This is a genomic window from Undibacterium sp. Ji83W, assembly GCF_049340385.1.
In the GTDB taxonomy this organism is placed as follows: domain Bacteria; phylum Pseudomonadota; class Gammaproteobacteria; order Burkholderiales; family Burkholderiaceae_D; genus Undibacterium.
Map to the genome: position 1 here is coordinate 807401 of NZ_JBMPOZ010000001.1, position 57671 is coordinate 865071.

Sequence of the window (57671 nt, forward strand, 5' to 3'; positions counted from 1 at the left end):
AGATTTCGCCTATTTTGCCATCTGCCAGTCTGAATTTACTGACCGGGTCGGCAATAACAATGCGCTCTGGATCTGCATGGCCGCTGGCGACCAGTTGACGACTATCTTCTTCACTGAGTGCCGCGTCTATGTTGCCCTGTTCCAGGCCCAGTATCGATACCGTGCGTATGAGAGGGTCATGGTTGCCGGTGGCAAACAGCGTGGTTTCTGCCAAGCCGTAACAGGTCAGCATATTCGTATTGGAATAGCCTGCCGGAGCGAAGCGCTGTTCAAATTTTTGTAGCGTGATGGCACGTATCGGTTCAGCCCCGTTGTAGGCAGTTTTCCAGGCTTGCAGGTGCAGGCCTGCAATATCAGCATCCGCTATGCGATCGGCGCAAAGCTGGTAGGCAAAATTAGGGCCGCCGGACATGACTTTGCGGTCAACATCTTGCGTAGAAATTAGCTGCAGCCAGCGCACCGGGCGTTTGATGAAGGCCGATGGTGCCATGCTGACGCACGGTATGCCACCATAAATCGGCGTCAGTAAACCACCTATCAAACCCATGTCATGGTAATGCGGCAGCCAGTTGACCATGACAAATTCATGGTCCACCTTGAAGTCTTTTTGTATCAATGCCAGGTTGGCTGCCAGGTTGCTGTGACTGACCAGTACCCCTTTTGGCAAGCTGCTGGAACCAGAGGTGTATTGGATGAAGGCATAGTCCTGGGCCTTGCGCCCTGTCATGTCCCGGCCCTCACCCAATACTCTCAACTGTATGGTGCTGAGTATATGTATGCCCTCCAACACCGGGCTGGAGGCAAATACATCCTGCAGGCGCAACACTTCTGGCTCGCTGGTCAGCGTCATCGTCGCACCGCAATTGTTAATGATGGCTTCGAGTATATGCGCCTCGCGTCCGCGTCTTGGCATGGCAATGGGGATGGCGATGACACCCGCAATCTGACAAGCCAGGAAAGCCAATATGAAATCCAGCCCTGGTGAAAACGCCAGGATGATCATGCGCGGATGATCTTCAGGCCAGCTCAATTGCAACAGGCCACGGGCTATGCTTTCACTGGCGACATACAATTCCTGGCGGCTCAGGTGCACTGCCAAATCCTGCGAACGCTCTGGCACCCAGGATATGGCAGCGGCATCCGCATCCACTTCCATGCATGCACGGTATTGATCCAGTAATGTCAGGGGACTAGCCGTCAAGTCTGTCATGTCTGCAAATCCATTGGCAATTGAAATAATTCAGCCAGTGCCACGATGGCTGCACGCTTGCGTTCTTCGAGGTGCCACATGTGGTAGATGATGATGCTGTCGGCATCGTAACGCTGCTGTATCGCCAGTATCTGGTCGCGACAGGATGCTGGCGTGCCACAGATATTGGCGCGCATGGTGCTGCCTATCCAGCTTTCTACCTGCTGTTTTTGTGATTGCGCAATGTCCTCGGTGTCAGCACAAACGCAACTCAGGGCGATGGCGATTTTTGCCTTGTCTGTACTGTCCTGATATTCACCATACTGGCGTTTATAGGCAGCGGTGATGGCGGCATCCTGCGTACTGGCCCGGTGGAATAGCGAGTAGGCATAACTGGCTGCCGACTTCGCTGCCAATTCTGCCGTGCCAAAACCTGAACCCATGATCCACAGCGGTGGTCTTTCAGCAAAGCATGGTGTCGCAGCATGGGCAAAGCGGTGCCCTTCAGGAAAATCGCCATCGAGATAGCGTTTCAGATTCACCAGCTTTTCAGCAAACTGTTTGGTAATGACAGCGGGTGGTTCATCGGAACCTGTCAATGCGGTCAGTGCCACAGGATCAGCAGGCACGCCGCCGCAAACTCCCAGTACGACACGGCCATCTGACAATGCAGATAAGCCACGATAATTTTCAGCCACAGCCAGCGGGCTATATAGCGGCAACAATACTGCCGCAGAACCCAGGCCTATACGCTGCGTGACCTGCGCCAGCGCTGCCAGCATCATTTCTGGCGCAGCCCAGGAGAAATGGGATTCGTGGTGTTCGGCCAGCCATAGGCGCTCATAACCCAGTTGGTCGGCCAGTTTCGCCATCCTGAAGGTTTGCGCCAGCACATCTGCACCATTCTGGCCGGGGGCGATGATGCCCAGATCCAGCAGGGATAAGCTCAAGCTACTCATGCTGCCGCCTTTGCAGTGATTGCGGAAGGGTCGGGATCAACCGCGCTATAGGTATTCCAGAACAATACACGCCGCCCTTGCAATGTGGACTTGCGGAACATCGCCAGCGTCTTGGAAATATAGGTGGTCTCAGTGCGGAAGTTGCTGGCCTCGGCCACTTCCCTGGCCGCTTCGTCGGCATCGGCATTGCTTTGCCCATAACCTGGCGCGGCAAATTCATCGACCCAGAGTATGTCGCCGAACTGTGGTTCTTTGGTATAACCAGCCTGACGCAGCAAGGCCAGGGTTTTCATCGCCAGCTTTTTCATTTTGGCTGGCCCCGTGATCATCATGGGCACCATGCGCACCGCCACCACACGTATGGGCAAACCCGCCATCGCCAGTCCCAGCCAGACGCCGGATGCAGTGGCACAAGTGCCGGTGGGAATGACGATATCATCTATCATGGGCAGCTCGCCACTTTTGATGGCAGCCGCAATTTCCAGAGCTCCTTCGATGACGCCCAGCACGCCTATGGGATGATGCGAGCCTGGTGGTATCCAATAAGGGCGCTGCCCCTGATGACGACGATAACGTATGCGCAGGAAAGCCATGGGCACATCGAGGAAGCGTTCACAGCGCAGGAATTCCATGCCCAGTGCTGGCAACAGGCGCTTGTTTAACCCGGCTTCATGTACATTCGGTTGCGGTGTCAGCAAGGCGCGCGCATGCAAGCCGTGGATACGGGCAAAGGTGGCCGTGGCCAATACCTGATGGCTGCCGAGTGGGCCCATGGTGGCAACACTGGTTGCGCCTTTGGCTATTGCATCACCAAAGAAATATTCGAGGTTCCTGACCTTGCTGCCGCCGTATATCGCTGAGCTGAGGTCATCGCGTTTTACCCATAGCGCTTGCAAATTCCAGCGTGCTGCCAGGCTGGTTTCATGGCTGATGGGCGTTGGCCTGTCTACCAGGTCTACGGGTTTATACATGGCATCCAGGCCCGGCACCATTTCGGTAAGCAGTCGCGCTGTCATCATGCATGCTCCGCCGGATTGAGCATGGCCGGACTCAAATATTGAAACTCTTCCGCCAGTGCACTGAAGCAGCTGGCCTCGCTGCGATCCAGATAGGCTTGCAGGCGTGGCTCCAGATCAGGATAGGTGTGCAGTCTTTGCAAGAGTGCAGGAACGACTCTTTGCAGGCAGGCCAGCATGAGTAAGGATGGATTGCGATACTCTGCTTCTACATCGGCCACCGGCCCCAGCATGAAGTGGCGCACGGTTTTACTGAGGTCAGCAAAGGCAGCCATCAGCATTTCCATGAAAGCAGCATCGCTCTTGACTTCTGCCATGGGGATGATGGAACCCAGATCGACAAAGCCGCCATCGATGACAGCATTTTGCATTTCCAGGCAATGGCCTATGCCTATGTGTTCTGTACGGCCAGGCAAGAAGCCAAGGGCCAGCATGCGGGCGACCAAGTCTATCCAGCGATCGACGACCTGTTCCGGTGTCAGGCCATAACCTGCGGTCAAACTTCCCAGTCTTTGCAGCCAGGGTGTATTGCCAAGCTTTTTCAATTCCACAGGCAAATGCGCAACCCGCAAAGGCAGACTGGGGTAGTGATAGATAATCGCCGCCAGGCCATCCGCGGATGAAATTTCGACTATGCGCATTGCACGCTCTGACAGCAGGCTACGCAAGGCAGCAAGATGACTATCGCGTGCCGATGTGGGCCACTGTATTACCAACAAGGGTGTAGGTGTGCAGGCAAGTTGACCGAAACGCTGCAGATGCGCCTGCTGCAACATGCAGGCAGCCTTCGCGTCTTCCACAGCTTCAAAAGCGCTGATCGCCAGCGGGATTTTTTGTTCAACCAGTGCAAAATGCTCAGCCGCAGAAAACAGTGACTTACCGCGTACGGGATAATCAATGCGGAATTGTGACAAGACAGCCAGATGCTGGTCACGGTCATGCGCATACACTTCCGTACCCTTGTGCGCCAGCACACCTGCGCCGGTATCCTGGTAAAAAGCCCGCAAGTGGCGATAAGGCCGCTGGTATGCACCAGACTGAAAGGGATTGATACCATGCGCACAAGGCAACTCCTGGCGCAAAGCCGTCAGCCGCGTATCAAGATCGGGCAAAATGGCTGACAGGGCTGCATGCAGCTCAGCCGCTTCTGTAGTCACATCCCACAAAACCCGTTCTACTTTATGGGCAGTAATGCTTGCTTGCTCTGTCATCGCATCCTTCATGATGGTGTTGCTCATGTTGTTGCCCCAGGTTTGCGCAATTCTTTCAATCTTTGCAAGCCACTCTTGCGCAAATCACGTTTTGCCGCTTCCTGGCGTTCTGCGCCATCGAGTGACAACATGGCAGCCAGGCTGGCATAGCTGATGCTGGCGTCGGCAGCGACCTGGCCCAGCACGGCGATAAATTCTCGCTGTATGCTTTGTGCAGTTGCTACGGTAAATAATTCAGTACTGAATTCCAGTGTGGCACGCAATTGTGGCTCATCAATGACAGTCAGCAGCAAATCGTATTTCGCCGTATCGGTATGCAAATCGACTGCCTGTATCTGGAAGTGCTTGTTATCGAGTTGCGCCAGTGGTGCATTTTGCAGGACGAACTTGTGCTGGAACAGCGGCATGCCACCCGCATCACGTGGCGGGTTCAGTTCCTGCACCAGCAAATCAAATGGCAAGTGCTGGTTAAAGTAGGCCTGCAAGCTGGTTTGCCTGACCTTGCCCAGCATATCGGTAAAACTGCTGCAATCAGCAAAATTACTGCGCAAGACCAGTTGATTGACGAAGAAGCCCTGCACTTTTTCTGCCAGCGGATGATCCCTGCCTGCGATATCACTGCCAACGACGATATCATCCTGGCCAGACCTATGGCGCAAGACAACATGAAAAGCCGTCAGCAAGAGCATGAACAAAGTAGCTGAATGCTGGCGGGCGACACGGCGCAAATCATCAGACAGTTTGGCATCAAGCCCGAAGCTGATGCGCGCACCGGCATGGCTGCTGTTTGCCGGACGCGGGAAATCGGTAGGCAAGTTCAGGCGCGGCAAGGCAGCAAGCTGTTGCTTCCAGTATTGCATTTCCTTGTTGATGTATTGCTCCTGCACCTGCTGTTCCCACCAGTGGCTGAAGTCGGCGTATTGCAATGCCGGTTCCATAAATGCCTGGGTATTGCTTACTTCAGCGGCATAGGCTTGCAAGAGTTCTTGCGCAAACAGGGCAATCGCCCAACCATCGGTGGCGATGTGGTGTATCAGTATCAGCACATAGGCTTGCCGGTCGCCATTGAGCAAGAGGCTAAGGCGTACCGGTCTTTCACTTTCCAGATCGAAGGGCTGACTGGCCAGTTGTTTGAGTCTGGCATTGATCTTTGTTTCATCCAGGCTTTGTGCACCGACATCTTCAGCATGAACTGACATTTCAGCGTTTTCAGCCACGGCCTGCATGACAGCACCCTGCCCTTGCTTTTGTATGCGCAAGTTGAGTATTTCATGGCGCACCACCACTTGTTGTACAGCGCGCTGGAAAGCAGTCTGGTCCAGATTGCCATCCAGCCGTGCCGCCAGTGCGACATTATAGTTGGCGCTGGCTGGCTCCATCTGGTGCAAAAACCACAAGCGCGATTGCGCACGTGACAAAGGCAAACCCTGAGCGCGATTCAATGTGGGTAAAGTCAGCGGCTGTACTTGCGGATGGCCACTCAGTAATTCGCGCACTGATGCTGCCAGAGTTTGCAGAGTCGGATATTCAAATATCAGGCGCAAAGGCAGGTCCACTGCGAAGGCTGCCCGCAACCTTGCCATGACGGCGGTTGCCCGCAATGAATGTCCGCCCAGCGCAAAGAAATCATCACTGGCATGCACGCCAGACACAGACAATACTTCTGACCATGCTGCTGCAATAATGTCGTGCACAGCATCAGCCTGCTGCTGTGCATGTGCATTGCCTTTGCGCTCAGGTAGTGGCAGGTTTTTCCTGTCCACCTTGCCATTGACTGACACTGGCACACTATCAAGCTGCAAGAAATGCGAGGGCAGCATGCTGGCTGGCAGTTGCGCTTGCAGATGCAGGTGCAATTCCTCAGCCCCCAGGTTCTGGCCGGGATGCAGGACGTAGTAGGCAATCAATTCCTTATCAGATTTGCCCGAGGCCGGACCAGCTTCATTATGATCATGCACTATGCAGATCGCATCACGTATCGCTGCATGCCTGCCCATGGCGATTTCTATTTCACCCAGCTCTATGCGAAAGCCGCGTATCTTGACCTGGTTATCGAGACGACCCAGGAATTCCATGACGCCATCAGCATAAAACCGGGCACGATCACCGGTCTTGTACATGCGTGCATCCTGTACGCTCTCTCTGGCATGAGGGTCTTGCAGAAAGCGTTCTGCCGTCAACTCAGGCTGGCCTACATAACCTTCGGCCAGACAATCACCACCGATATAGAGATCACCAGGCAGGCCCACGGGCAATGGCTGCAAATCTGCATCAAGTATGTAGTAGCGGGCATTCTGTATCGGTTTGCCATAAGGGACGCTGACCCAATCTGGCTGCAACTCTCCAACGATATGGTAATTAGACCAGATCGTCGCCTCGGTCGCACCACCGAGGGCAACGACGCAGACGCCAGGGAAAGCGGCTTTCATGCGGTCTGGCAGAGCCAGCGGTATCCAGTCACCACTGAGGAAGATCAGGCGCAGACTGGCAGTGGCAATGGCCGCAGAAGCTTGTGGCAATAATGATTCCAGTTGCCATAAAGCCGCCGGGGCAGAATCCCAGAAGCTGATATTTTCTGTTTCTATTATTTTCAGCAAACGCTCAGGATCAGCAATCTCGGCCTCACTGGCTATCCTGACGATACCGCCTGCGGCCAATATGCCAAAGATGTCATACACCGACAAATCAAATGCCGGTGAAGTGACGAACAATAGCTTGTCCTGCGCACCTATATCAAATGTGTGGTTCACCCATTCTATGAGGTTGATGGCTTTTTGATGCAGCACCAATACACCCTTAGGCTTGCCGGTGGAACCGGATGTAAAGATCACATAAGCCGGGTCTTGCGGACGCGCCTGGTTTTGCAAGGCTGCGACTGGCAATGCAGTCGTCTGATCTACACAGACGAGTTGCAATTGCCGCTCATTTGCCAGGACCTGTGTGCTCTCCAGCAAACTGCTGACCGTCAATATGCTGCGCACCGGCAGGCTATCAAAAATCGCCAAGACGCGGGCGGCAGGCAACTGCGGTTCTATAGGCACATAATGGTGGCCGCTGGCGACCACAGCCAGCAAGGCAATCAGCATTTCACGGTCACGTGTGAGCCTGACGGCGACCGGTGAATTTTCGCTCAAACCCAGGGCATTGATAGCATGCACCACCTGGCTGACCCTGTCCTGCAAACTGGCATAGCTCATGCTGTCTTGCGCGTCGATGAGGGCTATCGCATCCGGCGTGCGAGCTGCCTGGTCTATGAAGATGCTCGCCAGCGTGGCCGTGGTGTCATAGGCGCAGGCAGTGTCATTCCATTGCTGCAATTGCTGCTCACGCTGCTCTGTTGTCAGCAAATGCAAACCCCTGACTGCTTGCTCGCCACTCGCATGCGCGAGTTGTTGCAACAAAAAGCGGTATTGATACAGCATGGCTTGTGCTGTTGCAGGCTCTATGCGCGCAGTGTCTGCCAGCAGGCGCAAGTGCAGGCCACTATCTTTAGGCTCGACGATCAGGGTCAGTGGGTAATTCGATTCTTCCTGCAGATGATAATCGACGATGCTGGCATCGCCTAGTTGATTACCCTGCACTGCCAGCGGATAATTTTCATAGACGACAATAGTGTCAAACAACGCCTGGCCCGAAGGTAGTTCACTCCATTCAGCCACCCGGCTGAGGCTGCTGTGTTCATGTTCACGTGACGCCGCCAGGTGTCTGTGTACATCAGTCAGCAAGCTGGCAATGCTGTGTTCCGCACTATGTTTGATGCGCAGCGGGATGGTATTAATGAACAGACCCACCATCTGCTCTACCCCATCCAGTTCAGCAGGACGGCCAGATGTCGTGACGCCAAACAGCACATCCTTGCTGTCTGCATATCTGGACAAGAGCACACCCCAGCAGGCCATGATGGCGCTGACGGTGGTGACACCAATTTTTTGCGACAGGGCTGATAATGTAGTGAAGTCATCAGTGGCCAGCAGGTTTTCAAAAGCCACGACTTTTGCCGCCGTTCCTGTGGCACGTTTAAGCACTGGCAAGCTGGTCGCTTGCTCAAAGCCGCGCAAGGCATGACGCCAGTAATCTTCTGCCGCCAGGTTATCGCGCTTGCCCAGCCAGAGTAAAAAGTCGGTGTAGGGGCGCTCGGCTGGCAGGCTGGCTGTCTTGCCCTGCAATAAATCTGCATACTGTTGCGCTACCGCAGCCAGCACCAGGCCGGATGCCCAGCCATCGAGTATCAGGTGATGATGGCTCCAGACCATCTCCCATTCATGTTCAGCCCAGCGTAATATGCTGACGCGCATCAGTGGCGCGCTATCCAGTGCAAAGCCTTGCCGGCTGTCTGCCTGCAAGAATTGCTGGCGCAAGGCTTCATGCTCTTGCTTGGGTGATGACCGGTAATCGACAACTTTGAATGGCAGGGTGATTGCAGTCTGCAATTGCTGACGCGGCTGGTCCCCTGTCCACAGGAAACGCATGCGCAAGGCGCAATGATGGGCGATGACGGTTTCCCAGGCTTGCTGCAGTTTTTCTGTATTGAGTTCACCTTGCAGGCGCACCTGCAATTGCTGGAAATAAGCAGCGCTGGCTGGTTCACGCAAATGGTGAAACAACATGCCTTGTTGCATCGCAGTCAGGGGAAAAACCATTTCCATATTTGTTCCAGCCCTCATTAATTTTTAGAATAGCAAAAACAAGTTTTTCATTACTCATAGGACTTACGCAAAACTGTCCCAACAAGGCTATCGCTTTTCGGAAACATCCCTTGAAAGGAATGTTCGCTTCGTCGGCAGACAATATATTGTCTGAAACCCCGACTGCACCGTAGCGACGAAGACAGTACTTTAGTACCGAATCTTGCCAAATGCGGGAGCTGCAACGCAGTTGGGGCGGTTTTGCGTAAGTCCTAACTAAAGGCCCAGCATGGGCAAGAGTATCTGCCGCCCTAGTCCATGCAGGCGCTCGACTTCCTTCAATTCCTGGTCCAGGGCTACTACTACCGCATTGACTCTCGGCGTCTCCATCATCGACATATGATCACCAACGATATCGCGCACCTTGACAAAGCAGAGCTTGTCCCAGCCCAGGTGTTTTTCTTCCGAGTTGTAATGCACTGCTGCCTCGCGTATCGCTTCCGGCAAAACCTGTGTGGCTTTCATCAGCAAGGTGCGGCGCGGCAGCGGGCCAGCGGCATAGCGACCTATGACAGTCACATTTTTTTCAAACACATGGAACAGCCTGGCGATTTCTTTTTCATCGGCATATGGTGGTACATAGTCGGCTTCGCGTGCCAGTTCCAGCAAGCGCAGCAATGCAGTATCAAAAGGCAGGCCAGACAAATCTGGGCAGGCGATTTCTGCCTTGTGCGCGATCAGGCGCGAGATGGAGCGCAATAAACGTTCACGCGGCGGCGCAGATTCAGCCAGTGGTGCAACCTGGCTATCTATCAGACACAGGAAGGCAATTTCATAACCGCGTGCCAGCGCCTGTCTTGCCATTTCATACGCGATGATGCCGCCCGAGGACCAGCCTGCCAGCAGATAGCGCTGGTCCTTGACCAGCGGGGCGATCTTGTCCAGATACAGGCTGGCCAGTTCTTCCACGCTTTCATAAGTCGCTTCCCCCATGAGGCCAGGGTCTTGCAGGGCTATCACTGGCCGGTCTGTCGTCAAACCACCGGCGAGGTCGCGATAACACAAGACACTGCCACCGGTGGGATGCACCAACACGATGGGCGTATACAGAGGATTGCCTGCACGTATGGGTATCACGACAGGGTCAAGTTGCAGGCTCTCATTGCGCAAAAGTTCTGCCTGGGCAGCAATGGTGGGTGCGGAAAATAGCGATGTCAGTGGCAGCCTGTGGGCAAATTCTTTTTCTATCTCAGCCATCAGACGCACGGCCAGCAAGGAATGCCCGCCGAGGTCAAAGAAATTACTGGTGATGCCGACCTGGGATACATGCAGGACACTTTCCCAGATACGTTCCAGGCGCATTTCCAGCGTGTCGCGTGGGGCCTGCGAGATGGCGGTATTCGATGGCCGCAACTTCAGCAAAGCCTTGTTATCGACCTTGCCATTCGGCATGAAGGGGAAGGCATCAATCGGTATCAGCCAGTTTGGCAGCATATAGTCAGGCAGAGCAGCGGCCAATTTCTCCTTGATACTGGCGACGGTCAGGCTCGCCCCTGGCTTAAGCGTATAGAAGCACAATAACTGGTCTATGCTTGCAGCATCCCGGTCGACTACCACAGCAGCCATCAACACCTCAGGCTGAACTGCAACAATAGCTTCTATCTCACCCAGTTCTATACGGTAGCCGCGCAGCTTGATTTGCCGGTCTGCACGGCCAAAGCAATCAAGCTTGCCATCCATGCGCCAGGCACCAAGGTCACCGGTGCGGTACATGCGTTCGCCACGCACGAATGGATCGCTGACGAAACGTTCTGCCGTCAAGCCATCACGCTGGTAATAGCCTTGCGCCAGGCTGGCACCTGCCACATACAACTCACCACGCACACCTATGGCTTGCGGCTGCAAGTATTCATCGAGCACATAAATGCGGGTATTGTCTATGGGCTTGCCGATAGCGACGATGCTGTCTTCAATGCTGACTTTTTCAAACACGACCTGCACCGTCGCCTCTGTCGGGCCATACAGGTTGACACACTCTGCACAAGTTGGTAAAGCCGCTAAGACCTGGCGCGCCAGTTCAGCATCCAGCACTTCACCGCCACAACAAAGGCGACGCAGGCGCAGGCATTTGGCAAATTCAGCTTGACCCACCATCATGCGCAACATGCTGGGCACGAGCTGCAACACACTGATATCAAAATCCTGCAGGGCCTGCAACAAGGCTTCCGGGTCTCTTTCGACACCGGGGGCGGCCAGTACCAGTCTTGCTCCAGCCATCAAGGGGGCAAATACTTCCCACACCGAGGCATCGAAACTGATGGCAGTTTTTTGTAGCACCGCATCGTCTGCATCCAGCGGTAAATCCCTGAGCATCCATTGCATGTGATTGGCAAGTGCACCATGTGTTACGGCGACAGCCTTGGGCTGGCCGGTAGAACCCGAGGTATAAATCAGATAAGCGAGGTCACTGGTTCGCAATACTGGAAATTGGGGGGCCGCTGCATCGTCAAGTGCGGGCAAGGTATCAACCGTGATCAGCTTTATCTTTTCCAGCAAACCCGCGAAAGCAGCCTGTTGTTTGAATTGGGCTGCAATAGCCGCGCTGGTCAGCAATACACTGACGCCACTGTCTTGCAACATGAAGGCAATGCGCTCTTCTGGATATGCTGTATCCAGCGGCAGGTAAGCTGCCCCGGCCACCTGTATCGCCAGCAGGCTGGCTATCATGTCCACACTGCGGTCCAGCAATACCGCCACCACCCTGGCCTTGGATTCGTCCTGCTGCCTGGTCAGCAATACATGTTGCGCCAATTCCGCTATGCGGTGCAAGCAAGCCTGACCACTCAATTGGGTCAGCGGGCTTTGTATGAATATCTGTTCAGGATGTTGTGCCAGGCAAGCAAGAATATCTTGCACTGGTGCCTGCCAGGGTTCTGCAGGGGGTACCAGCGGCCCGACAAAATCATGCATGACCTGCTGCCGCTCATTAGGCCCTAGCAGTGTCAATTGATCTATCTGTGCATCCGGGCTTGTCACTATGGATGCCAGCAATGTCAGCAATTCCTCTTCCAGATTGTGCATGCAGGCAGAGTCGCAGACTGCCATGTCGTAATCAAAGTACAGTTGCAGCTGGCCTGGTGCCCCCGCATAAACCGACAACACCAGCAGACATTCATCTGCCCAGGCGAAAGGCGCATCTGCTGTTATCAGCTTGCCTGCGCTCGCCTGCTGCCAGCAAAAACCTGCCGCCAGACCCTGTTTACTATCCAGCGGCGCGATATAGTCTTGCAGGGCGCAAACCTCATCAATGACATTGCTGCATGTCTTCAGCAATGCCATAAAACTGGCTTGCGGAGCAATAATCGTGTGTAGTGGAATAAACCGTGCCATAGGTCCCATGGCCGCCGCCATTTCTTCATAGGCACGGCCATTGGCCTGATAGGCCACGGCAAGTGATTGGGGATTTAATCTGTGCAGCAATACTGCCCAGGCGAGATAAAGCAAATGCGCGACTGGCAACTGGTTTTTGTCAGCCAGGGTATTCAAGGCGGCGGACAAGTCTGCTGACAATGCAAGAGCCTGACGCTTGACATAGGGTGTGGCCTGGCGCTGCCTGCGCATGAAGGGCCAGTCAGGCAGGCTGCCTGCTGTCAGGCTATTTGTCGCATCCCAGGCTGGCAACTGTACATCCTGGGGTTCTACCAGCATATCGTGCTGCCATTGCGCCAGGCTGGTGAAAGGCAGGTCTTCTTCCTCAAATTTAATAGCATGCGGCGCTGCACGCCATGCTGTATCTGTCAATCCTTCTGCCAGTTTTTCTTCGACTTCAGTCAATATGAGCAAGGCAGTCTGCGCATCGGCACACAGTGCAGACAGACCGAGGCGATAATGGCCTTCATTAAGTTTTTGCAGACAGGCTTGCTGGTTTTCCTGAATTGCGGCTAGTTGTGGTGCCGCTATTTGCGTGGGTGTAATTGCTTCTGCTGGTGCCTGCACGGGCAGTTGCATGCCGGGCAAAACGCCAAATTGCATGCGCAGGATTTCATGCCTGACCAGCACATGGTCAAAGGCAAGACACAATGCTGCTTCATCCACGCCAGCGCAACGAAAGTCAACGCTGACCAGATAAGTTTGCTGACCATCTCTTTGCGCCAGTTGCCACAGCCTTTGCTGGGCTGGTGACAATGGAAAACCACTTTTCAGTTTGCTGCTCACTTGCTCATCCTCGCTCAGTGATGCTTAGTTTTCGATACCTAGTTTGTTGAACCTGGCAAGACACTGGCCGGGCGCACTTCATCACCCATGGCAGTTAGTATCTTGCGCTCACCAGTGAACCTGGAACGGCCATGCGCAACCAGCATATTGTCGAGCAAGAGCAGGTCACCCGGTTGCCAGCAGAACTTGACGGTTTCTGCATCATAGGCAGCACGCAGGTGCGCAACTATCTCGTCAGGAATCACCGTACCGTCGCCATAGAAAGTGTTATAGGGGAGATTTTCCACACCCAGGTCACCTGTCAATGAAGTACGTATCTCATCCGTCATGCTGGACGGATGCCAGAAAGCAATGTGATTGAACCACAGCTCTTCACCCGTCTGCGGGTGGCAGCGTATGCTGGAACGCACTTGTGAAGTACGCAGCCTGTCGCCTTCCATCCAGGTCCATTGCGTATCTGATTTTTGCATATAGGCTTCGGCTTCTTCCCTGGTCTCGACTGCCAGCGAATGCTGCCAGGATGGTCCTATGCCAGAACCAAAATTTCGCACCAGCATCCAGCCCAGGCGGCGGAATTTTTCCTTGACTTCAGTATCTATCGCAGCCAATACACGGCGTACATCGGCGATAGGGGTCTCGCCTTCTGTCTCGGCGGCGACTTCACAAAAGAAAGCAATGCGCCCCGGCCACTGCCGTACATAAGACAATTCATTGTGCAGGGCAATCACATGTTCAGGCGGGAAAATGGTCGAGGTATACACTTGCCCGTCGACCTGCTTGCGCGGCGTGGCTTTTTCTATGTAGTTCATGAGTTGCACGCCAAAGGCATCCAGGCTAGCCTGGAAGTCCTGCACACCGCGCATGTCAAAATCACGGAACAGCAAACCGCCGTATTGTAATAAATCCTGTTGCAACTGTGCCTGGTTATCCTTGATCCAGCCCAGCAAATCCACGCCTTTTGCATGTGGTCGCAAGACCAGCGGTAAGCCAGATTCACTGTTAAAGGGCTGCTTATCGACCAGGCTGCCATCCGACAAACGCACGGCCGGGCGGCGCAGGTTCAGTCCGGGTTTGGGCATCGTGTTCATGCTATTTCTTCCTTCCCTTGTTTTGCTTCAGTCGCTGCGCAGCTGTTCAAGATACTGGCGATATATGCAGCCATCTTTTGCGCGACGTTGCGTATTTCCTGCTCCTGATAACTGGCCGCACGGTATTGCCACAACAAGTGCAGGCAACCATCGAGGATGTAAGCTTCTATCGCCAGCTTGTGCAGGCGTGGCAGATGCCCTGCTCTTTCTGTGCCCCTGTCCTGCCGGTCCGGTGACCATGACAAGAGTTTGCAGACATCATCAGGCGGTGACTTGATCTGGCCCATGTAGTTCAGGCTGATCTCGGGCATCTGCCCTTGTGTCAGCGTGACACGCACTTTATCCGGGCCGAGGTAGCGCAACAGCCCATAAGAAAAGCCATGCGCAGGTATATCGCTACGCTGCGCCGCAATCTCGCTGGCAGCAGCATCAGCATTGATATCTGTCAGGTCAAACCAGGCCGGGTAACGGCTGGTGAACCAGCCCACGCTGCGGCTGACATCCAGCTCAGCCTGTTCCAGTTGTCGGCCATGGCCTTCCAGTTCCAGATAAGCGACGGGCTCACCTGTCCAGTCACCCAGGCTCAAAGTCAGGGCTGCAATGAGGATATCTTCCGCTGCTGCATCCGGCAGCCCCTGCAAAAAGCGGTTGGTGATTTCTGCTGGCACAATGACGCTGATTTGTGCTTCTTCGGCAATGCTGCCGTAGCCATCACCTTGCCCACTTTCAGGTAATTCAGGTGGAGGAATGGAGGTGCAGATTTCCCAATATTCGGCCTCTGCCAATACAACATCCTGGCTGGCCTGGCGCTTCAGATGTTCTGCCCAGGCTTGTACTGATGCAGTCTTCCTACCCAGTGCAGGGGCACGGCCCGCGTGTAGAGCCAGCAGTGCCTGCCGCAAGTCTTCCAGCAGAATCTGCATGGAGATGCCATCACTGACCAGATGATGCACAGCTAACAAAAGCTGAGATACCTGCCCTTCGCTTGCAGGTGTCCAGGCCGCAGCCAGCAAACTCCCTTGTGCTGGCTGTAATGAAGCCTGTACTTGCTGGTAGTCTTTAGTCAGATGCAAAACTGGCGCATTGGAAAGTTCATTGAAATGCGCAGCTTCATCATTAAAACTCAGGCGCAATGCATCGTGTTGCACTATCAGCGCTTGCAATGCCTGCTCAAGCATATCAGCACTGACCCAGTCAGCCATTTCCAGCAAGACGGATAAATTGAAATGAGCTGGTATCTCATGCATCCGCTCTTGCAATCTGAGTTGCGCAGGCAAGAGTCCGCAGGCGCCTTCAGATGAAATATCCGCACCCGCCATCTCACCGACAGGCAAGAGTTTCTTTGCAAAGTCAGCCAATAGTGGCGCTGCATATAAATCCATGGCCTTGGCTTGCCAGCCAGCCTGGCGCAAACGGGCCATCATTTGTATCACCAGGATGGAATCGCCACCGCTCTGAAAAAAATCTGCCTGCGTGCTCAGGTTTTCGCGCTGCAAGAGTTCGCGCCAGATTGTAAGTACGACAGCTTCTGCTTCTGAGCTTATGTAGTTTTGTGCCTCTGGATTATCTTGCTCGTCATCCAGTTTTGGCAAGACGGCCCGGTCCAGTTTGCCATTCGAGGTATAAGGAATGCTGGCTATGGCGATGACTGCTTTTGGCAGCATGTAGTCGGGTAAATTTTGCCTCAGTTTCTCCAACAGGCTTTGCGTATCAAGTGGCTTATTCTGATCGGCAGCAACGGCATAAGCCAGTAAATACGGGCGGCCTGCATTGGCACGGCCAAGTTCGGGTTTATGCAAGATCACTGTCGCATTCGCCACATTCTCTTGCGCCATCAGGGCTGCGATGATTTCTGCCGGTTCTATGCGGTAGCCGCGTATTTTCAGTTGCTCATCCTTGCGGCCCAGTACCTGTATGCGGCCATCAACATGCATGACTGCGAGGTCACCAGTACGGTAGAGGCGCTCAGATTTTCCTGCGATATCGGCAAACAGGAAAGGGCTGGCTGCATCTTCAGGCACGCCCACATAAGCCAGTGCCAGGCCAGGGCCAGCCAGATAAATTTCACCCGTCTCGCCATAAGCACATGGCTGCCCTGCGACATCGAGTATATGTATGCGGTTAATTCCCAGAGGCTGACTGAAGCGCATGCCACCCAAGTCGCCCTGCCATTTGCCGACCATGACGCCTATAGTCGCTTCGGTTGGGCCAAAGTGATTGAAGATGGCGCAAGCTGGTTTCAGCTTAGCCAGTTCTTGCAAGAGCCTGACACTTGCGGTTTCACCACCGAGTATCAAATGCGTCAGCGGCAAGACTACTGCCTTGTCCTCCGCTGCCAGCAAGGCTTCGAGATGTGAAGGGACTATCTTTAATACATCAACTGGCGTTTGCCGCATCAATGCTGCATAACCGTCAGCATCGCGCGCAAGCGCATTGCTGATGATGGAAAGGCAACCGCCATGGAATAGTGCAGGTAAGACCGTAGTCAGACCCAGGTCAGCCGCAAAAGTCGATACCACGGCATAACGCAAGCCAGGCTGCAAATCAAAGGCGGCGATAATCGCATCCAGATAATGCTGAACTGCCCGGAGTGGCACAGCTACCAGCTTGGGCTTGCCTGTGGAACCGGAAGTGAATAGCTGGTAAGCGCATGACTCTGGATGGATGTCAGGTAGCGACAATGGCTGATGATCCTGAACACTGAGCTCTGCGAGATTGACTGGCAATTGCAGGCATGGGATATCCAGCGCGGCCAAGGCATCACCCACATCCTGATTGTCTTGCAAGATGACGCAACAAGGCTTTGCCTGTCGTATCAATTCCAGCACACGCCCTTGCGGCAGATTGCTGTCTACCGGCAGATAAGCTTTACCAGCCTTCCATGCCGCCAGCATGGCGACAGGGAAAGCCAGGCTGCGGCCCAGCAGCAAGAGTACAGGACCTGGGCATTGTTCTGTATTTAAAATATCCCGCGCCAGCCTGTCTGATAAGCGATCAAGCTGCTGCCGCGTAATGCTATCAGTCGCATCCACACGCAAGGCCACAGCCTGCGGCTCTTGCTCAACTGACTGACGGAATCTTTGCAATAAGACCGGCTTAGTAGAAGCTGATTCAATCCTGGCAGGTAACCAGATGGCCCTGGCAGCAGCGCGTTCATCAAAATCCTGATCAGTGCCTGCCATACGTTCTATCATCGCGACAAAACTGTCCAGCAATTCCTGCAGATCTGTAGCATCAAATAACTGGCTATCGAAATCCAGTTCTACCCGTGCACCGTCTTGCCAGTCAACCAGATTGCAACCTATGTCAAAGCGTGCATGGCGTATAGGCAGGGAATACGCCTGCACCGTCATGCCCGGCAAGCTGGGCATGGTCGCCAGCTTGTCAACATTAAAGGTGATATTCACCAATGGCGGCCTGGCTGGGTCACGCGCCAGGCCCAGGTCATCAACCAGTTGTGATAGCGGGTAATTGGCATGGGTGATGGCATCAAGGAATTGCTGCTTCACTTCTACCAGCACGGCGCTGGTATTCGCCTGCGCAGGAATGTTCAGACGCAAGGGCAGGAGATGGGCGCAATAGCCTGGTGTATGCGCCAACGCTTCATCGCGGCCAGAATAAGGGATACCGATTACCATGTCCCGCCCTACCCCGGCACGACGTAGCGTAGCAGCAAAGGCCGCAATCAATGCCATGCTGGATGACATGCCCAGTTTGCCCGCTTTTTGCTCAAGCTGGCGCAAGATGTTCTTGTCAAGTTCATACGTCAGGCGCTGACCTGCAAAACCACGCATGCTGTCCCTTGCATGGGCACATGGCAGTTCTATGCCAACTGGCGCGTGCTGCAATTTATTTAACCAGTATTGCTTGTGTTCTTGTTCTTCTGGCGATGAACCTGCATCTGCCATGCGTTGCGCCAATAAGGCATAGTCCGGTTTGTCGCTTAGCGACTGAGCATTCATGAGCGCTGCAAATTCTTCAAACAGCATCTGCATGGATTGCCCGTCGATGAAGACATGATGGGCAGCAAACAGCAGAACAGCATGATGCGTATCAAGCTTAAACAAGTCTATGCGAAAAGCTCCCGCTTGCGTCAGGTCAAAACTGGTGGCGACACTGTTTTGCAAGGCTGCATCCAGCGTGCTTGCATTGACTTGATGGCGCTGCACTTTTACATCTACATGAGCTGCGATTTTCTGCAGACCTGCTTCCAGGTCTATCGATGCCCGCAGGACATCATGTCTGGCTACCAGGTTTGTAAATGCGCGCGTGATATCAGCGTGATTGATATCGCCCTGCAACTCCAGCGCGACGCTGACGACATAGGCTGCCGAACCCTGTTCAGACAAGGCTGCCAGTGTCGCCAATTGTTTTTGTGCTTTGGATAAAGGCAGGATTACTTCTGCTGTTTTTGGTACTTGAGGTACATTGGCAATAAAGCCCGCCGATTTCAAGGAAGCCACACTTTCACTTACACGGCTGACTATCTGAGCGATATCATCATCAGTGTGCGCAGTAGAAAGGAATAAATTACGCCCTTCCCACACATACAGACCGCGATACAGCAAATGATAAAAGAAAGGGTCAAGATTTTCGCTGAAGACAAAGCGGAACAGCGAGCCGAAATTCTTCATATGTATCGGCGCACCGGCTGCAGCAAAAACTTGATCGAGTTCCACAGTCAGCCTGGCGGTATTGTCATTCAGTTTTTGATAGGCAGCCAGACCGCCCTGTCTAATCTCTTTCAACACGGCATGGGCTGCAGCCATGACCAGCGGATGCTTGTTGAAAGTGCCGGCAAAGAAAGTCGTATCTGCCGCCGGGTAAGATGCATCACCATATTGCCAGTACCCGCCATCAATACCAGCCATGATGTCGGCACGACCGGCAATGACGCCCACTGGCAAACCGCCGCCGACTATCTTGCCGTAGGTGACAATATCGGCCTGCACATCAAAATGCGCCTGGGCACCGCCGGGGTGGATGCGAAAACCTACCAGCACTTCGTCAAAGATCAGCAAGCTGCCAGCCGCCCTGGTCATGACACGCAGGCTGCGCAAGAATTCTTGCGGCTGCAAGCCGGGGTTACGGCTTTGCACAGGTTCCACCAGCACAGCAGCAAATTCATGCAGGCGGCCACGCAATAATTCCAGCGCTTCTGCCGAGCCATATTCAAAGAAGGCCAGGTCGCTGACCATGCCCGGCGTAATGCCAGCCACACGCGGCAATACCTTCCATGGGTCATCATTGACCTCACCCAGCACGCCATCAAAATGGCCGTGATAACTATCGCGGAAGATGGCGACTTTGTTGCGGCCAGTAAAAGTCCGGGCCAGGCGCAAGGCCGTCATGATGGCTTCTGTGCCAGAACTGCAAAAAGCGACGCGCTCTACCCCGGTCAATTCACTGATGAGGCTGGCGACCTCGCCTGCCATGTCTGACTGCGGCCCTATGCGTATGCCGCGTGACAGACTTTCAGCCATTGCCTCTTTCAGAAATGCTGGCTCGTGCCCAAACAACTGCACGCCAAAACCCATGGAAATATCTATGTATTCATTGCCATCCAAGTCCCATATTTTGGAACCGGCAGCACGCTGACCGACGATGGGATAGAGCATTTCCTTGATGGAGAAACGGAAACCCGCCGAGGCCCGACTATCTGCCAACACATGACGATATTGCTGCGCCTGTTGTTTGGATAATGCCGTTTTTTTACAATAGTCGAGACTGAATTCTGCTAGATGCTGGCGTTGTACTTCACTCAGATTGGTGCTGAGCTGGATATTGTTTTTTGATTTGGCGACAGGTGCTATTGATGCATCAGTTTCAAGCTCTTTTTCGATGATTACATCAGCCGATACTTTACCACCCTGCTGTTCAGCCAGATAAGCGGCCACTGCTTCAATGGAAGACAAATTTTCAAAGAAAGCGCGCACCGGTATCTTGACCGCGAACTCGTTTTCTATACGGCCTACAGCCTGCATCAGTATCAATGAATCCGCACCAATTTCCAGCAAAGGCGCTGCGGCATCGACCTTGCTGGCATCTATCGCCAGCAAGCCTGCGATGATGGCAATGATGCGGCTGCGGATAGCAAGTGGATCGCTGACAACCGTGCGCCTACTTGCCGCCACTGGCTTGCTGATTTCCACAGCTTTGCCTGATGGAGCTACAACATTGCCACCATCAAAGCTGTTCAAGCCCAAGCGCAGGGGAAAGACATCCTTGGCAAATGGGTACAAGGGCAAGGCATCGCCAGCTGCAGTATTTTTTTTGTCGGTGAATTGCAGCTTGCTACCCAGTACATGCAGGTGCGCCACTGTTTTCAGGAATGCGACTCTATCGTCCTGAGTCGCATCCAGGCAAGGCAGGCTGCTTATATTGCTGGCGCTGGCGCTTGCAACATCTTCAAGCATGCCAGACAGTACAGGCATGGCCCCCAGCTCAAGTGCAGTATCAATGCCGGTTTTGCTCAACACCGCGATGTTGTCAGCAAAACGCACGGCTTCGCGTGTATGTTTTAACCAGTAAGCCATATCGTAGACATGGCCGACAGGCAGCAATTCACCTGTCAGATTTGAGGTCACTGGCACTTGCAATGGCTGCCACTCCAGCTCTTGCAAAGCCTGTTCAAACTCTGCCAGCATGGGTTCCAGCAATACTGAGTGAAACGCCGTTTTCACCCTCAACATGCGCACTCTTATGCCATCTGTAATCAGCTTCTGGCTGAGTATATCCAGTTGACCTCTTGCACCGGAAATAGTCACGGATTGCGGGCCGTTCACGGCAGCAATACTGATGTCTGTACCAGCCAGATAAGACAAGACAGTGTGTTCATCAGCGCGCACAGCAGCCATAGCACCATCTGAAGTCAAGGCTCCCATGAGTCTGCCGCGTTTTTCAACAAGGCGCAGGGCTTGCTCAAAACTCAAAGCACCGGCGATGACAGCGGCTGTGTATTCACCCAGGCTATGTCCGGCCAGTACCGTGGGTTTGATACCATATTCGGCCAGCAGACGTGCCAACCCTACCCCCAGCGCCAATAAAGCTGGCTGGGTGTAAGCAGTCTTGTCGATATTTTCATCAGAGCTTAGTAATAACTCGCTGAGCGACCAGGGCAACACCGCATCAGCTTCTGCAATAGTGGCGCGGAAGCTGGCGAACTGTAATAAACCCCTGGCCATGCCTGGCCGTTGCGAGCCCTGGCCGGGGCAAAGGAAGGCCAGTTTGGGTGGTCTTCTGGCAGCAATGGCAGTGACGACCTGCTCAGCATGGCCTTTGTCCAGCCAAGCATGCAGATGTGTAGCAGCCTCGCCAACACTTGCCGCCACCAGTGCGAACCTGTGACGCAGGTGCGCACGACCATGCTGTGATAAAGCACAGATGGCAGGAAAATTTTGCTGGACACCAGCTTGCAGTTTTTGCGCTGTTTGCTGCACCAGCAAGCTCAGGGCTTCATTGCTGGATGCTGACAAGAGAAAAATATCCGGTTCACCTGTTTGCAGATTTTGCGGTAAGGATGCAGGAATGAATTCCTCAAGCACGACATGACAATTCGCACCACCAAAACCAAAGGCACTGATGGAGGCTGCTCGCGCGCCAGCTACAGGATTAGCTGGCCAGTCTGTCGTCCGTGCCACCACCTGCAAGCGTAATTGTTCGAAATTGATATGCGGATTAGGCTGGGTGTAATGCAGGCTGGCGGGTATTTTTTTATGTTTGAGTGCAAGTATCAACTTGATCAGGCCAGCGATACCGGCAGCCGCTTCCAGATGGCCGATATTGGTTTTGACTGAGCCTATCAGCAGAGGTGTTTGCCGTGGATGCTGGCCCAGTGTGCGCCCCAAAGCGCGGGTCTCTGTAGGGTCACCCAGCAAGGTGCCAGTACCATGCGCTTCTACATATTGGATCGCTGATGGCGGCAAGCCAGCATCGGCAATCGCTGCCTGTATCAAATTCTCTTGCGCCAGCCCATTCGGGGCGGTGATGCCATTCGAGACACCGTCATGGTTGGTGGCTGAGCCACGTATGACTGCATGGATGCGGTCGCCATCTGCCAGTGCATCTGACAGGCGTTTCAGCAAGACCAGGCCAGCACCTTCACCACGGCCATAACCATTGGCCGAGGCATCAAAGGTCTTGCACAAGCCATCAGGGGCCAGCATGCTGCCCTTGCCCAGAGCGACGCTGCTGTCTGGCCGCAACATCAGGCTGACACCACCGGCCAGCACCATGTCGGCATCGCCTGTCTGCAAACTGCGACAAGCCTGGTGCACAGCAACCAGGGAAGATGAACAGGCAGTGTCGATAGTCATGCTGGGGCCGCGCAAGCCCAGCACGTGGGAAATACGGTTGGCGATGATGGCATTCGACATGCCTATCCCCATGTGGGCTTCTATATCATCAGTGTGAGCAAAACTGCCGAGGAATTCGCCATTGACGGCACCAATGAAAACACCCAGGCGCGCCTCTTTCAAACTATCGGCAGCAATGCCCGCATCTTCCAGTGCCCACCAGGCCAGTTGCAGGGTAAGGCGCTGACGCGGATCCAGCGCGCTTGCTTCTTTTGGTGAAATGCCAAAAAAGGCTGGATCGAAACAAGCTGCATCGTCAATAAAACCAGCATACTGCGCTGCCGACGCTGGTAGGTCAGCCGCATCCCAACGTTCTAACGGTATGCGCTTAACCGCACATATTTCCTGTTCAAGCAGTGACCAGAATGCTCCTATATTGGCAGCACCTGGAAAAACACATGACATGCCGATGACAGCGATCGCGTGTTTTGCCACCTGAGCTCCCGACTCTGGAGCCGCCTTATCCATATCAACGCTCATGATGGACAAGAAATCAAATTATGCCCAAAGGCAATACATCGATTAAAGTATTCTGCATCCAAGCCCGACATCACGAAGAAATCCCTGGTATGCATGCTCATCTCAATCCAGATGGCCTATATAGCGCAATATCGAGGCATCGATATCGACCAGAGTGTCATGTATCTGGGCGATGACCTTATAGCCTTCTTCAGCACCATAGTGTTGCACCACCCGTCTTTCCAGCGTGGCAACCTCACCAAGTTCAGCTATCGTATTGCCCATGGTGAAAGCATGCAGCCTGACTGGCCCGGCGAAGGTGGCAAAACAGAACAAGGGGCTGCCTGCTGTAGCAACGCCCAATTGCTGCAGGTTTTGCATGAGTTGCCCCATGCGGCCTGGCTGGGCTTGCAGGTTCAGGTAATACAGGTAAGGGGGTGGGGTTTCGCGTTCTATCGGGTCTATGCCGTCATTGACACGGTTCAGCACAAAGCTTTCCATCTGTAATACGCATTCCTGGAATTTTTCCAGCAAGGGGGTGCTGTCTGCTCCATACACATCATGCAAGACCTGGTCCAGTGAAGGCATGCGGTCCATGTCACCCAGCTCAGCCAGCGGCAACATGATGTAGACATAATTGGCGGGACCGGCAACCGTGGCATAAGCCATCCATCGCATGCGGCGGCTGTGCTGTTGATAGGCAAAAGCGACTTTACCAGCCAGTTCTTTGAACTGCACATAGCGCTCGCGGCGCACGGACAAGCGCACGAAAAGACAGTAAGGGGTGGGAAACAACCATTGAGAATTCATTGTTTTTAACCGGCTGAGTCGATGTAAAAAGTTTAACCGATCTGAGAACCCGACAGCAATATGAATGCAGGCAAACAACACTTATTGATGGATAAAATAAATTGTGAAGAAAACACGAAAAATCTGTTAATTTGCGTTAGAAATCATCGACAAAAAATTCCAGCACGGGAATAATAGTCCAGTCAGACAACATCAATTACTGGGCTTACGCAAAATTGTCCCAGCAAGGCTATGCTGAAGGAAACTTCCCTTGTAAGGGAAGTCCGTTACGTCGGCAGGCAACATGTTGCCTGAAACACCGACTGCACCGTCAGCGACGAAGACAGTACTTTAGTACGCGGCTCCTAGGAGAGGAGCTGCAACGCAGCTGGGGCGGTTTTGCGTAAATCCTGAATTATTGAAAGCTGTCTATAGATCAGAAATTCCTCAAACATTTGGCTTTACTGATTTTTATAGAATGGTTTTTTTACGGCAATCAGCATTTAACATTTTTTAACTACATGCATGCCCGGCTTCTTTATATTGCCTCTCTCCATGTGTAGCAAGATTCATTGAAGAACCTGAAAACCAGAATGCGCAGGTAGCACTATCCCGTACCATGCAAACCATGAGTGTAGCAACAGGCTGGAATATTGTGCTGTTGCTCGCTCTACAAGGTTTGCTATACGGTTGACAGACTCACTATCGTTGAGGAGGCATTGATGTCGATTGAAGAAACAGCGCCGGGACCAGCCAGATTCCATCACATCATCCCCGGTCTGATCGCTGAAATTGAAGCCCTGACCGAAGCCCTGCGTGGCTGGGCTGAGCGCCGCAGCATACCGGCACGCACCGTCAACAGCATCATCCTCATGCTCGATGAATTGCTGACCAATGTGGTCATGCATGGTTATGGCGACGATGACAGTGGTGAAATTGAAGTCACAGTGCTGAGCGTAGCAAACGGTATTGAAGTCATCATCCGCGATAGTGCGCACGCCTTTGATCCCTTCTCTATCGCCGAGCCTGATACAACACTTGATGTCGATGAACGTGACATCGGCGGCCTGGGTGTGCATTTTGTCAGGAAGATGGCTGACAGCGTTGCTTACCGTCGTGATGGCGACATCAATGAAGTGCGTTTTAGCAAGTGCTTCCCGTCCTGATTATTTTTCAGAAAACAGACCAAAGACATCCAGACACCGGACCAGAAAATGCCTAGCACTACGCCGCCAGTCAGCAATAACAAAAAAAATAACGATATCAACTTCTTCCGCAACTATAACCGTCTGGTTGGCTTCACCTATATCGCTATCGTCGTGTTGACCATGGGATTCTTCCTGTTCCAGATACGGCAAAAACACACGGAAGAAATCAAGGTAATACAAGGTCATGTGGACAGGCATGGGCAATTTGTCGAGTTCATCTTGCGTTCATCACTCGACAGCCTGGAAGCCATGCGCATCTCGGCGGCCAATTTCTACGATAGCGCACCACCAGTATTGAGCGAAGCAGAAACACATCCCGGGCATTCACCCCTGTTCAAAACACTGGAACAGGAAAAGCAAAGCTTTGATCTCGACAAGGCACAAGAAAAAGATGCCACTGGCAATCTGAATGGCCTGGGCAAACTGCAAAGCCGCACCCCTGAGTTTTATCTGGATGTGGAAATGGCCCTGAACCTGAACCAGGTCTTCCAGGCGATTGCCTTTAATTTGCCAAATGCCAGCGAAAGCCGTTTCATATCGGTGGACAATTTTTCCAATACCTATCCCTGGATGGATGCAGCCAAACGTCCGCATAGCGACAAGGTATATCAAAGTCAGGTCTGGCTCATGGGCACGCCAGAGAAAAACCCTACCGGCGAAAAATACTGGGCACCTGTGTACTACGGTGGCACAGCCAGCGGCTTGCTGGTACCCACGGCTGCCCCTATCTACCATGATGACAAATTCCGTGGCGTGGTCTCCATCGATACCAGCCTCGATTACCTTAACCGCATCAATGCTGACTTTGCCTACAAGCCAGGTACAGCCTTTCTCGTCGATGCCTATGGTGAAGTAGTCGCCCACCCTGAGGCCTATGCCAATGCGCTGGAAGTGCAAGCCACGCAAAGACTGGAAAAAATCATGCCTGCAGGCATACTCACAGACGGCAAACGCCTGACAGATATCCCTGCAAATCAGGCAGTCGAGATGGGTGATTATCTGCTGATACGCCACCCCTTCATTTCCGCCCCCTGGCAACTGGTGTATGTCGTCCCCAAGTATCAGCTATGGAAAAATCTTTTGTGGGAACGTGGCCCCATCATGTTGCTGGTGATACTGGGGCTGACGCTGCTGATGATCGTCACTTATTATGTGACCACACGCGAATTCATTTCTCCTGCATCCAAACTGGTGGCACATATCGCAAAAGAAAGCCAGTTCACCCCGGCCCCGATACCGGTAGTACCCGGCACCTGGAAACCCTGGTTTGAAACTATCTCGCAAGCCTTCAAGCAAAGCCTGCAACTCGTCAGCATCAGGCAGGAACTGGATATTGCAGCCAATATGCAGTTATCGATCTTGCCGCGCCACTGGCCCAATCAAAAAGAGTTTTCTCTATGGGGCATCATGCGTTCTGCCAAGGAAGTGGGCGGTGACTTTTACGATCACTTCTCACTCGGCAATGGCAAGACAGGCATAGTCGTGGCTGACGTCAGTGGCAAGGGTGTGCCTGCCGCCCTGTTTGGCATGGTATCGAAAACCCTGATACGTGCGACCGCAACACGCAATGCCAGCGAGCCTGGCGAAATCATTGCCATCGCCAATGACATCCTCGCAGAAGACAATGATGAATGCATCTTCGTCACTACCTTTTATGCCGTGCTTGATCCGGCCACTGGCATGCTTACTTATGTCAATGGCGGCCACCCACCGCCGCTGCTGATACATCAGGATGGCACAACAGAATTCCTGCCCATGACAGGTGGCAGCGCCCTTGGCATCATGGACGGCATACCCTTTGCACAAAAAACTGTACAGTTACAAGCGGGTGATTATGTGTTGATCTACACCGATGGCGTAACTGAAGCCTTCAACCCCCAGAATGAAGAATACACGCCTGATCGCTTGCCACCCCTGTTTGAAAACCGGCCGATTGCAGATGTCAATGAAGCCGTCAACCGCACTGTTGCCGACGTAGACCTGCACGCCAATGGCGCGCCGCAATCAGATGATATTACCTGCGTCGCCCTGCATTTTCATTTTGCAAAAAATAGTGTGACCGATAATAAACCAGAAGAAGATCAGCAGGCATCATGATGACATTCAAATCCACCATCTTTAGCCTGGCCTTGTGTTGCACAATTTTAATGCTGAACTGTGCTGCTCAAGCAACCAGCCTGGCAGAAATCAAGCAGCGAGGCAAGCTCGTCGTCGGCGTCAAAAAAGACGTGCTGCTGTGGGGCTATCAGGACAGCGGCGGCAAGATCATAGGTATGGAACCGGACCTGGCGCAAAGCATAGCCACCGATCTTGGCGTACAACTGGAACTGGTGGGTGTGCTGACGGCTGAACGCATAGACGCCGTAAAAAGCGGCCAGGTCGATATCCTGATTGCCACCTTGACCGATACCCCGGAGAGGCAAAAAGAACTGGACCTCATCCTGCCGCATTACTATAGTTCAGGCGTCAACCTGCTGACCCGCAAGAGCGAGAATTTCAAGGAATGGACAGATTTGAAAAACCGCCGCGTTTGCAGCCGCCGTGGTGCTTTTTACAATCGCCGTGTGACGGTCACTTACGGTGCCGATGTGGTGGCGCTGTATTCAAATGACTGGTCCAAACAGGCTTTGCGCGATGGCCGCTGTGCTGCCCTGGTGTATGACGATACGGCTATCGCCGCCATGCTGCGCGCACCTGAATGGGGCAATGATTTTGTCATGCCCATGACCACCATCTTCACTACGCCCTGGTCCATCGCGATTGCCCCGACAGAGCGCGGTGGCGAGCTGGAAAAATACCTGTCCAAAACCATTATTAACTGGCACAGGAATGGCTATCTGCAGCAAGTCGAAAAATCCTGGTCCATACCGCCATCACGCTTTCTCGATGATATGCATAAGACCTGGAACAAGAAAGTCGACAATAAATGGTTATGCGGTGACAGCATCAGCCCAAGCACACCGAAAGAATGCCTGTGAAAGATGATTTGCCAGCACCTGTCCGTGACAATCATCAAATCACCGAGGCGATGACGGATTTGTATGACCGCTATTACACCAGTCATGAATACGAAAAGCGTTATCCCAAGCCCAATCAGGGCACCCTGCACTTCCTGTTTGACAATGGCGCAAAAGAGGCAAAAGACATACTCGATTTTGGTTGTGGCAATGGCCGCTATGCCCTACCCCTGCTGCAACAAACCAGTGCCAGGCTGACCGGTTTTGATATCTCACATGCAGCAATAGCCGAGCTGTCACGCTTTTTACAAAACAACCCGCATGCAGAGCGCATGCGACTGTTCGACGGCGACGCACAAATACTCAATGGGCAAGGCGACTATGACATGATCATGCTGATGTTTGGTGTGCTCAGCCATGTCGGCGACCATGCTGCCAGGATAGACACCCTAAGGCAATTACGCAGCCTGATACGGCCTGAGGGCAAGCTGGTACTCAGTGTGCCCAGCATCTTTCGCCGCCGTCCTTTTGAACTATTTGCCGCTTACTGGCAGCGCATGACGGGCAAGGCACGTGATACGCAAAAAGAACCAGGTAATATTTTATTCACCCGCAATATAGACAAACAGGCGCACCAGTTTTTTTATCACCTGTATTCTGTTGCAGGGCTGCGTGCAGAATTGCAGGAGGCTGGCTTTACCATCACAGCCCTGTCACCTGAAAGCCTGTTACCAGAATGGATGATTACCCAGCACGATCTTTTGGGCAAACTTGATGAAGCCTTGCTACCCCTGCTGCCTGCCGCTCTGGGCTATGGCATACGTGCGGTGGCTGTGCCCGTAAAAACTTGATTCAAACATGAAGACATACAAAAGAAAAATAAAATCATATTGCGGCATGCTACTTTTGTTGATGATGCTTTTCATGACAGCAGCAATACAAGTACAAGCACAAACAACAAAGCCCCCCGCCGCAAGCGAAAGACTGACACTGATACGCGAACGTGGTGCCATCATTGTCGGCGTAAAAACCGATTACCCACCGTTTGGCATGCTTGATGTGAATGGTGTGCCCGAAGGTTTTGAGCACGACCTGGCTGCCGACATCGCCAAACGCCTGGGCGTTGGCTTGCGCAAAGTCAGTGTCACCGGCAGTAACCGTCTGCAAAAATTGCAGGAAGGTGTCATCGACCTGGTGGTCGCCACCACTGGCGACACAGCAGAACGCCGCCAGATCGTGACCATGATAGAGCCGAATTATTATGCCTCCGGCGTCACCCTGTTCATGCCACCGACAGCAAGCATCAAGGACTGGGCAGATACCCGCGGTCAACCGGTATGCGCCACGCAGGGCTCCTACTTCAACCGCGTCATGCAGCAACGCTACCTGATGGAATTGCAGATGTATAACAATGCCAGGGATGCCAAACTGGCTGTCAAGGATGGGCGTTGCATAGGCTATCTGTTCGATAATACCGCCATCATCAATGATCTCGCCAATCCTGAATGGAAGGGCTATAAGGCCCCCTTGCCACCGACGCTGAACACCCCCTGGGCGATGGCGATCAGCAAAGATGAAAAAGGCACGGAATTTGAAAAGATGCTGGGTGATATAGTCGCCGACTGGCATCGCAGCGGTTTTTTGCAGGAAAGAGAAAAGACCTGGGGCATAGCCCCATCCAGATTCCTGGCAGATACCCACGCACTGTGGCAAAAAGATGAAAGCGACAAGACCCCTTTTTGTCACCGCATGGCAGATGGCAGTTGGCGCACAGAATGCCGTAACCAGGTGTTCCTGACTTCAACCGATGTAGGCGGCCTGGCGCAACTTGGAATGTGGCTCAATGAAACCACGGGCATCAACCTGACCCTGGTATATGACAGCTTTGACCGCAGCCAGTTCTTTTATGGCTTGCTGGTCAGCCTGCTGCTGACTGTCTTGTGCATCACTTGCAGTCTCTTGCTGGGCTGGGCTGGTGCAGTATTTGCCGAATCAAAGCTATGGCTCTTGTCTGCCACGGCACGTCTGCTGGGCACTGTGGGCCGCATGACACCACCACTACTGTGCATGTATCTGCTGCTGTTTGGTGTGGGTGCGATACTCAATGAGTCTGTTGGCTTAGAGCTGCCTGCCTTTGGCGTCGTAGTGTTTTGCCTCAGCGTGTATACCGGTGCGGGTGTCATGACGGCCTTGCTGGATGCGGCAACCGCTTACCGTTTGCAGCATGGTGAATTCCGCCTGCGTTTTGCCACTACCTCACAAATCGCCAGGCTGGCCAGTGGTTCGGTCACGGCTTCGCTGATCAATGTCTCCAAGGCCACCATGATGGCCTCTGCCGTAGCCGTGCCTGAGTTGTTGTCGGCCACCACGTCCATCATCAATGAACGCGGCAATGTCGGCGTCATGATGAATGCCCTGCTCCTGACCTTCTTATTGATCATCTTTGCCGTCGTACGTGTCATACGTCAGCTTGAACAAAAAATCCTGGCGAGAGTCGCATGATGGACAGCACAGAAATCTTCCAGCACTTGCTGACCTGGACACCATTTTTGCTTGGTGGCTTTGCCATGAATATCTGGATATCCATCGTCGCCATGGTGACAGGTACGGCCATAGGCTGGGCGCTGGCGTCCTTGCGATTATCGAACCATCCGCAGCGCGTCAAAGCCAGCCTGGTGGCAACTGAATTTTCGCGCAGCATACCAACTATCGTGTTCCAGTTTTACCTGGCCTTCATGCTGCCATCTGAAATCTTGCTACCTTATTTCAAGACCATCATCAGCTTCCCGGTATGGATCAAGGCCGCACTGGCATTGGCGATAGCTGTCATCGGCTTTACCAGCGATAACCTGACCATCGCCATGGATGAATGGAAGAAGGGTAACCACCATGCCGCTTTCCTGTTCATCCCCAGCTGGACCAGCTATGCGCTGATCATCGTCATGGCATCGAGCACCGCATCCATCATCGGCGTTAGCGAACTCGTCAGCCGCTGCAACACCGTCATCAATGCGACAGGTAATACCGCTTTGATGTTGCCGGTTTATTTGTATGCCTGCTTGTTCTTTTTTTGTTTTTGTTATCCGCTGACTTTGTTGATGAGGCGGATTTCAAGGCAGTTGAAGTTGCGGTATGGGATGGAGAGTTGAGGTATTGAAGTAAAGCTCAGTGATCGATTGCATCAAAAATTTAACGATCCCCTCCCCTTCAAGGGGAGGGTCAGGGTGGGGATGGGTTTCGGTCGATTAACGGCAAATGAATTTACCTTAGAAACCCATCCCCATCCCCGCCTTCCCCTTGAAGGGGAAGGGGTTTAAATTCTACACCCGCCCCAAATGACGAAACATTACCCCATCAACTCCAACTCAAATCCGTATGCGTCAACGGCAACTGCCTGACCCGCTTGCCGGTCGCTGCAAAAATCGCATTGCAGATGGCAGGTGCCACTGGCGGAAAGGCTGGCTCACCCAAACCCGTCACAGGAAAATCCGTCTTCAGGAAATGTGCTTCCACCTTGGTATAACTGTCCTTGATGCGCAGCAAGGGGTATTCATGGAAATTACCCTGCACGACACGGCCACGCTGTATATCCAGTTCCGGGAACATCAGAGTGCTGATGCCATCCAGCACTGAACCTTGTACCTGGTTTTCTGCGCCGCTGAGGTTGACGATTTGTGAGCCTATGTCGGTCACGACGACGACGCGGTCCACCTTGAGCTCTCCCTTTTTACTGACCGTCACTTCCGCTACCTGGGCAATATAGCCGCGATGGCTGAAATGGAAGGCGATGCCCTGCCCCTGGCCACGGGCGAATTTCTTTTTACCCCAGCCAGCCTTGATTGCCACTTCCTGCAAGACGCGTTTCATGCGGCCTACATGGTAGGGCTGGCCACGCTCGCCCGTGCCGGGTACGATCTCTTTATCACCGAGTATATCGAGTCGAAATTCCATAGGATCACGCCCTGCAGCATGGGCCAGTTCATCAATAAAGCTATGGAAAACCCAGGCAAACACATTGCTGCCCGGCGCACGCCATGGGCCCATGGGGATATTGCATTCCATCAGCGTCTGTTCCAGCAGGCAATTGTCGAGCCAGCGACCAGGGAATTCATCTCCCGACAAACCAGCACCACTGCCCGCCTGCAATTGCGGCTTGCCATCCCGCATGACCTTGTTGCCAAAACTGACGAAATGATTATGCCAGGCTGTGAGCTTGCCCTTGTCATCCACCGCGCCGCGCAAGAAGTGGAAGCCGCCCGCGCGGAAATGGTCGTGCCGCATATCATCTTCACGCGACCAGGTCAGCTTGACTGGTGCATTGACGCGTTTCGCAATCGCTGCCGCTTCGACGATAAAGTCAGAACTGAGGCGGCGGCCAAAACCGCCACCGCTGCGGGTGATGTGCAGCTTGATTTTTTCCTTAGGCATGGCGAGTACATCGGCCACCAGAGCCTGGCCAGATTCTGGCAACTGAGTTGGTGCCCAGATCTCTAGGCTGCTGTCTTGTGCGTTATACGCAGCCGTGCAATTTTGTGGCTCCATGCTGGCATGCGAAATGAAGGCGTAGGAATAGGCAGCTTCCACTGTCTTGGCGGCTTTGCCCATGGCAGCTGCAATATCACCATCCTTGCGCAAAGTGGCGGTGCCTGGCTGGGTAGACAGTTTTTTGGCTTGCTCGGCAAAACCGGCCCAGCTCTCAGTTGCGCCCTTGCCTTCATCCCATTTCACTTCCAGCAGCTTGCGGGCGCTAAAGGCGGCCCAGGTAGTCTCGGCAATAATGGCAACGCCGGGCATGAGGCCACGCAGGTTATCCGTACCTTCAATGACAAAGGCATCCCTGACGCCAGGCTGGGCCTTGACATGGTCGAGATTGGCACTGACGACCTTGCCACCAAAGACCGGGCATTTTTCGTAAACTGCATACACCATGCCGGGCAATTTCACATCGATACCAAACAGCGGCTTGCCGCTAACGATGGATGAGTTATCAACCCCGCCTATGCGCGTACCCAGCAATTTGAATTGCGCCGGGTCCTTGAGTTTGACATCCTTGGCATCTGGCACAGGCAATGTGGCAGCCTTCGCCGCCAATGCCGCATACGTCAGCTTACGCTGGCTGGCAGCATGGTGCACGGCACTGTCCGCCGCATGGCATTCAGATGCTGGCACATTCCAGGTTTGCGCAGCCGCACTGACGAGCATGGTGCGTGCCGTGGCACCCAGCCTGTGGAATTCATTGTAATTGGTTGGCGTGGAAGTCGAACCACCCGCACCCTGGCTGCCATAGGCAGGATTAAGGTCACCCTGGATGATACGTACATCCTTCCAGCTCACTTCCAGCTCTTCGGCAATCACCATAGGTAGTGAAGTCTTGATACCCTGGCCTATCTCAGGTTGTTTGGAAACCAGGGTCACCGTGCCATCACTACCTATGCGTATCAGGGCATGTGGGACAAAGTCTGTAGCGGTACTCATTGCATTAGCAGCAGGCTTGCTGATCTGCGCCATCGCACTATCGCCTACACCCAGATAAGCCAGTACCAGGCCACCGCCAGTGAACGCTGACATACGTAAAAAGTCACGGCGGGCCGGGGAGCTTACTTCTGGCTGTACTGCGTTGTTTGTCTGCTTATTCATTTCGCCACCTTTTTCTTGCCATTAGCGATTTCTGTTGCCCTGTGTATGCCCGCACGTATGCGTATATAGGCAGCGCAGCGACACAGGTTGCCACCCATGGCAGCATCGATATCGGCGTCAGTAGGATGGGGTTTGTCTTTCAGCAAGGCAGCAGCCGTCATGATCTGGCCTGCCTGGCAATAGCCGCATTGCGGCACGTCCAGTTCTTGCCAGGCAGTTTGCAGCGGGTGCATGGCCTTGGCATCCAGGCCTTCTATGGTGGTGACTTTTTGCTTGGCCAGTGCAGAAACCGGCACCATGCAGGATCGGGTAGGCACACCATTGATATGCACGGTACAGGCACCGCATTGCCCTACGCCACAGCCATATTTGGTGCCGACCAGGTTCAGGCTGTCACGCAGCGCCCATAGCAAGGGGGTATCTGGGGCAACGTCTACGGCCTGCGTCTTGCCGTTGATATTCAGGGTGTGTTTACTCATATTGCGTCCGTCTCAAGATAGGTCGACAAAGTGCTGCTAATTGCAGCCTGAATAGCTGCCGGGATAAAATCCAGCCAGATTGCCGGATTTGACCAGTAATCTGGCCAAGGGTTCAGTCCAAGCAAAGATTCTACGGCAAAATCACCAGCCCCGAATGCTGAAAAGAATTACGGTCACCACGACGATAACTGCGGTAGACATGTTTGCCTTCTACAGTCTTGCTGCACATGGTGCAAGGCACTGCATGGTCAATCTCTGTAATACCGATTTGCTGCAAGGCACGTCTGGCCAATACATTCAGGTCTACATGCCGGTAACGCGGGTTGATGGCTGTGGCATCCAGGTCAGGGAACTGCCGCACAAAATCCGCAGCCAGTTCTTCACTGACTTCAAAGCAGCATGGGCCTATATGCGCACCGATGGCCGCCACCCAGTCTTGCGGTTGCTCGCCTTGCGCAGCCAGTTCTTGCCATAGCGTCTGCACTACACCGCCGACTATGCCGCGCCAGCCTGCATGGGCAGCAGCGATCATCTTGCCATCCCGTCTAGCCATCAAAACTGGCACACAATCAGCAGTGATCACGGTCACGGGTATGCCAGGCAGGCGCGTGAAAAAAGCATCGGCATCGCCACATTGCTGGAATTGTTCTGTCACTTCCACCACGCGGGTACCATGTACCTGCAGTTTGTTGGGTACGGTGTCCCAATGCCCGCTGAGGCTGGCTGGCACAAAATCCCGGGCGTTACCAAAGCCATATTGTATGCCGGGTATGCTGGCGAGAATGGCGCTGTGGTGGTGACTGCGATGCAAGGCTTGCTCCGGTGAATTAAGTGAAAGCAAGATTTTAGCGAGTTTTGGACTTTAGCGCCCGGCCTGTCTCTGTATATGTTAGGACTTACGCAAAATTGTCCCAGCAAGGCTATCGCTTTAGGAAACCTCTCTTGCAAGAGAGCTTCGTTCCGTCGGCAGGCAACATGTTGCCTGAAACCCCGACTACACCGTCAGCGACGAAGACAGTACTTTAGTACCGAATTTGCTAAATGCGGGAGCTGCAACGCAGCTGGGGCGGTTTTGCGTAAGTCCACTACTGCCGCGCATGCAATTCAGCCAATTCCTTGAACCTGCCTATGACAAACTGCGCCACTGGCGAATGACTACGCCCCCGCAGGGAAACGATACCCACCTCGGAATGCATATTCGGGATACCGGTTATCACCAGCGGCAGCATCAAGCCACGCTGAATTTCGTCTGCCACGGCAGCATTGATGGCAGCAAGTATGGTGTCAGACTCCATAGCCGCACGCTTCAGTGTCAGCACATCGTCACATTCAAGCGCAATCGGCAAGGCTACCCCCGCTGGCAAACCCAGTAATTGCGCCAGTGCCTTGCGTATCGCTTGCGGCAAACACACCGATGCCAGGCCATAATCGAGGATATCCACAGGCAGCCTTTCTGCCTTGCTCAATAACGGGTGCCCGGCACGCACAAAAAAACCGCCGCGCTGGCGCGCCAGCAAATCAATGTCCAGATCCTGGTCCGGCGGCAGGTCACGTGTATCTGCCACAAAAAAATCCAGTTCTTCAGCCCGCAGATGCTGGGCCAGGTATTCCCAGTTATTGACTTCTACCCGCAAACTGACGCTGGCAAAATTCTGCCGCAATTCTGGCATCAGCATGGGCAGCAAGGTCGCCGCCGGAAATGGCCCCACGCCTATCGCCAGTTCACCTATCTGCTTGCTGCGGTATAGCTCGATATCCCTTTGCAGGCAATTGCTGTCAAACACCAGCTTGCGCGCCCGGTCTATAAAAAAGCTGCCCGCCGGAGTAGGCAGCACCTCGGTCGTGCCACGGTCAAACAATTGCACCTGCAACTCAGCCTCTGCCGCCTGTATGCTACGGCTAAGGGCAGATTGCGACAGATGCACGCGCTCGGCAGCGCGGGCGAAATTCTTTTCATCTGCCAGGGCAACTACATGTTTGAGTCGCTTAAGTTCCATTATGTTCCATGAGATTGACCTGAAGAAGACAGCATAAAACATAGGTGCGTGTATGCTTGAGCATAGCATTGTCATTTAAATACTCCCATGCATGCAGTGCATTGATTTTAGCCTAAGAATGCATTGGACAACTACAACTCGCTGCCCTACGCTCTTCCATAAAATAAATAATGGAGACTGTCATGCATCACTTGAAGTTAACACCTCTCGCCGCCCTGCTCATAGGCAGCCTCGCTAGCAGCCTCATCCTCAGCGCTTGCGGACAAAAGGCCAGCAACGCCCCCATGGGCGACGCCACGGCCACCACCGTCAAAGCCAATGCCGACATGGCACAAAGCCTGGCGCTGGATGACCAGCAAGACTTTGAAGATGCCAAACGCGGCCTGATCGCCAAACCAGAAGGCAAAATCCTCGGCCCGGCAGGTGAAGTGCTTATCGATTTCGATGCATGGAAATTCATTGATGGAGCCGCCCCCGCCACGGTCAACCCCAGCCTGTGGCGGCATGCCAAACTGAATGCGCAAATCGGTCTGTTCAAAGTCACCGATGGCATTTATCAGTTGCGCGGTTTTGATATCGCCAATATGAGCATCATAGCAGGCAAGACAGGCTGGATCATCGTTGACCCGCTGACTTCAAAAGAAAGCGCCAGCGCCGCCCTTGCCTTTGCCCGCAAACACCTCGGTGACAAAGCAGTGACTGCCATCGTCTTCACCCACAGCCATGCCGACCATTTTGGTGGCGCACTCGGCGTCATCACGCCAGAAGAAGTCAAAAACAAAAACATTCCCGTCATCGCCCCCGATGGTTTCATGGAAGAAGCCACCAGCGAAAATATCCTCGTCGGCACCGCCATGGCCAGGCGCTCTGGCTACCAGTTTGGCAAAGACCTGGAGCGCTCGCCCAAGGGCCTGGTCGATACTGGTCTGGGCAAAGCGGTCGCCTACGGCAGCATAGGTGTGCTGGCACCTAACCAGCTCGTCACCAAAGAAACGCAGGAACTGACATTGGACGGTGTGAACTTTGTCTTCCACAATGTGCCGGGTGCAGAAGCACCGTCAGAACTGACCTTCAGCATCCCCGATAAAAAAGCCTATGCCGGTGCCGAGATACTCGCGCAAACCATGCACAATCTCTTGCCCGTGCGCGGTGCCAAGGCACGCGATGCACAACGCTGGAGCAGCTACCTCGAACAGGCACTGGCACAAAGTGCCGATGCCGATGTCTATTTTGGCCAGCACAACTGGCCCATCTGGGGCAAACCACGCATTGCAGAATTCATCACCAAGCAGCGCGATGTCTATAAATACACCCACGACCAGACCGTGCGCCTCATCAATGCAGGTTACACGCCTTACGAAATCGCCGACAAAATCAAGCTGCCCAAATCACTGGAAAACTATTTCGGTGCGCGCGGCTACTACGGTGACCTGCGCCACAATATCAAAGCCGTGTATCAGTTTTACATAGGCGCGTATGACGGCAACCCCGCCAACCTGAACCGCCTGCCACCACAGGAATCCGCCAAACACTATGTAGAATTACTGGGCGGCGCAGACAAAGCCATCGCCGCCGCACAAACATCGTTCGACAAAGGAGAATACCGCTGGACAGCCGAGCTGCTGAACCACGTCGTCTTTGCCGACAGCAAAAACAAAAACGCCAAAGAACTCCTAGCCCGCACTTACGAACAAATGGGCTACGCAGCAGAGGCATCCACCTGGCGCAACAGCTACCTCACAGCAGCCAACGAACTGCGCAACGGCTCACCCGCCAAAGGCGTCAACCGCGCTGCCATGATAGACATGCTGAGCCAAACCCCGATAGAACGCTTCCTCGAAGCCATGGCCGCCGGCCTCAACGGCCCCGATGCCGAAGGCAAAGACTACAAGCTCAATCTGGTACTGACCGACACCAAAGAATCATACGTACTATGGATAGAAAACGCCGTACTGCATCACAAAAAAGCCGAACCAGTAAAAGACGCGAATGCCACACTGACACTGACCAAACCCATCTTCATCAAGATGATGGCGGGGACGGCGGGTGTTAAAGATACGCTGTTCAGTGATGACTTGAAAATCGATGGGAGCAAGATAGATTTGGTGCGCTTCTTTGGCCTCATCGACAAGGCGCAGGGGACGTTTGGGATTGTGACGAAGTAAACATATATAAGAATCGCACTGCCCCACTCGCCGGAATGTGCGATTCACATTAACACACATGTGTTTTTGCAGGCTCGACTCACAGTCTCAGGCTTAAGCTATTTTTTGTAAGCGCAAATTTCCCTAAGAACACCTTCTCCCATACTTTCTGGAACGACTTCAATATATTGAATTTTATTTATAGGTATAACATCTGAGGCCACCACGTCACCGCTGCCCATATTACCTGTATAAGCAATTCTCTGTACATTCCCTACTTCATTTTGTTTGCATTTATAAATTTGCAGACGTTTTGTTGATTTGTATGAAATTCCATTCTCGTTCTTTAAATCATAAAAAGAAGTAAGAACCCATACTTTTCTCGCACTACCATTTTCAGTTAAACTTTTCTTATTAAAATATTCCGAGTATCGCTTTGCAACGTCCGGTAATACTTCTACCCAATCACTGCCTATTGGTAACTCTTTTTTACCATTATCAATCCCATTCAAATCAACCCTCTTGCAAATGGCAAAATCAACTCCGGTTTGATCAGTGTTTTTATACTCTTTCTTGCCGTTTTTATTCGTACATAGATATACATTGCTTTGAGCGAGGGAATATATTGGGAACAACAGAAAAATAAAAATCATAAACTTACTCATTTCATCTCCCTACATTTAATTAAAATGTCTGGCAAGTATGATACTTTCTTCCTATATTATGTGCGCTATATTTTAGAAAAATTGATACCAGATCTCATCGATACAATAAGAACAGAGCTTGGGCATCTAATAAGCATAGATACGATCAGTGAAATGTAATCGTAGTACGTATGTAAATAGTTGAGCAAACATAACTCTCAAGCTTGATAACTGCATCAGTTTGTGACACAGATTTCATGCTGTTGTGTTTAGCCATAGCTGCATACACAAAATAGTAAGCGATATAGCAAAAAGCCAGCAGGAAGAAAGCCAATATGGCATTCCCCAACACAGAAAATGCTTTACTGGATTTTTTCTCTTTCCCCGGCCCACGCGCCAACGACCAGATGATAACAACGATAGCCGCGAACCCGCCTATACTTGCGGCCAGTGTCAGCAGCCCTCCACCGTCATGTGCAAAGGCGCTACTGTGGAAAAGTAGCAGGCTTACAAAAAGAGGCATCAGTCTCATTCAGGCTGCTACCTGATTTTTTCTGTCTGCGATTGCCGCCTGGTTGCGAATAATATCGAGCTCCATGGCCCTCATTTTTTGCTGGTGTTCCATGGTGCGCTGTTGCAGGTCGGCTTCTTGCTGGCTAGTCTTGATCCAGGCATGGCACACTGCATAAGCGATAGCAACAGCAAATGCACCCAGGGGAACAATTTGTGAGTAAGAGAGTATGTCGGACATGGCAACTTTCCTTGCTTGGTTGATGGAGACTTCAGTATAGGGAAACCGGGCCCTCTGTATAAGTAGCGACTGTAAGCAGTATGGCATGACAAATGTCATCCCATTGTGCCTGTGCTGGCTGCTCTCCAGTCAGGCTCATGGTGTTATTCTATGCAAGCTGAGCATTACGCGTCTTTTTATCCAGCCTCAAACTTGGAAATATCAGCCTGAGCGCCGCCATGCGCAGAGCAATCAGCAAGATATACTAATAATACTTCCTGTTAAAGAACCAAGAAATGAGAACGATCGCAGAACTACTGCTAGCTGGCCTGGAATGGCAAGCGAATTTCGAAAAAATTGAATATATCCCTGAATGGTCTTCACCGTGCGTGATTTTGCCTGCGGATAGTAACGGATTTGTGCATTGGCACCCTGCACCGATTAGCGACAAGACTACCATTGAAAAGTTAAAGTTGCGGTCTGAAATCGGCGATTTTTTCACCAGCTATTTTGGAAAACCAATCTACGCAAATCACTCCGGTGAAGAATGCATTATCCATGCTAGCTGGAATCAACAGGAACTTGAGTCCACAGCGTCCGATGTGAGTCTCATGTTATCGGAAGAAATACCAATCTGCATTGCCACTACAAATTCTGATTTCTATTTTGGTGCATGCAACAAAACTGGCACAATATGGTTATGCGAGCCTGGCTACCCACCCATCAGGAAAGTATCAGAATCCCTGCACGACTTTCTATCAGAAACTTGAGGCAAAATGTCATCCGAGAATCTGTGTCCAAGAAACAAGCACGATCATGAAAGAGTAAAAGCCGTAATTGCTGCAGGGCCTGCAGCCGCAGAGCCCATACTCGAAGGCCTGTTTATCTGGCTGCAGGATATCAATTATCCAATTGCGAGACCGATTGCGGATTTTCTTGTCACGGTTGGCGACCCACTCATTCCGCATATCAAGAAAATATTGCGCTCTAACGACCAGCCATGGATAGAATTTGTCCTCGATTATGTCGTCGAAAGACTGGCCCCGGAACACATCCATGCGCTCAAGGCGGAACTCAATCAACTGGCGATGGCGGGCATGTCTGAGAGTGATGTCATCGCGATACGAATTGGTGCATCGGCAGGCATTTGGGATGCAAAAACCTTGAACTGGATGCTCGACAGTCATATCCGAGCATGCGAAGGATTTTTGCTTGAACTTAAAGCGCTTAAAGCCGAGGCATCGCAAAAACAGCAAGTGTAAGTATGATGAGTGAAACGCAATCGTACCCAAGTTGCATCTCACATTAGTTGCAACCACCTCAACATGCCCAAGCCAGTACGTCACGCTTCTCCCTTGCGTAGCATATCCCTCTATAAACTACTGATTCCTAATAGCTTGATGGTAGCAGTAATGCATGCCACAAAGTGTGGTAATAAATTTGCCCGAAGTAACTAATATTTCCCTGCGAAATCATTCCCTCCAGCAACAGCCTTGCACACAACCCTGACTACGTTTATATTGCCGGGTCGCCCGCCCCTATATCGCGCTTTTACAGTGCATAACAACAATTCAGAGTAGCCATGTCCGCAGAACCCCAGATCAAGATTTACCAAGACGATATCACGCCATTTTTGCAGCGCCTGCCTGCTTTTTTGCTCTTCCCTTTCAAGCCTGCACCGCTGATCATGATTGCGGGCTTGTCGGCCCTGAGTATCGTGACGGTGTTTGCCTTTGGCATGTTTCGTGGCTTGCTGACGCTGTTCTTTTTGCGTTATGCGTATGCGGTCATGGAAATGGCGTCCATGGGCAAACTGGAACCCAAATGGGATGACATCACCATCTGGGGCAATAAGGACAAACGACCATACAAGCAAAATCTGGTGTTCTTGCTATATTTTGTATTGATGATCGTGGTCTCTGCTTATGCCATCAAACCGGATACGAGCGTTTCAGCGGCAGCGTCCAAAGCCGCCGCTGCGAGTTCGCGTCTGCCTGCTGCAGCGTCACTGCCCGCAACACCGGGTAATGATGCCTACCCTGCTCGAAAGCCTGCGACACCGGATGAGGATGACGATGCTGAGCAGGATGAACAGAAAACCATCAGTCAGTATGATATGACTGGCCCCAAGGTCAGCGATGGCAGTGAAGAGGCAGCCCGCCGTATCGCGATGCGCGAGGCGGAACTAACGTATGGTACGCAAAACGGTGCGCAAACTAACGGCATGGAAGAAGAAAGCAGCAATCAGCCGCGCAGCAGGATGGATAGATTCATGGCACCAGATGTGCATTTCGCCAAATGGTTTTATCTGGTCGCGATACTGTTTGCCCTGCCGATACCTGCTGCCGTGATGGTGCTGGCGATTGAAGACAATGCCTGGCGTGCACTCAATCCTGCGACGGCCTTGTTCTTCATACGTGGCATGGGTGCATCCTACTTCGTGGTGTGGGCGATCTTTGGTGCAGTCTTGCTGACTATAGAAGGCTTGCGCCATCTGATACCACCCACCTGGTCGCCCTTCGTGAGCGTGCCGCTGATGACCTTCCTGAATTTCTACCTGATCCTGGCAACCTACTCGATGATGGGCTATGTGCTGTATCAATACCATCAGCAACTCGGTTTGCATGTAGCAGTGGATTTTGATACACACAGGGACAGTGCAAAGGCGCAGGACAATGCGGCACCAGCATCATCTGACCCGTTTATACAGCGCATTGACGCGCTCTTGATGAAGGGTGAACTGGATGCTGCTTTGCGCATACTGGAAGATGAAATGCGCTATGAGCGCGGCAACCTGACCCTGAATGAAAAACTGTATCAGTTGCTATTGCGAAAAGGCGATGAAAAACGTATCTGCGAACAGGCGCGGCGCTATATGCTGGTCCTGGGCAAAGCTGGTTACCACGAAAAAGCCATGCATATGCTGGGCGAACTTAAAAAGCGCGACCCGGCTTTTGAAGTGCAGCCTGACGATATCCTGCAGGTTGCCAGCAGTTCTTTTGCGACCAATGATTTCAAGGGCGCGATGAACCTGATACAGGGCTTTGATAAAAAGAACCCCAAGCATGCAGACATCCCAGCCGTATACATGCTGGCTGCCCGCCTGTCCGGCGACCATTTCCGCAAATATGCGCAGGCAATTTCCATCGTGAATGTGATCTTGCAACGCTATCCGGATGCAAGCGTGGCGGCAGAAGCGAGCACCTATCTGGAGAAAATGCAGAAGATGATGGCAGCATTACCGCCTGCGGCGTCAAGCTGATCAGTTGATATTGGTCAGCGCCCCACTGAAAAACAGAGGCGGTTGCACGTTAGCGCAGCTCTGTTTTTGACTCTCTATTACGGTGACTATTGATGGATAATTTGGATTTTTTAGCTGCTGCAAATCTAATACATGCATGTACAGATATTGAGTTACAAAATCTTTTTTCAGAAATTCACTCATTCATCGAGCAGGAAAAAAGTAAAAGTAGCTGGATTGCAATAAAGAATAGCTCAGATTTTATAGCATTTGAAAAAGCACTCCAGCATCGAATACTCGTTGCCAATGATGAAGCTATCCTGACAGGCTGCCTATCAATTCTCACCATTTCTGAAATGGTCTCTGACGTCCAATTTATTATAGAAACGCTGGCACTGTCTGCGCGAAAGCTAAGACAGGCAGATGCGGTGCTGTATGCGGCAGTTCGATATGCGCTGTCAGCAGACCTTATGGATGACGATAGTTATGTGGAAGCATGCGGTGGTTTGAATATGAACGCTATGGAATGTGATAAGCACTTGCGAGTTGCAGAGAAGATTTTGCATCCTTTGGGAATTTCAACAACGGTATAGTTTGCGGTTTACGCGAGGTCAAGCCTTACAAGCATGTCTGGAGTTGCGCATCATCATCTTGGATTCACTTTAATATAGCAAACATCATCTTTCTCGATACATCTTGAGTGAGTCAACATGCGTATGATTACGCTCCTCTAATCATACCTCCGGGGGATTCTTCTTTAAGTTTTGAAGAAAAACCGAAAAATCAAATCTCCCAAAAAAGCCCCACATAAACTTCCAGCAACACAAATCGGCAAGACTATTAATGCAAGAAGTGGTGCGTCAGAAAAATTGCCCAGGTCAACCGGGACACCTATATATGAGGCTATCGAATGAGTAACAGAATTCAAAATGGCCATTAAAAATCCAAGTATGACAGCTTTCAATATGTAATTTTTATTTTCAAATAAACCAATAAAAAAGCCACACAAAGTAAGCCAAATGTATGGAAAGTATCTGGATTCTTGTGATAAATGCGGCGAAGTTAAGTACCATGAAGTTGCAGCTGCTAATTGAAACAGCAATGCGATGCCGATTACGATATAAGTTCTTTTTGAAAATTTCATTTTGCCCGGCCATCTGATTTCAAAATCAACTGGAAATGGAATTAATCAATTCAGCCAGAGTGGGCACTATTATTCATGCCAACAGCTCACGAATTCACTGAAACTACGAGCTACGAAAAGTGATTGCCCCGAAGCCGGATCGAATATATCAACTGTAGGCGAGCTTTTATCAAAATTCAAACAAATCAAATAAGCTCCGGCATCTCTTGCTATTGGAATAAATCTTTCTGGCAGATTAAAAACTCCGTGAGGGCGCGCATACCAGGAAATAGTAAACTGTCTGACTTCATCAGTGAATTCAAAAAATTCACTGATGCATGTCTCTTCTTCCTGGTATTCAAAAGTAGATATCTCTGGACAAGCACAATCACAATACATCACTAAATCTACATACGATTGTGGAAAAATAACATTAAGTTTTTCCTGTACTACAGACACGATCCGTGTATCGACAGATGATTTTTTCTCTGTTCCAAATGAATCCCAGTCAATCATCGTTTAATGACTCCAGCCAGTGATAAGCCCTGCACGATCACATGTACGTTTAAGTATGCGTGAATATTGCTTCCCCCGGATTTGCCCAAATCGCTTTTCGCATTAAAGCTCAATCGCTCAAGCCAGCAAGGCCGAAATAAAATCCTTCTTGTCACTCTTAGCCACTTCCTTGAATTGCAGCGCTGATTCAACATGGTGCAGATGATGGGCCATCAGTTCTACGGCTTTTTCTACGTCGCCTGCTTTTGCCGCCTTGATGAATTCTACGTGTTCGTCTGAGGAGCAACTGGCGTCGCGGCTGGACTGGTAGAGCATGGTGATGAGGGAACTGCGGCCCGCGAGTTTCATGAGGATGTCGGTCAGCACCTGGTTGCCTGCGGTTTTGGCGAGCAGGATGTGGAAATCGCTGAGCAGGGTTGAGCGTTCTTGTACGTTGTTGTCGCTGATGGCCTGGCGTTCCTGGAGCAGGTGTTGTTCTATGCGGGCGTAATCATCCGCTGTGGCCTTGGCGATGAATTCGCGTACCAGGGCGGCTTCGAGTATGCGGCGGACGAAGAATATCTCGTGTGCTTCCTGCTCGCTGGGCTTGCTGACGAAGGCACCTTTTTCTGGCACGAGGTCAATGAGCTTGTCCTTGGCCAGCATGACCAGGGCAGCACGGATTTTGGTGCGGCTGACAGAATACATGCGCGCCAGTGCCTCTTCCCTGAGCTTGGTGCCGGGCGGCAGCCTTTGCTCGGCGATGGCCGTGGTGATGTCTAGGGCGATGGCTTCTGAGCTGTCTGCCTGGTCTGTATTCGTGGTGACGGTCATATTCTTATTTACCTGTAGAGCTAGCGTGCTGCATGATGAGCTAAGGCGAAATTGTAACCTCTAGTGGACTGTAACAGTGAAAGCGAAAGTGAAGGACATGTGCCCGGCGTACCAGGGCAAGGCAAGGGTGGAACAAATGAACACAGCGATAGCGGGGCTATCGCGAGTATTTGCAACGCCGCCATGGTCGGCGCGCGCATGGCAGGCACTTCGCTTTTCACTGCTGCAGTCCACTAAAAGCATAACGCCCGAAGATTTTGGCCTTTGGGCGTTATTTTTGTCACATACTGATCACTTTCACGTCATTACCTCATCCGGCTGCCAGCTCGGCCTTGCTGTTCGCCAGATCATAACTGGCAATCGCAGCTGTATCGCCATTCAACACTGCGTGGGCGCGGCTTCTGTCTATATCTTTCTCCCATGCGGCGACAACCACGGTAGCGACACAGTTACCGATCAGGTTACCGAGGGCGCGGGCGATGCCGATGAACCAATCGACTGACAAGACCAGCACCAGTCCCACTACTGGTATAGCCGGTATGGCAGATAAGGTGGCAGCCAAAATGACTATCGCCGAGCCAGGTACGCCATGCGCACCCTTGGAGGTGACCAGTGCAATCGCCAGTATCGCCAGCAAATCAGAAAACGCCAGCGGGGTATTGGTAGCCTGGGCGATGAATACGGCGGCCAGCGTCAGGTAGATAGAAAATGCGTCGAGGTTGAAGGAATAACCGGTTGGTATCACCAGGCCAACGGTGGTGTCCTTGATGCCCATGTATTCAAGCTTTTTCATCACTTGTGGCAAGACCGAGTCAGACGATGCTGTTGCCAGCACTACCAGCAATTCTTCACGCAGGTATTTGATGAATTTGAAGATATTGAAACCAGCGACTTTCAATATCGCACCGAGTATGCCAAACACAAAGATGATGACGGCGGCGTAAAACAAAATCACCAGCAAACCCAGTTGCTTCAAAGACCCCACCCCATATTTGCCCACGGTGAAGGCAATTGCACCAAACACGCCCAAAGGTGCGAGCTTGATGATGAAGGACATGCACTTGAAAAACACTTCAGACAGGCTGCTGATTGCGTCGGCAATGGGGCGGGCTTTTTCACCTACCAGTGACAGGGCGCAACCAAAGATCAGCGAAAACAGCAAGACCTGCAGCACATCGCCCGAGGTAAATGCACTTACCACGGTGGTCGGGATGATCTTCATGACAAATTCGGCAAAGCCTGCGCTTTTGACCTTATTGGCATTATCGACATAGGTGCTAAGAGTGCTGGCATCGAGCGAGGCTGGGACGATGTTCATGCCCTCGCCAGGGTGGAAGATGAATGCCAGCGCCAGACCCAGTACCAGGGCAATGGTGGTCACCACTTCAAAGTAGATCAGGGCCTTGAGGCCGACACGCCCCACTTTCTTGAGCTCGCCTGCACCATAAATGCCATGGACAACAACACAAAAAACGATCATGGGAATGATCATCTTGATCAGTTTGATAAAGCCATCGCCTATGGGTTTGAGGCTGACGCCAAAACTGGGGTACAAGACCCCTATCAGTATCCCGGCTGCCAGGGCAATAAGCACCTGGCCAAAAAGTGATTTATAGATACGCTGCACGATTACCTCCTGATTGACTGGTTAGCACTACTTGATGTGACTTAACTCAAACCTCACTCCAACTCATTGATAAATATACGAAAATTCTTGCAGACCTCACCATCAAGCCAGCTTTTCAGGAAGTGATCTGAAATCAAATATACTGCATCCAATTATTGTATGCAATAAATGAATTCAATAGTAGAATCCAAAAAAACAGGCAAAAACAGCGGACACCCTGGCAAGCAAATGCAGTTTGTTTCACAGCAGAAACCATGAGAGCCGCACGCCACTATGAAGTGTTCAATAAAACACCTGACAAGGAGGAGACCAGCATGTCGAGCAAGATGCATTCCTACGCGAGTTGTGGCTCGCAAATCATGAACAGGGCTGAGGTTTTAGCGCAACATACCGAAACACCCGGCATGTTGACGCGCAGCTACCTGACCCCGGCGCACCACAGCGCCGCCACCCAACTGGCTGAATGGATGTGCGCTGTCGGTATGAACGTGCGGCGCGACATGGCAGGCAATGTCATAGGCCGTTATGAAGGCCTGGAACCCGATGCCCCCGCCCTGCTAACCGGCTCGCATTTTGATACGGTGCGCAATGCGGGTAAATATGACGGCAACCTCGGTATCTTGCTGCCGCTGGCCTGTGTAGAACAATGGCATGCGGCGGGCAAACGCTTTCCGTTCGCGATAGAGGTCATCGGCTTTGCAGAAGAAGAAGGTGTGCGCTTCAAAGCTACCTTGCTAGGCAGCCGCGCCGCCGCAGGCACGTTCGACATGGCTGTGCTGGATAATCTGGATGACAGCGGCGCGAGCATGCGTGAAGTGATGACGGCTTCTGGCTTTCACCCAGCCGGGCTGGCCAAGGCCGCTTATAATCCGGCCAGCGTGCTGGGCTTTGTCGAAGTCCATATAGAACAAGGGCCGGTCTTGCTGAATGAAAGCCTGGCGCTGGGCGTGGTCACGGCAATCTCCGGTGCTACCCGTTATATGGTGGAGGTGGAAGGCCTGGCAGGCCATGCAGGCACCGCCCCTATGGGCATGCGCCGCGATGCCGCCATGGCAGCAGCAGAAACCGGCCTGTATATAGAACAGCGCTGCCAGGGCATACCCGGCCTGGTTGGCACGGTTGGACAATTTAACGTACCAAATGGCGCTGCCAATGTAGTGCCTGGCAAGGCAGTATTTTCGATAGACATACGTGCTGAGCAGGACGCAGTACGCGAGCAGGCCGTGGCCGATGTGCTGGCACAAATCGAGCGCATCGCAGCACGCCGCAAGGTGCATTTCAATCTGCGTAGAACCCATGAAGCTGCTAGCGTGCCTTGTGCGCCATGGCTGCAACAGCAACTGGCCAATTCCATTACTGACTGTGATGTACCCTTACGTCACCTGCCCTCAGGTGCAGGGCACGATGCCATGGCGATGGCTGCCATCTGTGACGTTGCCATGCTGTTTGTACGCTGCGGCAATGGCGGCATCAGCCATCACCCGGATGAAATCATGACGGCAGAAGATGCCGCACTCGCCGCGCAAGCCTTCGCCCATTTTGTTGAACACTTTCAATCGAGGCGTCAAGCATAAGACGCCCAACCACACTCAACACTCACCATGAAAGCTCTCCACCATGAATAACTACGAACAACTCGACGCCTGGATAGACAGCCACTTTGACGAGCAAGTCAAATTCCTGCAAGAACTGGTACGCGTACCGACCGATACACCGCCCGGCAATAATGCACCGCATGCAGAACGCACAGCAGATCTTTTGCAAGACATGGGTATCAGCGCAGAAAAGCATGCTGTGCCAGATAGCGAAGTCAAAGACGCAGGCCTGCAAAGCATTACCAACCTGCTGGTGCGCCGCCAGTATGGCCCTGGCAAGACGGTGCTGCTGAATGCCCATGGTGACGTGGTGCCACCGGGTGAAGGCTGGACCAAGAACCCTTACGGCGGTGAAATAGAAAACGGCAATATCTATGGTCGTGCCACAGCTGTCAGCAAATGTGATTTCTCGACTTACACTTTTGCCCTGCGTGCACTGGAAGCAGTTGCCAAACCAAAGGCTGGCACGCTGGAATTGCTGTTTACTTATGATGAAGAATTCGGTGGCGAAGTCGGCCCGGGCTGGATGCTCAAGCATGAATTGATCAAGCCTGACCTGATGATTGCCGCCGGTTTTTCTTACCAGGTCATCACGGCCCATAATGGTTGCCTGCAAATGGAAGTGACCGTGCACGGCAAGATGGCGCACGCAGCTATCCCTGACTCTGGCGTCGATGCCTTGCAGGCTGCGGTGAAGATATTGAATGCCCTGTATGTACAAAACACGCTCTACAAACAAGTCACATCGAAGGTAGAAGGCATCACCCATCCTTACCTGAATGTGGGCACGATAGAAGGCGGCACCAACACCAATGTCATCCCAGGCCGCGTGACATTCAAGCTCGACCGCCGCATGATACCGGAAGAAAACCCGGCAGAAGTCGAAGCGACTTTACGCAAGCTCATCAGCGATACCGCCGCTGAGTTGCCCGGCATTAGCGTTGATGTAAAACGCCTCTTGCTGGCAAATTCCATGCGCCCATTGCCGGGTAATACGCCTTTGGTAGAAGCAATACAAAAACATGGCGGGGCTGTGTTTGGTGAAGCGATTCCTGCTCTGGGTACGCCGCTCTATACCGACGTGCGTCTGTTCTCGGAAGTGGGCATACCGGGTGTTATCTATGGTGCAGGGCCGCGTACTGTGCTGGAGTCCCATGCGAAACGGGCAGATGAACGTTTGAACCTGGAAGACTTGAGGCGGGCAACCAAAGTGATTGCCCGCACACTGCAAGATTTGCTGCAATAAAAAACGAACGCAAATGAGAGCGTCAGTGAATCAGAACTCTTCCCAATCGTCTTTGCTTGCTGAAGATGCATTTTGTTTCACTGGCGCTGGGTCAGCTTTTTTTACAATCACCTGCTTTTTAACATTGCTTAAGGCGCGCACGCTCTTATTGGCGCTGCCAGACATTGTATTACCGCCCGTTTTACGCACTGTAGTCACGGCAACTGTATGCGCGCTATCCAGCTTGAAGGTACTGACCAGTTGCACCAGGCCACCGGCCTGATCGCGCAGTGATTCTGCTGCCGCCGCTGCCTCTTCAACTAACGCTGCATTTTGTTGGGTAACGGCGTCCATCTCGGTCACAGCGCGGTTGATTTGTTCGATGCCTGCTTCCTGTTCGCGCCCCGCTGCAGTCAACTCGCCCATGATGTCGGTCACGCTGTTGATGCTGGAGACTACCTGGGCCATGGTGGCCCCAGCCTCATCGACCAGGCGGGTGCCGATACCAACTTTTTCTACCGAATCATTGATGAGATCCTTGATTTCTTTGGCTGCGCTGGCGGAGCGTTGTGCAAGATTACGCACCTCGGAAGCGACCACGGCAAACCCGCGCCCCTGCTCACCTGCACGCGCTGCTTCTACAGCAGCATTAAGCGCGAGGATATTGGTTTGAAAGGCGATGCCGTCAATCACGCTGATAATGTCCACAATTTTTTTGGATGACTCATTGATCTTGCCCATGGTGTCCACCACTTGCGACACCACTTGTCCACCTTTGGTGGCAACATCTGCTGCCGACACTGCAAGTTGATTAGCCTGGCGAGCATTGTCGCCGTTGTGCTTGACGGTGGAAGTCAGCTCTTCCATGGAAGATGCGGTTTCTTCCAGTGAACCTGCCTGTTGCTCTGTGCGGGAAGACAAATCAAGATTGCCCGTGGCGATTTCTGTCGAGGCACCGGCGATGGTATCAGCACCAGTACGCACCTGACTGACGATGCTGGCAAGGCTCTCTTGCATGCTTTGCATCGCTTGCAAAACACGACCAATTTCATTATTGGAATCGACGATAATCTTCTCACTCAAATCCCCATTGGCGAGCCTTTCAGCCGCCCCTCTTGCGACTAGCAGTGGTTGGGTAATAGCGCGGATGATAATATAGGCACTAACTACGGTGAGTAAAATAGCGAACAGAGTGACGACGGACAGTGTCAATCTTGCTGCAGAAAATGATGCCTCTGCCAATTTGGATGATTCCATTGCACCAGCATGATTAAGCTCAACTAATTTTTCGAGTGATTCGCTGGCAGCATCATAAAATTTCTTACCCTCACCTTCCAGTAATGTCTTGGCCTCATCATTTTCTTTTTTTCTTGAATGGGCAACTACTTGCTCATGAACTTTCAGGTATTTAGCCCAGTTTTCTGCAAAACCGGTATATAACTTTTTTTCCGTTTCGCTACTGATCAGTTTGACATAGGACTGATTTTCTTTGTCCAGCACTGCCAGCATTACTGCAATCCGCTTGTCGAGCACATCAAGCGCTGCATCATCGTTATTGAGGACATGCCTGAATTCAAGCATGCGCAAATTAGCAATTTGGGTGTCAATGCGGTTGGCTACTTCAACACTGGGTAGCCAGTCTGTGGTGATTTCATTAGTTGCTTCACTCATCGCCGACATCTTGAAATAAGACGCGCCAGAGACAAGCAAGAGCAAAGCCAGCATCAGGCTGAAGGTGGCAATCAGGCGGGAAGAGATCGAAAAATTTTTCATTGAATACCTCTCTGTACAACATGAATTTCGAATTGGTACTGGTCAGTACCATACCGCGAAGCCAAAGTAACAATGGCGTGCGCAAGCAAAGTTAAAACTATAGTAGCGGACAATTGCTGTCTTGCAATGTCATGAAACAAGATTTCACGCTTCAGTGATAGAGGCGCAATTGAGATTTGACGGGCTGGACCGGCGTCAGATGTTGATGCTCACTTTTTTGAGATTGACAATATGGCCATGAAAAATAAGGATGCAAAATCGGCATCGTTGCGACACTGAGATAGCCGGGGTTTTGCTTGCGCTGGATTTGAGTTGCGCTTGAATTGAGCTTAAAAATTCCCAGAATCCATTTCATCAACTTGCGTTGAATTCTGAGATTGCTGCACAGCGGGCATACGTGATAGATGATGAAGCAAGATAGAAGGCAGGGGTTTGAATTTCAACGAGCGTGCGATGTTCATGCTTAAGTTCATATCGCACGCAGTTGATCACTGGCATAAGATTCTGGTCAGGCTAACTGGCTTTTTCTGTCCGCCGCTGCGGCCTGGTTGCGGGCGATTTCGAGTTCCATGGCTTTCATCTTTTCCTGATGTTCCATGCTGCGGCTTTGCATGTCAGTTTCATGCTGGCTGGTCTTGATCCAGGCATGGCAGACCGAGTAAGCGATGGCAACAGCAAATGCACCGAGGGGAACGATTTGAGAGTAAGACAGTATATCGGACATGATGAATTCCCTTGCTTGGTTGATGGAGACGATAGTGGACTGTAACAGTGGAAATCGGACTGCCTGTCATGTGCGCGACGATCATGGCTGCGTTGCAAATACTCGCGATAGCCCCACTATCGCTGCGTTTTGCGTCTTGCCCTGATGCGCCGGGCACATGCCCTTCACTCTCGATTCCACTGTTACAGTCCACTAGTATAGGGAAGCAAAGTCAGGTGCATAAGTAGCGGCTGTAAGCAGTATTTCATGACATTTGTCATGCCCCTGGTTTGGTGAACAGCAAGGCTGGCAAACGGGGCACCGGCAAAAACTGCCGCAGCAACAAAGTAATACAGGTGTTACAGGATTTTCTTGCTAAGCTAAGCGCCCTGATCAAAGAATCAATAAGGCGTGCAAAAACGCCAAACGCTGCCATGAAATATCTACTCCCCCTGCTTGCTTTGCTACCGGCCCTCGCCTTTGGCCAGGGCAAGGATAGCAAAACCATCTGCACTGATGAGCGCCTGCTGCAGTCAGATACATTGAAAAAGTCCGGCATACTCCTGCCAGTGTTCAAGCATTACTGCTATGGCGACCAGTCTGGCAACTACGTACTTTATCTGACTGAAAAGCAGGACGTGAAGCAAGGTGAAGAAAAACTGTCCAGCGCTGTGGAAGCGCACCTGCTGAAGATAGAGGCTGACAAGTCCCTGAGCAGTATTGCCAGCATACGCGACAAGGTCAATGCTGATGAAGCAGGCATGGAATTCTGGAGCAAGCTGACAGAAATCAGCGACATCGATAATGACGGTAACATGGAACCCATCCTGGTCTATCGCTTTTATAACAAGGATGAGGCAAAGATAGATCATGATGCTTTTTCAGGGCGCATCAAGATCATCATGTTTTATAAGGGTAGCAAAGTCGTCATACGTGCCATCACGGGTAATCTGGATGGCGAACGCGAGACGACAGCGACCGGGAACTTCTTCGCCTTGCCTGCCTCAGTGCAAAAACACCTGGTGAAGAAAATGACGGGCATGTACAAGGATAATCTGTATGGCTTCGATAATAGTTATCAATTCGTGCCGAGAAAATCGAAGGGGAATTAGCTGCGGCTATCCACGACCCTCACGTGAAAATCAAGATCGAAATATGTGGTGAGGTACCCCATGTTAAGATAAAAAATTATCTTTTGAATAAAGACGCACATGGCCTTTCCCTATTTGACAGATGTAGTACACAGTCTGTTTGGCATTTCCCTGCCATTGCCTATGCCCATGTTTGGCCTCTTCGTTGCTATCGCCATGCTGGTTGCTGCATACGCGCTCAAGCGTGAACTGCAGCGCAAGCACAGTAATGGGCAAATCAGTAATGCCAGAATGAAGAGCAAGAATGAAAAGGGAGTCAGTACTTTTATAGAAGTGCCGCCACAAGAAATCGTCGCCGATCTCAGCTTTGTGGTCATGCTGGCTGGTATCGCTGGTGCGAGACTATTTCATATACTTGAACATACCGACGAATTTATGGCCAGCCCATGGGCAATGATATTCACTACGTCTGGCCTGAGTATTTTTGGCGGGTTGATCGCAGGTACACTGGCTGGCCTGTACTGTGTCAGACGGTGGCAATTGGCCTTGCGCCCCACCCTTGATGCTGCAGCACCAACGATGATGCTGGGCTATGCCATAGGCCGCATCGGTTGCCAGGTGTCTGGTGATGGTGACTGGGGCAGCGTGGCAAACCTGGCACTCAAACCAGACTGGCTGCCGCTGTGGACATGGGCGCAAACCTATGATAACAATATCGTCGGTGCCATCATTGCAGCACCGGGTGTCTATCCCACGCCCTTGTATGAAGTTTTGATGAGCATGGCTTGCTTTGTCTTGTTATGGGCTTTCAGGAAAAATCCTTTCCAGGCTGGGTGGTTGTTTTCCATGTATATGTTGCTGGCTGGCGTAGAACGTTTGTTGATAGAAAAAATCCGCATCAATCCTGTATTCGATATCCTTGGCATCCATGCGACGCAGGCAGAATTCATCTCCGGTGCCCTGATTGCTGCTGGGCTTACCGGCATGCTGGTATTGCGCAAGCGCTCGCCAGCGATGCCACAGACAGGCGCAAAGGCGAAATAGCCGGACTTATCTACCAACCAGCTTGTCGTCGACATATAGCCCAGGTTTGTCTGGGTTATGCATTTCACTGTTTGCTGACCAGGATTTCTGTTATTTTTATTCAACCTTTGGCAGGAATAAATTCCATACGCTTGATATCACCAACAATAAACACATAGCAAAAAATAGCGATGGCAGCATTGGCAGCCACAAAAACCAGTGCACCTGCAAATGAGCCTGTGGCTTGCAGGATATAGCCAATGACGATAGGCGTGGTAATGCCAGCGACATTACCAAAAGTATTGAACAGTGCTCCACTCAAACCACCGGCTTCTTTTGGTGCAGTGTCAGATACCACAGCCCAACCCAGGGCACCAATGCCTTTACCAAAGAATGCCAGTGACATGGTGGCAATGACCAAGGCATCTGTCGTGATGTAATTGCAGAAGATCATGCTCATCGCCATGAGCAGGCCGATGACGATAGGTGTTTTTCTGGCTTTGGATAATGAGATGCCGGACTTGATCATGCGGTCAGAAATGATACCGCCAAGTACCCCGCCAATGAAGCCTGCTATCGCGGGTACGGCAGCGACGAAGCCCGCTTTGAGAATGGTCATATGCCTCTCTGTTACCAGGTACACCGGGAACCAGGTCAGGAAAAAATACGTCAATGTATTGATGCAATATTGGCCGATGTACACGCCGAGCAGCATACGGTTGGACAGCAATTGTTTGATGATGGACCTTGTATCAAGTTGCTCTGTTTTTTTGACCTGATGTGCAGTCTCAAGATCAATCAATGCCCCACCGTCTTTTAAATACTGGAGTTCTGCAGCATTGATACGCGGATGCGTTTGCGGGTCGTGCAGTTTGAATTTCCAGACGACAGACATCATGATGCCCAGAGAGCCCATGACATAAAATACGCTAGGCCATCCCCATTGATGAACTATCCAGCCCATGAAGGGCGCAAAAATCACGGTCGCAAAATATTGCGCAGAATTGAAGATCGCCGCCGCCAACCCACGCTCACTGACAGGGAACCAGGCAGAAGCGATGCGGCTGTTACCCGGAAAGGATGGTGCCTCTGCAGCACCAACCAGCAGGCGCAGCGCAAACAGCACGGCAATCGCCATCGCCCCTGATAAAAAGCCCACCAGGCCCATGAGCATGGTAAACAGCGACCACAGGAAGATGCTGAAGAAATAAGTCCCTTTGGAACCATATCTGTCGAGCAGCCATCCACCAGGAATTTGCGCCAGTACATAAGACCAGGCAAACGCCGAAAAAATAAATCCCATCTGCACCGTGGACAGACCAAGGCTCTTGCTTAACTCTGGCCCGGCAATGGAGATAGAGGCACGATCAGCATAGTTAATGGTCGTTACAATAAATAAAATCAGCAAGATACCCCAGCGGGTTCCTGTACGTGTCTGGCTATTTTGCCTGTCCAATATCAATGCTTGCGCGTCCATCTTGTCCCCAATTTGTATAGTTTTTTCGGCATGGCATGCAGCCATCTGAGTGGCGCAATACCAATGCCAGTTAAATATATCTAAAACTATACATTGTTATAGGATGTCATACAACTGTGGATTGTAACGAAGACAGATAACTGAGGAACTTTATCCTTTTCAGCAAACCTTATATGGGAGGTAAGTGATATCTTATTGCTAGAACGGCACATCAGATTATTATTGCGGTAATCCTCCAACATTTCGTTGTCCGATAACATACAATTACCATCTAGCTTTTAGTAAGCATGACACTAGTGTGCTTTGCAATTTTGCAGGAAGCTGTCCCACTCTCCAGTCAAGTCAATTCGTATGAATATGGCCCGGCAAATTTGATCTGGATTACATCATACCGTCTGCAACCTGGTCTCGTGAAAAATCACCAGCCATGGCAGCATTTACTTACATTGAATACTAAACTGATTTTTTTTATTGATTTGATAGTTGCATTTGCTGACCCTTTGCTTGAGATCAACCCGTTCAACATGCCCATCAGCGTACTTGCAGAGTACCGTAACAGAGCGCTTTTGATCGTATACAGAGCCCAATATCCAGTAGCCTGAACGCTTCCCACTCTCTTCGGGCACCAGACTTGCAAGTTCTTCGGGCGTACCATCAAAGACGGTAACCGAGACCGGAAATGACTCGTCCCGGCGCGGACAAGTCTCTGCAGAAAATGCTGGCTGTAGCATGCTGACTGTCAGACATGCGCAAACCAGGCTTTTCAACTTGAATTTAATAAGCACAGTATCCTCTCCTTAAGTGGCAAAAAAGTGACGACAAAAGATGACGTCAAAAAACTGGTTCCAGATTATCACATTGATGCGATAAGCCATTCACCAGAATCTTCACGAACTCTGACCCACAATACAAGAAAGGCCCAAAAAGCATTTCCACTTTTTGAGCCTGCGATTTCCATCCATTAAAACATCACACCGTCTGCGGCCTGTTCTTATGAAAAGTCACCGTACTGTATTGCACAGATGATGGTGGTGCTGCTTGCAGTATGTGTTTTTTCATTGCGCCGATGATATGCATCTCACACGGTTTGCAGTCGAATTTCAATGTGTATTTTTCTTCGCCTGTGACCAGGGTCATGGGTTCGGCCTTGACCTGGCCTTGCACACCTTGCACACCCTTGGCCTGTTTGGGGCAGAGGTTGAAGGAGAAACGCAGGCAGTGCTTGGTGATCATCAGCGAGACTTCGCCCGGTTCCTCATGCGATTCGTAGGCCGCAGCGATCAGTTGTACTGCGTGTTTTTCATAGAAGCTGCGGGCCTTGTGGTTGTACACATTGGCGAGATAGCTGAGCGTAGTTTCTGGATAGGCGACTGGCGGTTCGACTGCCGGTGTACGCTCAGGACGCTGCCATGCTGCGCTACGTGCGACTTCATGCGCAGCCACCGCATCACGACGCAGGGCGTTGATGACGGAGGATGGTACAAACCATGGTTGTTGCAAATCGAGATTGACCTGGGCTGCCTCAAACATGGTGTTACCTAGTTTGGCGAGGTTATCGCGCAGGCCCGCTTCTGCCTTGTCTCGGTTTTGAGCTGGTTCCAGTGCGAGTTGGGTGCTGACTTCAGAAGTCACGCCGTCTTCGTCGGTCATCTTCAGCAGCAAGCCATCAGCCTGTTCTGTCAAAGTCATATAGACAGGAATGCGGCGCTCAGCAGATTTCTTGGTCAGTGCATGTTCCCAGCGGTGATCGCGGTTGCGGTTGA

General features: G+C 52.0%; 40 protein-coding genes (2 of these 40 running past the window's edge). 15 read left to right on the forward strand and 25 right to left on the reverse strand.

The window, feature by feature from the left end:
• The 9 genes from ACO0LD_RS03725 to ACO0LD_RS03765 form a co-directional block, all read right to left on the reverse strand.
• A protein-coding gene (locus tag ACO0LD_RS03725; protein ID WP_423003821.1) for a fatty acyl-AMP ligase crosses the window boundary here: on the reverse strand, positions 1-1210 show its 5' portion. It extends 575 nt beyond the left edge of the window; only the first 1210 of its 1785 coding nucleotides appear in the window; its start codon is at positions 1208-1210; the stop codon falls past the left edge of the window.
• Positions 1207-2148 (reverse strand): MsnO8 family LLM class oxidoreductase, encoded by a 942-nt coding sequence (locus tag ACO0LD_RS03730; RefSeq protein ID WP_423003823.1) that lies wholly within the window; start codon positions 2146-2148, stop codon positions 1207-1209. The genes ACO0LD_RS03725 and ACO0LD_RS03730 overlap by 4 nt, the downstream gene beginning before the upstream one ends.
• On the reverse strand, positions 2145-3167 hold the full coding sequence (locus ACO0LD_RS03735; RefSeq protein WP_423003825.1) for a 1-aminocyclopropane-1-carboxylate deaminase/D-cysteine desulfhydrase: 1023 nt from the start codon (positions 3165-3167) through the stop codon (positions 2145-2147). The genes ACO0LD_RS03730 and ACO0LD_RS03735 overlap by 4 nt, the downstream gene beginning before the upstream one ends.
• Positions 3164-4402 (reverse strand): hypothetical protein, encoded by a 1239-nt coding sequence (locus ACO0LD_RS03740; RefSeq protein ID WP_423003827.1) that lies wholly within the window; start codon positions 4400-4402, stop codon positions 3164-3166. The genes ACO0LD_RS03735 and ACO0LD_RS03740 overlap by 4 nt, the downstream gene beginning before the upstream one ends.
• The gene (locus tag ACO0LD_RS03745) at positions 4399-9021 is read right to left on the reverse strand and encodes an amino acid adenylation domain-containing protein (protein WP_423003829.1); all 4623 of its coding nucleotides are present in this window, start codon (positions 9019-9021) and stop codon (positions 4399-4401) included. The genes ACO0LD_RS03740 and ACO0LD_RS03745 overlap by 4 nt, the downstream gene beginning before the upstream one ends.
• Positions 9022-9276: 255 nt before the next feature.
• Positions 9277-13215 carry a non-ribosomal peptide synthetase gene (locus tag ACO0LD_RS03750; RefSeq protein ID WP_423003831.1) on the reverse strand — a complete coding sequence of 1313 codons (3939 nt, stop codon included), beginning with the start codon at positions 13213-13215 and terminating at the stop codon, positions 9277-9279.
• 38 nt (positions 13216-13253) lie between these two features.
• Positions 13254-14303 carry a TauD/TfdA family dioxygenase gene (locus ACO0LD_RS03755; RefSeq protein WP_423003833.1) on the reverse strand — a complete coding sequence of 350 codons (1050 nt, stop codon included), beginning with the start codon at positions 14301-14303 and terminating at the stop codon, positions 13254-13256.
• Positions 14300-23125 (reverse strand): aminotransferase class III-fold pyridoxal phosphate-dependent enzyme, encoded by an 8826-nt coding sequence (locus ACO0LD_RS03760; RefSeq protein ID WP_423003835.1) that lies wholly within the window; start codon positions 23123-23125, stop codon positions 14300-14302. The genes ACO0LD_RS03755 and ACO0LD_RS03760 overlap by 4 nt, the downstream gene beginning before the upstream one ends.
• Before the next feature lie 114 nt (positions 23126-23239).
• Positions 23240-23926 carry a hypothetical protein gene (locus ACO0LD_RS03765; RefSeq protein ID WP_423003837.1) on the reverse strand — a complete coding sequence of 229 codons (687 nt, stop codon included), beginning with the start codon at positions 23924-23926 and terminating at the stop codon, positions 23240-23242.
• 701 nt (positions 23927-24627) lie between these two features.
• Here ACO0LD_RS03765 and ACO0LD_RS03770 point away from each other — a divergent pair.
• From ACO0LD_RS03770 to ACO0LD_RS03795, 6 genes are all read left to right on the forward strand, one after another.
• Positions 24628-25071 (forward strand): ATP-binding protein, encoded by a 444-nt coding sequence (locus tag ACO0LD_RS03770; protein WP_423003839.1) that lies wholly within the window; start codon positions 24628-24630, stop codon positions 25069-25071.
• A gap of 48 nt (positions 25072-25119) precedes the next feature.
• Positions 25120-27210: a SpoIIE family protein phosphatase gene (locus ACO0LD_RS03775; protein ID WP_423003841.1), complete on the forward strand. Its 2091-nt coding sequence runs from the start codon at positions 25120-25122 to the stop codon at positions 27208-27210.
• On the forward strand, positions 27207-28091 hold the full coding sequence (locus tag ACO0LD_RS03780) for a transporter substrate-binding domain-containing protein (RefSeq protein ID WP_423003843.1): 885 nt from the start codon (positions 27207-27209) through the stop codon (positions 28089-28091). Before ACO0LD_RS03775 ends, ACO0LD_RS03780 begins: the two co-directional genes overlap by 4 nt.
• A complete protein-coding gene (locus tag ACO0LD_RS03785) occupies positions 28082-28921 on the forward strand; it encodes a class I SAM-dependent methyltransferase (protein WP_423003845.1) in 840 nt (279 codons plus the stop codon). Before ACO0LD_RS03780 ends, ACO0LD_RS03785 begins: the two co-directional genes overlap by 10 nt.
• Before the next feature lie 73 nt (positions 28922-28994).
• On the forward strand, positions 28995-30572 hold the full coding sequence (locus ACO0LD_RS03790) for a transporter substrate-binding domain-containing protein (protein ID WP_423003847.1): 1578 nt from the start codon (positions 28995-28997) through the stop codon (positions 30570-30572).
• The gene (locus tag ACO0LD_RS03795) at positions 30569-31219 is read left to right on the forward strand and encodes a polar amino acid ABC transporter permease (protein WP_423003849.1); all 651 of its coding nucleotides are present in this window, start codon (positions 30569-30571) and stop codon (positions 31217-31219) included. Before ACO0LD_RS03790 ends, ACO0LD_RS03795 begins: the two co-directional genes overlap by 4 nt.
• A gap of 205 nt (positions 31220-31424) precedes the next feature.
• On the opposite strand, the gene ACO0LD_RS03800 is transcribed toward ACO0LD_RS03795, so the two are convergent.
• The 4 genes from ACO0LD_RS03800 to ACO0LD_RS03815 all read right to left on the reverse strand — a co-directional run bounded on the left by ACO0LD_RS03800 (position 31425) and on the right by ACO0LD_RS03815 (position 36183).
• On the reverse strand, positions 31425-33707 hold the full coding sequence (locus tag ACO0LD_RS03800) for a molybdopterin cofactor-binding domain-containing protein (RefSeq protein ID WP_423003851.1): 2283 nt from the start codon (positions 33705-33707) through the stop codon (positions 31425-31427).
• Positions 33704-34186, reverse strand: coding sequence for a (2Fe-2S)-binding protein (locus ACO0LD_RS03805; RefSeq protein ID WP_423003853.1), 483 nt, complete (start codon positions 34184-34186; stop codon positions 33704-33706). Before ACO0LD_RS03805 ends, ACO0LD_RS03800 begins: the two co-directional genes overlap by 4 nt.
• 130 nt (positions 34187-34316) lie before the next feature.
• Positions 34317-34997: a peptidoglycan editing factor PgeF gene (pgeF, locus tag ACO0LD_RS03810; RefSeq protein ID WP_423003855.1), complete on the reverse strand. Its 681-nt coding sequence runs from the start codon at positions 34995-34997 to the stop codon at positions 34317-34319.
• Positions 34998-35271: 274 nt separating this feature from the next.
• On the reverse strand, positions 35272-36183 hold the full coding sequence (locus ACO0LD_RS03815; protein ID WP_423003857.1) for a LysR family transcriptional regulator: 912 nt from the start codon (positions 36181-36183) through the stop codon (positions 35272-35274).
• Positions 36184-36365: 182 nt separating this feature from the next.
• Between ACO0LD_RS03815 and ACO0LD_RS03820 the strand changes: the two genes are divergently transcribed.
• Complete coding sequence (locus ACO0LD_RS03820; RefSeq protein WP_423003859.1) at positions 36366-38348, forward strand: alkyl/aryl-sulfatase; 1983 nt, start codon at positions 36366-36368, stop codon at positions 38346-38348.
• A gap of 98 nt (positions 38349-38446) precedes the next feature.
• Here the strand turns inward: ACO0LD_RS03820 and ACO0LD_RS03825 are convergent, their stop codons facing one another.
• The 3 genes from ACO0LD_RS03825 to ACO0LD_RS03835 all read right to left on the reverse strand — a co-directional run bounded on the left by ACO0LD_RS03825 (position 38447) and on the right by ACO0LD_RS03835 (position 39722).
• A complete protein-coding gene (locus ACO0LD_RS03825; protein WP_423003861.1) occupies positions 38447-38992 on the reverse strand; it encodes a surface-adhesin E family protein in 546 nt (181 codons plus the stop codon).
• Positions 38993-39137: 145 nt separating this feature from the next.
• Positions 39138-39503 (reverse strand): hypothetical protein, encoded by a 366-nt coding sequence (locus ACO0LD_RS03830; RefSeq protein WP_423003863.1) that lies wholly within the window; start codon positions 39501-39503, stop codon positions 39138-39140.
• Positions 39504-39722, reverse strand: coding sequence for a hypothetical protein (locus ACO0LD_RS03835; RefSeq protein WP_423003865.1), 219 nt, complete (start codon positions 39720-39722; stop codon positions 39504-39506).
• A 275-nt stretch (positions 39723-39997) separates the two neighbouring features.
• On the opposite strand from ACO0LD_RS03835, the gene ACO0LD_RS03840 reads away from it, so the two are divergent.
• The 4 genes from ACO0LD_RS03840 (at position 39998) to ACO0LD_RS03855 (ending at position 43535) form a co-directional block, all read left to right on the forward strand.
• Positions 39998-40471, forward strand: a complete 474-nt coding sequence (locus tag ACO0LD_RS03840; protein ID WP_423003867.1) for a SecY-interacting protein Syd — start codon at positions 39998-40000, stop codon at positions 40469-40471.
• 6 nt (positions 40472-40477) lie between these two features.
• Positions 40478-40963, forward strand: a complete 486-nt coding sequence (locus ACO0LD_RS03845) for a DUF5071 domain-containing protein (RefSeq protein ID WP_423003869.1) — start codon at positions 40478-40480, stop codon at positions 40961-40963.
• Between the two features lie 320 nt (positions 40964-41283).
• On the forward strand, positions 41284-42963 hold the full coding sequence (locus tag ACO0LD_RS03850) for a tetratricopeptide repeat protein (RefSeq protein ID WP_423003871.1): 1680 nt from the start codon (positions 41284-41286) through the stop codon (positions 42961-42963).
• A gap of 92 nt (positions 42964-43055) precedes the next feature.
• Positions 43056-43535: a hypothetical protein gene (locus tag ACO0LD_RS03855; protein ID WP_423003873.1), complete on the forward strand. Its 480-nt coding sequence runs from the start codon at positions 43056-43058 to the stop codon at positions 43533-43535.
• Positions 43536-43699: 164 nt separating this feature from the next.
• On the opposite strand, the gene ACO0LD_RS03860 is transcribed toward ACO0LD_RS03855, so the two are convergent.
• From ACO0LD_RS03860 to ACO0LD_RS03875, 4 genes are all read right to left on the reverse strand, one after another.
• Positions 43700-44086, reverse strand: coding sequence for a hypothetical protein (locus ACO0LD_RS03860; RefSeq protein WP_423003875.1), 387 nt, complete (start codon positions 44084-44086; stop codon positions 43700-43702).
• Positions 44087-44155: 69 nt separating this feature from the next.
• Positions 44156-44581, reverse strand: a complete 426-nt coding sequence (locus tag ACO0LD_RS03865) for an SMI1/KNR4 family protein (protein ID WP_423003877.1) — start codon at positions 44579-44581, stop codon at positions 44156-44158.
• 117 nt (positions 44582-44698) lie between these two features.
• On the reverse strand, positions 44699-45394 hold the full coding sequence (locus ACO0LD_RS03870; RefSeq protein WP_423003878.1) for a GntR family transcriptional regulator: 696 nt from the start codon (positions 45392-45394) through the stop codon (positions 44699-44701).
• Positions 45395-45704: 310 nt separating this feature from the next.
• Positions 45705-47021: a C4-dicarboxylate transporter DctA gene (locus ACO0LD_RS03875; RefSeq protein ID WP_423003880.1), complete on the reverse strand. Its 1317-nt coding sequence runs from the start codon at positions 47019-47021 to the stop codon at positions 45705-45707.
• 314 nt (positions 47022-47335) lie between these two features.
• On the opposite strand from ACO0LD_RS03875, the gene ACO0LD_RS03880 reads away from it, so the two are divergent.
• Both ACO0LD_RS03880 and ACO0LD_RS03885 read left to right on the forward strand, forming a co-directional pair.
• Entirely contained in the window at positions 47336-48595 is a 1260-nt protein-coding gene (locus ACO0LD_RS03880; protein WP_423004082.1) for an allantoate amidohydrolase, read from the forward strand.
• Between the two features lie 43 nt (positions 48596-48638).
• On the forward strand, positions 48639-49862 hold the full coding sequence (locus ACO0LD_RS03885) for a M20 family metallopeptidase (RefSeq protein ID WP_423003882.1): 1224 nt from the start codon (positions 48639-48641) through the stop codon (positions 49860-49862).
• Positions 49863-49892: 30 nt separating this feature from the next.
• Here the strand turns inward: ACO0LD_RS03885 and ACO0LD_RS03890 are convergent, their stop codons facing one another.
• Both ACO0LD_RS03890 and ACO0LD_RS03895 read right to left on the reverse strand, forming a co-directional pair.
• Positions 49893-51614 (reverse strand): methyl-accepting chemotaxis protein, encoded by a 1722-nt coding sequence (locus ACO0LD_RS03890; protein WP_423003884.1) that lies wholly within the window; start codon positions 51612-51614, stop codon positions 49893-49895.
• A gap of 508 nt (positions 51615-52122) precedes the next feature.
• Positions 52123-52338: a hypothetical protein gene (locus ACO0LD_RS03895; RefSeq protein ID WP_423003886.1), complete on the reverse strand. Its 216-nt coding sequence runs from the start codon at positions 52336-52338 to the stop codon at positions 52123-52125.
• A gap of 413 nt (positions 52339-52751) precedes the next feature.
• On the opposite strand from ACO0LD_RS03895, the gene ACO0LD_RS03900 reads away from it, so the two are divergent.
• Both ACO0LD_RS03900 and ACO0LD_RS03905 read left to right on the forward strand, forming a co-directional pair.
• Positions 52752-53429: a M949_RS01915 family surface polysaccharide biosynthesis protein gene (locus ACO0LD_RS03900; RefSeq protein WP_423003888.1), complete on the forward strand. Its 678-nt coding sequence runs from the start codon at positions 52752-52754 to the stop codon at positions 53427-53429.
• Positions 53430-53528: 99 nt separating this feature from the next.
• A complete protein-coding gene (locus ACO0LD_RS03905; RefSeq protein ID WP_423003890.1) occupies positions 53529-54452 on the forward strand; it encodes a prolipoprotein diacylglyceryl transferase in 924 nt (307 codons plus the stop codon).
• A 100-nt stretch (positions 54453-54552) separates the two neighbouring features.
• On the opposite strand, the gene ACO0LD_RS03910 is transcribed toward ACO0LD_RS03905, so the two are convergent.
• The 3 genes from ACO0LD_RS03910 to ACO0LD_RS03920 all read right to left on the reverse strand — a co-directional run.
• Complete coding sequence (locus ACO0LD_RS03910) at positions 54553-55908, reverse strand: MFS transporter (RefSeq protein WP_423003892.1); 1356 nt, start codon at positions 55906-55908, stop codon at positions 54553-54555.
• 437 nt (positions 55909-56345) lie between these two features.
• The gene (locus tag ACO0LD_RS03915; protein ID WP_423004083.1) at positions 56346-56639 is read right to left on the reverse strand and encodes an STY0301 family protein; all 294 of its coding nucleotides are present in this window, start codon (positions 56637-56639) and stop codon (positions 56346-56348) included.
• Positions 56640-56877: 238 nt separating this feature from the next.
• Positions 56878-57671 carry the final stretch of a peptidase U32 family protein gene (locus tag ACO0LD_RS03920; protein WP_423003894.1) on the reverse strand. Its footprint extends 1180 nt past the window's final position, so the window shows 794 of its 1974 coding nt (coding positions 1181-1974); its start codon lies off the right edge, out of view; its stop codon occupies positions 56878-56880.

What these genes read in the sequence shown, in the direction of transcription:
- ACO0LD_RS03730 (WP_423003823.1), bottom strand. Translation starts at nt 2,148, where the DNA reads ATGAGTAGCTTGAGCTTATCCCTGCTGGATCTGGGCATCATCGCCCCC.
- ACO0LD_RS03845 (WP_423003869.1), top strand. Translation starts at nt 40,478, where the DNA reads ATGTCATCCGAGAATCTGTGTCCAAGAAACAAGCACGATCATGAAAGA.
- ACO0LD_RS03770 (WP_423003839.1), top strand. Translation starts at nt 24,628, where the DNA reads ATGTCGATTGAAGAAACAGCGCCGGGACCAGCCAGATTCCATCACATC.
- ACO0LD_RS03910 (WP_423003892.1), bottom strand. Translation starts at nt 55,908, where the DNA reads ATGGACGCGCAAGCATTGATATTGGACAGGCAAAATAGCCAGACACGT.
- ACO0LD_RS03765 (WP_423003837.1), bottom strand. Translation starts at nt 23,926, where the DNA reads ATGAATTCTCAATGGTTGTTTCCCACCCCTTACTGTCTTTTCGTGCGC.
- ACO0LD_RS03895 (WP_423003886.1), bottom strand. Translation starts at nt 52,338, where the DNA reads ATGTCCGATATACTGTCTTACTCTCAAATCGTTCCCCTCGGTGCATTT.
- ACO0LD_RS03830 (WP_423003863.1), bottom strand. Translation starts at nt 39,503, where the DNA reads ATGAGACTGATGCCTCTTTTTGTAAGCCTGCTACTTTTCCACAGTAGC.
- ACO0LD_RS03785 (WP_423003845.1), top strand. Translation starts at nt 28,082, where the DNA reads ATGCCTGTGAAAGATGATTTGCCAGCACCTGTCCGTGACAATCATCAA.
- ACO0LD_RS03865 (WP_423003877.1), bottom strand. Translation starts at nt 44,581, where the DNA reads ATGATTGACTGGGATTCATTTGGAACAGAGAAAAAATCATCTGTCGAT.
- ACO0LD_RS03755 (WP_423003833.1), bottom strand. Translation starts at nt 14,303, where the DNA reads ATGAACACGATGCCCAAACCCGGACTGAACCTGCGCCGCCCGGCCGTG.
- ACO0LD_RS03820 (WP_423003859.1), top strand. Translation starts at nt 36,366, where the DNA reads ATGCATCACTTGAAGTTAACACCTCTCGCCGCCCTGCTCATAGGCAGC.
- ACO0LD_RS03735 (WP_423003825.1), bottom strand. Translation starts at nt 3,167, where the DNA reads ATGATGACAGCGCGACTGCTTACCGAAATGGTGCCGGGCCTGGATGCC.
- ACO0LD_RS03795 (WP_423003849.1), top strand. Translation starts at nt 30,569, where the DNA reads ATGATGGACAGCACAGAAATCTTCCAGCACTTGCTGACCTGGACACCA.
- ACO0LD_RS03760 (WP_423003835.1), bottom strand. Translation starts at nt 23,125, where the DNA reads ATGGATAAGGCGGCTCCAGAGTCGGGAGCTCAGGTGGCAAAACACGCG.
- ACO0LD_RS03745 (WP_423003829.1), bottom strand. Translation starts at nt 9,021, where the DNA reads ATGGAAATGGTTTTTCCCCTGACTGCGATGCAACAAGGCATGTTGTTT.
- ACO0LD_RS03790 (WP_423003847.1), top strand. Translation starts at nt 28,995, where the DNA reads ATGACAGCAGCAATACAAGTACAAGCACAAACAACAAAGCCCCCCGCC.
- ACO0LD_RS03885 (WP_423003882.1), top strand. Translation starts at nt 48,639, where the DNA reads ATGAATAACTACGAACAACTCGACGCCTGGATAGACAGCCACTTTGAC.
- ACO0LD_RS03835 (WP_423003865.1), bottom strand. Translation starts at nt 39,722, where the DNA reads ATGTCCGACATACTCTCTTACTCACAAATTGTTCCCCTGGGTGCATTT.
- ACO0LD_RS03890 (WP_423003884.1), bottom strand. Translation starts at nt 51,614, where the DNA reads ATGAAAAATTTTTCGATCTCTTCCCGCCTGATTGCCACCTTCAGCCTG.
- ACO0LD_RS03840 (WP_423003867.1), top strand. Translation starts at nt 39,998, where the DNA reads ATGAGAACGATCGCAGAACTACTGCTAGCTGGCCTGGAATGGCAAGCG.
- ACO0LD_RS03900 (WP_423003888.1), top strand. Translation starts at nt 52,752, where the DNA reads ATGAAATATCTACTCCCCCTGCTTGCTTTGCTACCGGCCCTCGCCTTT.
- ACO0LD_RS03880 (WP_423004082.1), top strand. Translation starts at nt 47,336, where the DNA reads ATGTCGAGCAAGATGCATTCCTACGCGAGTTGTGGCTCGCAAATCATG.
- ACO0LD_RS03870 (WP_423003878.1), bottom strand. Translation starts at nt 45,394, where the DNA reads ATGACCGTCACCACGAATACAGACCAGGCAGACAGCTCAGAAGCCATC.
- ACO0LD_RS03915 (WP_423004083.1), bottom strand. Translation starts at nt 56,639, where the DNA reads ATGCTACAGCCAGCATTTTCTGCAGAGACTTGTCCGCGCCGGGACGAG.
- ACO0LD_RS03815 (WP_423003857.1), bottom strand. Translation starts at nt 36,183, where the DNA reads ATGGAACTTAAGCGACTCAAACATGTAGTTGCCCTGGCAGATGAAAAG.
- ACO0LD_RS03825 (WP_423003861.1), bottom strand. Translation starts at nt 38,992, where the DNA reads ATGAGTAAGTTTATGATTTTTATTTTTCTGTTGTTCCCAATATATTCC.
- ACO0LD_RS03850 (WP_423003871.1), top strand. Translation starts at nt 41,284, where the DNA reads ATGTCCGCAGAACCCCAGATCAAGATTTACCAAGACGATATCACGCCA.
- ACO0LD_RS03780 (WP_423003843.1), top strand. Translation starts at nt 27,207, where the DNA reads ATGATGACATTCAAATCCACCATCTTTAGCCTGGCCTTGTGTTGCACA.
- ACO0LD_RS03800 (WP_423003851.1), bottom strand. Translation starts at nt 33,707, where the DNA reads ATGAATAAGCAGACAAACAACGCAGTACAGCCAGAAGTAAGCTCCCCG.
- ACO0LD_RS03740 (WP_423003827.1), bottom strand. Translation starts at nt 4,402, where the DNA reads ATGAGCAACACCATCATGAAGGATGCGATGACAGAGCAAGCAAGCATT.
- ACO0LD_RS03905 (WP_423003890.1), top strand. Translation starts at nt 53,529, where the DNA reads ATGGCCTTTCCCTATTTGACAGATGTAGTACACAGTCTGTTTGGCATT.
- ACO0LD_RS03775 (WP_423003841.1), top strand. Translation starts at nt 25,120, where the DNA reads ATGCCTAGCACTACGCCGCCAGTCAGCAATAACAAAAAAAATAACGAT.
- ACO0LD_RS03855 (WP_423003873.1), top strand. Translation starts at nt 43,056, where the DNA reads ATGGATAATTTGGATTTTTTAGCTGCTGCAAATCTAATACATGCATGT.
- ACO0LD_RS03805 (WP_423003853.1), bottom strand. Translation starts at nt 34,186, where the DNA reads ATGAGTAAACACACCCTGAATATCAACGGCAAGACGCAGGCCGTAGAC.
- ACO0LD_RS03860 (WP_423003875.1), bottom strand. Translation starts at nt 44,086, where the DNA reads ATGAAATTTTCAAAAAGAACTTATATCGTAATCGGCATCGCATTGCTG.